The sequence below is a fragment of the Psychrobacter sp. PL15 genome (assembly GCF_035984995.1).
GTDB lineage: Bacteria > Pseudomonadota > Gammaproteobacteria > Pseudomonadales > Moraxellaceae > Psychrobacter.
The window spans coordinates 1-57,671 of record NZ_JAXCIB010000006.1 but is presented as its reverse complement, the minus strand read 5'-3'; the positions used below and the strand labels follow the sequence as shown (position 1 = coordinate 57,671).

The 57,671-nt window shown below is 44.5% G+C and carries 43 protein-coding genes and 2 tRNA genes; 19 read left to right on the top strand and 26 right to left on the bottom strand.

All coding sequences use genetic code 11. The features are described from left to right. Positions 1 to 442: 442 nt before the first annotated feature. Positions 443 to 1,597 (bottom strand): IS200/IS605 family element RNA-guided endonuclease TnpB, encoded by a 1,155-nt coding sequence (gene tnpB / locus RCH20_RS06835; protein WP_327193041.1) that lies wholly within the window; start codon positions 1,595 to 1,597, stop codon positions 443 to 445. Between the two features lie 172 nt (positions 1,598 to 1,769). On the opposite strand from tnpB, the gene RCH20_RS06830 reads away from it, so the two are divergent. After that, positions 1,770 to 2,549, top strand: coding sequence for a hypothetical protein (locus RCH20_RS06830; RefSeq protein ID WP_327193040.1), 780 nt, complete (start codon positions 1,770 to 1,772; stop codon positions 2,547 to 2,549). A gap of 307 nt (positions 2,550 to 2,856) precedes the next feature. Here RCH20_RS06830 and RCH20_RS06825 read toward each other — a convergent pair whose 3' ends face one another. The 17 genes from RCH20_RS06825 to rplU form a co-directional block, all read right to left on the bottom strand. Then, entirely contained in the window at positions 2,857 to 3,726 is an 870-nt protein-coding gene (locus tag RCH20_RS06825; RefSeq protein WP_327193039.1) for a ferredoxin--NADP reductase, read from the bottom strand. Positions 3,727 to 3,819: 93 nt separating this feature from the next. Next, positions 3,820 to 5,298, bottom strand: coding sequence for an NADH-quinone oxidoreductase subunit N (locus RCH20_RS06820; protein WP_209958406.1), 1,479 nt, complete (start codon positions 5,296 to 5,298; stop codon positions 3,820 to 3,822). A 3-nt stretch (positions 5,299 to 5,301) separates the two neighbouring features. Continuing rightward, positions 5,302 to 6,930, bottom strand: coding sequence for an NADH-quinone oxidoreductase subunit M (gene nuoM, locus RCH20_RS06815; RefSeq protein ID WP_327193038.1), 1,629 nt, complete (start codon positions 6,928 to 6,930; stop codon positions 5,302 to 5,304). A 1-nt stretch (position 6,931) separates the two neighbouring features. Further along, a complete protein-coding gene (gene nuoL / locus RCH20_RS06810) occupies positions 6,932 to 8,806 on the bottom strand; it encodes an NADH-quinone oxidoreductase subunit L (protein ID WP_327193037.1) in 1,875 nt (624 codons plus the stop codon). A 4-nt stretch (positions 8,807 to 8,810) separates the two neighbouring features. After that, positions 8,811 to 9,119, bottom strand: a complete 309-nt coding sequence (nuoK, locus tag RCH20_RS06805; protein WP_209959220.1) for an NADH-quinone oxidoreductase subunit NuoK — start codon at positions 9,117 to 9,119, stop codon at positions 8,811 to 8,813. Between the two features lie 98 nt (positions 9,120 to 9,217). Continuing rightward, the gene (gene nuoJ, locus RCH20_RS06800; RefSeq protein ID WP_327193036.1) at positions 9,218 to 9,952 is read right to left on the bottom strand and encodes an NADH-quinone oxidoreductase subunit J; all 735 of its coding nucleotides are present in this window, start codon (positions 9,950 to 9,952) and stop codon (positions 9,218 to 9,220) included. Further along, positions 9,949 to 10,497 carry an NADH-quinone oxidoreductase subunit NuoI gene (nuoI, locus tag RCH20_RS06795; RefSeq protein WP_327193035.1) on the bottom strand — a complete coding sequence of 183 codons (549 nt, stop codon included), beginning with the start codon at positions 10,495 to 10,497 and terminating at the stop codon, positions 9,949 to 9,951. Before nuoI ends, nuoJ begins: the two co-directional genes overlap by 4 nt. A 44-nt stretch (positions 10,498 to 10,541) precedes the next feature. Then, a complete protein-coding gene (nuoH, locus tag RCH20_RS06790; protein WP_209959221.1) occupies positions 10,542 to 11,534 on the bottom strand; it encodes an NADH-quinone oxidoreductase subunit NuoH in 993 nt (330 codons plus the stop codon). 52 nt (positions 11,535 to 11,586) lie between these two features. After that, entirely contained in the window at positions 11,587 to 14,736 is a 3,150-nt protein-coding gene (nuoG, locus tag RCH20_RS06785; protein WP_327193034.1) for an NADH-quinone oxidoreductase subunit NuoG, read from the bottom strand. 10 nt (positions 14,737 to 14,746) lie between these two features. After that, positions 14,747 to 16,171, bottom strand: coding sequence for an NADH-quinone oxidoreductase subunit NuoF (gene nuoF, locus RCH20_RS06780; RefSeq protein WP_209958420.1), 1,425 nt, complete (start codon positions 16,169 to 16,171; stop codon positions 14,747 to 14,749). Further along, entirely contained in the window at positions 16,168 to 16,677 is a 510-nt protein-coding gene (gene nuoE, locus RCH20_RS06775; protein WP_209958423.1) for an NADH-quinone oxidoreductase subunit NuoE, read from the bottom strand. The genes nuoF and nuoE overlap by 4 nt, the downstream gene beginning before the upstream one ends. Before the next feature lie 241 nt (positions 16,678 to 16,918). Next, positions 16,919 to 18,694 (bottom strand): NADH-quinone oxidoreductase subunit C/D, encoded by a 1,776-nt coding sequence (gene nuoC, locus RCH20_RS06770; RefSeq protein ID WP_209958424.1) that lies wholly within the window; start codon positions 18,692 to 18,694, stop codon positions 16,919 to 16,921. A gap of 145 nt (positions 18,695 to 18,839) precedes the next feature. Next, the gene (locus RCH20_RS06765) at positions 18,840 to 19,508 is read right to left on the bottom strand and encodes a NuoB/complex I 20 kDa subunit family protein (RefSeq protein WP_209958425.1); all 669 of its coding nucleotides are present in this window, start codon (positions 19,506 to 19,508) and stop codon (positions 18,840 to 18,842) included. Between the two features lie 172 nt (positions 19,509 to 19,680). Beyond that, a complete protein-coding gene (gene ndhC, locus RCH20_RS06760; protein WP_327193033.1) occupies positions 19,681 to 20,310 on the bottom strand; it encodes an NADH-quinone oxidoreductase subunit A in 630 nt (209 codons plus the stop codon). Between the two features lie 920 nt (positions 20,311 to 21,230). Further along, a complete protein-coding gene (lolA, locus tag RCH20_RS06755) occupies positions 21,231 to 21,932 on the bottom strand; it encodes an outer membrane lipoprotein chaperone LolA (RefSeq protein WP_209959223.1) in 702 nt (233 codons plus the stop codon). 434 nt (positions 21,933 to 22,366) lie between these two features. Next, positions 22,367 to 22,624, bottom strand: coding sequence for a 50S ribosomal protein L27 (gene rpmA, locus RCH20_RS06750; protein WP_209958430.1), 258 nt, complete (start codon positions 22,622 to 22,624; stop codon positions 22,367 to 22,369). A gap of 91 nt (positions 22,625 to 22,715) precedes the next feature. Continuing rightward, positions 22,716 to 23,027 carry a 50S ribosomal protein L21 gene (rplU, locus tag RCH20_RS06745; RefSeq protein WP_209958433.1) on the bottom strand — a complete coding sequence of 104 codons (312 nt, stop codon included), beginning with the start codon at positions 23,025 to 23,027 and terminating at the stop codon, positions 22,716 to 22,718. 584 nt (positions 23,028 to 23,611) lie between these two features. Between rplU and RCH20_RS06740 the strand changes: the two genes are divergently transcribed. The 10 genes from RCH20_RS06740 (at position 23,612) to argB (ending at position 40,855) form a co-directional block, all read left to right on the top strand. After that, the gene (locus RCH20_RS06740) at positions 23,612 to 24,541 is read left to right on the top strand and encodes a polyprenyl synthetase family protein (RefSeq protein ID WP_209959226.1); all 930 of its coding nucleotides are present in this window, start codon (positions 23,612 to 23,614) and stop codon (positions 24,539 to 24,541) included. Positions 24,542 to 25,017: 476 nt separating this feature from the next. Further along, positions 25,018 to 26,418: an efflux RND transporter periplasmic adaptor subunit gene (locus RCH20_RS06735; RefSeq protein ID WP_327193032.1), complete on the top strand. Its 1,401-nt coding sequence runs from the start codon at positions 25,018 to 25,020 to the stop codon at positions 26,416 to 26,418. A gap of 35 nt (positions 26,419 to 26,453) precedes the next feature. Then, positions 26,454 to 29,792, top strand: coding sequence for an efflux RND transporter permease subunit (locus tag RCH20_RS06730; RefSeq protein ID WP_327193031.1), 3,339 nt, complete (start codon positions 26,454 to 26,456; stop codon positions 29,790 to 29,792). Beyond that, on the top strand, positions 29,789 to 31,651 hold the full coding sequence (locus tag RCH20_RS06725) for an efflux transporter outer membrane subunit (protein ID WP_327193030.1): 1,863 nt from the start codon (positions 29,789 to 29,791) through the stop codon (positions 31,649 to 31,651). The genes RCH20_RS06730 and RCH20_RS06725 overlap by 4 nt, the downstream gene beginning before the upstream one ends. Before the next feature lie 266 nt (positions 31,652 to 31,917). After that, positions 31,918 to 32,925, top strand: a complete 1,008-nt coding sequence (gene hemB / locus RCH20_RS06720; RefSeq protein WP_209958441.1) for a porphobilinogen synthase — start codon at positions 31,918 to 31,920, stop codon at positions 32,923 to 32,925. Between the two features lie 473 nt (positions 32,926 to 33,398). Then, on the top strand, positions 33,399 to 35,438 hold the full coding sequence (locus RCH20_RS06715) for a UvrD-helicase domain-containing protein (RefSeq protein WP_209958444.1): 2,040 nt from the start codon (positions 33,399 to 33,401) through the stop codon (positions 35,436 to 35,438). Between the two features lie 253 nt (positions 35,439 to 35,691). After that, the gene (gene mgtE / locus RCH20_RS06710) at positions 35,692 to 37,095 is read left to right on the top strand and encodes a magnesium transporter (RefSeq protein ID WP_327193029.1); all 1,404 of its coding nucleotides are present in this window, start codon (positions 35,692 to 35,694) and stop codon (positions 37,093 to 37,095) included. Between the two features lie 155 nt (positions 37,096 to 37,250). Further along, the gene (gene dut / locus RCH20_RS06705) at positions 37,251 to 37,715 is read left to right on the top strand and encodes a dUTP diphosphatase (protein WP_209958449.1); all 465 of its coding nucleotides are present in this window, start codon (positions 37,251 to 37,253) and stop codon (positions 37,713 to 37,715) included. A gap of 104 nt (positions 37,716 to 37,819) precedes the next feature. Next, the gene (locus RCH20_RS06700; RefSeq protein WP_209958451.1) at positions 37,820 to 39,697 is read left to right on the top strand and encodes a phosphomannomutase; all 1,878 of its coding nucleotides are present in this window, start codon (positions 37,820 to 37,822) and stop codon (positions 39,695 to 39,697) included. Between the two features lie 249 nt (positions 39,698 to 39,946). Continuing rightward, on the top strand, positions 39,947 to 40,855 hold the full coding sequence (argB, locus tag RCH20_RS06695; protein ID WP_209958453.1) for an acetylglutamate kinase: 909 nt from the start codon (positions 39,947 to 39,949) through the stop codon (positions 40,853 to 40,855). 245 nt (positions 40,856 to 41,100) lie between these two features. On the opposite strand, the gene RCH20_RS06690 is transcribed toward argB, so the two are convergent. Beyond that, positions 41,101 to 41,478 carry a Spx/MgsR family RNA polymerase-binding regulatory protein gene (locus tag RCH20_RS06690; RefSeq protein ID WP_209958457.1) on the bottom strand — a complete coding sequence of 126 codons (378 nt, stop codon included), beginning with the start codon at positions 41,476 to 41,478 and terminating at the stop codon, positions 41,101 to 41,103. Positions 41,479 to 41,864: 386 nt separating this feature from the next. Here RCH20_RS06690 and leuS point away from each other — a divergent pair, with 386 nt between their 5' ends. The 7 genes from leuS (at position 41,865) to RCH20_RS06655 (ending at position 50,911) form a co-directional block, all read left to right on the top strand. Beyond that, complete coding sequence (gene leuS / locus RCH20_RS06685) at positions 41,865 to 44,606, top strand: leucine--tRNA ligase (RefSeq protein WP_327193028.1); 2,742 nt, start codon at positions 41,865 to 41,867, stop codon at positions 44,604 to 44,606. A gap of 39 nt (positions 44,607 to 44,645) precedes the next feature. After that, entirely contained in the window at positions 44,646 to 45,386 is a 741-nt protein-coding gene (locus RCH20_RS06680) for an LPS-assembly lipoprotein LptE (protein ID WP_327193027.1), read from the top strand. 30 nt (positions 45,387 to 45,416) lie between these two features. Continuing rightward, positions 45,417 to 46,502 (top strand): DNA polymerase III subunit delta, encoded by a 1,086-nt coding sequence (gene holA, locus RCH20_RS06675; RefSeq protein WP_327193026.1) that lies wholly within the window; start codon positions 45,417 to 45,419, stop codon positions 46,500 to 46,502. 203 nt (positions 46,503 to 46,705) lie between these two features. Further along, positions 46,706 to 48,046, top strand: a complete 1,341-nt coding sequence (locus RCH20_RS06670) for an efflux RND transporter periplasmic adaptor subunit (RefSeq protein ID WP_327193025.1) — start codon at positions 46,706 to 46,708, stop codon at positions 48,044 to 48,046. Between the two features lie 110 nt (positions 48,047 to 48,156). Next, on the top strand, positions 48,157 to 50,172 hold the full coding sequence (locus RCH20_RS06665; RefSeq protein ID WP_327193024.1) for a MacB family efflux pump subunit: 2,016 nt from the start codon (positions 48,157 to 48,159) through the stop codon (positions 50,170 to 50,172). A 428-nt stretch (positions 50,173 to 50,600) separates the two neighbouring features. Next, a tRNA-Lys gene (locus RCH20_RS06660) sits at positions 50,601 to 50,676 on the top strand. A 159-nt stretch (positions 50,677 to 50,835) separates the two neighbouring features. Next, positions 50,836 to 50,911, top strand: a tRNA-Lys gene (locus RCH20_RS06655). Between the two features lie 388 nt (positions 50,912 to 51,299). Here the strand turns inward: RCH20_RS06655 and RCH20_RS06650 are convergent. Together RCH20_RS06650 and RCH20_RS06645 are read right to left on the bottom strand one after the other, a co-directional pair. Beyond that, positions 51,300 to 52,088: an MBL fold metallo-hydrolase gene (locus RCH20_RS06650; RefSeq protein WP_327193023.1), complete on the bottom strand. Its 789-nt coding sequence runs from the start codon at positions 52,086 to 52,088 to the stop codon at positions 51,300 to 51,302. A 53-nt stretch (positions 52,089 to 52,141) separates the two neighbouring features. After that, entirely contained in the window at positions 52,142 to 52,267 is a 126-nt protein-coding gene (locus RCH20_RS06645) for a hypothetical protein (RefSeq protein ID WP_327193022.1), read from the bottom strand. 445 nt (positions 52,268 to 52,712) lie between these two features. Here RCH20_RS06645 and RCH20_RS06640 point away from each other — a divergent pair, with 445 nt between their 5' ends. After that, a complete protein-coding gene (locus RCH20_RS06640; protein WP_327193021.1) occupies positions 52,713 to 53,504 on the top strand; it encodes a dienelactone hydrolase family protein in 792 nt (263 codons plus the stop codon). Between the two features lie 118 nt (positions 53,505 to 53,622). On the opposite strand, the gene RCH20_RS06635 is transcribed toward RCH20_RS06640, so the two are convergent. The 5 genes from RCH20_RS06635 to RCH20_RS06615 form a co-directional block, all read right to left on the bottom strand. Next, entirely contained in the window at positions 53,623 to 54,300 is a 678-nt protein-coding gene (locus tag RCH20_RS06635; RefSeq protein WP_327193020.1) for a DUF938 domain-containing protein, read from the bottom strand. Positions 54,301 to 54,312: 12 nt separating this feature from the next. Further along, a complete protein-coding gene (locus tag RCH20_RS06630) occupies positions 54,313 to 54,777 on the bottom strand; it encodes a flavodoxin family protein (protein WP_327193019.1) in 465 nt (154 codons plus the stop codon). Position 54,778: 1 nt separating this feature from the next. Next, positions 54,779 to 55,192, bottom strand: coding sequence for an OsmC family protein (locus tag RCH20_RS06625; protein WP_327193018.1), 414 nt, complete (start codon positions 55,190 to 55,192; stop codon positions 54,779 to 54,781). Between the two features lie 462 nt (positions 55,193 to 55,654). Beyond that, a complete protein-coding gene (locus RCH20_RS06620) occupies positions 55,655 to 56,320 on the bottom strand; it encodes an MAE_28990/MAE_18760 family HEPN-like nuclease (RefSeq protein WP_327193017.1) in 666 nt (221 codons plus the stop codon). A 2-nt stretch (positions 56,321 to 56,322) separates the two neighbouring features. Further along, positions 56,323 to 57,354 (bottom strand): DUF262 domain-containing protein, encoded by a 1,032-nt coding sequence (locus RCH20_RS06615; protein WP_327193016.1) that lies wholly within the window; start codon positions 57,352 to 57,354, stop codon positions 56,323 to 56,325. Between the last annotated feature and the right edge of the window lie 317 nt (positions 57,355 to 57,671).

The following is a 57,671-nucleotide window of genomic DNA, read 5'->3' as shown; positions in this document are numbered from 1 at the left end:
CATAGTGTCAAGTACTCATAGTGTCAAGTACTCATAGTGTCAAATACGCACTTTAACGCTGTTTCTCAAACGCAGTCTTTAGCGCAGTTGTTGACGTTTTTCGCATATTCAAACTTAAATACACCCAGCTCAAACAACGACTCGGGCAGTTTAGCATTATTCGTTACCTTCTTTAGGTTATTTGCTACAATGTGGTGCCTTCAGTTTTGCACCATGCTATTTTGCTATATACTATTTTTAAGATCTATTTTACTAGCTGTGTTCTTATTTAGCGCCCTATTCGCAACGGGCTGGACCTAAATATCCGTAGTTAAGCAACCGTATTTGAAGAATCGTATTCAAACAATCATACATGAACTACCGACCACCTATAGAGGTGGCGGTTTCTTAGGTAATACCCATACTTGATACGATATTCTGTATCAGAGGTTAGGCAAATTCACTAAGCTAACCCTGTCGCACCGACAGTTTTGAGTGTTACCAGTCTTAATCCCTCGTTTAAGATATTAAGGCTGGCATTGATATCTCGATTATTTTTTTGCAAGCAGCTCGGGCAATCCCATGATCTTACCGATAGTGGCAGCTCAGCTTTAGTCAGTAAGTGACCGCACCCTGAGCAGGTTTTAGAGGACGGATACCACCTATCTATTTTGACAAGCTCTTTGCCATACCAGTCTGCTTTATACGCAAGCATGGTGGTAAAAGTAGACCATGAGCTGTCCAATATGGCTTTGGCAAGTTTGTGGTTTTTAACCATGCCCTTGACGTTTAAATCCTCAATTGCAATAACATCGTGGTTTTTAATGAGATTGAACGAGAGTTTATGTAGGAAGTCTTGGCGTGCATTGGTTATTTTTTCATAAATTTTAGCGACTTTTGTTTTCTGCTTTTGATAGTTGCTGCTCTCAGACAGCTTGCGCTGCTGAGTTTTAGCAACCAATCTGCGTTTGGCCAATATTTTTTGTTCTCGCGCCAGTTTATTTTGCAATTTTGATAGAAATTTAGGATTAGCAACTTTTGACCCGTCTGATAGGACGATGAAGTCTATTAATCCTAAATCAATACCGATATTTGATTGGGTTTTAGGTAGATCGACGGCTACCGTTTCAACCAAAATACTGACAAAGTATTTACCAGTCGCGGTCTTGGTAATGGTGGCGCTTTTAACCAGCCCTGTGATTTTTCTCTCAATGGTCGCTTTGATATGACCGATTTTTGGCAACTTAATACGGTTCAAGCCAACCGCAATCGTGCCTTTTTGATTGTTGGTGGTATAACTGTCTTTTTTACCTTTGTGTTTGAAGTTTGGGAAGCCGAAAGTAGGTGATTTGAAGAAGCTTTGGAAGGCTCTTTGCAGGTTGATTTGCACATTGGCCAATGCCAAGCTATCCACTTCTTTCAACCATTCAAACTCTTTTTTATACTGAGCGGGTGTGTTTTTTAAGCTTTCTTTATGACAGTCATAATGTTTTATTTTATCAGCAAGCATTCTATTCCATATAAAACGAGCGCAGCCGAATGACTTAGCAAAGAATATTTGTTGATCCTCTGTCGGGTACAGTCTGATTTTATGGGCTTTAAGGATTTGTTTGCTCATATAGAAGTTGTTTGTCATTGGCGGTATAATTATTAATTAATATAACATATACACCAAATAGTAACCCAAAAATACGCATTCATCCCACTACTTTAGAAGTAGGGGAATTCTGCGCCGAGGTGTTAAACAACCCTAATTAGCCCTACCAAAATCAGTCATAAGGATAATAAGTTTGAGCAAATTTGATGACCTTGATCATACTAATAATTTTGATCACTTCTCTGACAATCTCGGTTACCGTTTTGAAGAGTCCTTTAGTGATGGTTGGGACAGCCTAACCCAAACCATCAAAAACCTCTATAACAAAACTACCGACAAGCTTGATGACGAGATTCGCTTGCCAGTCGCACAAAATTACGTCAATGATGCGTTACAAAAGTTCGTTACTGACAATGTTAAAGCGATCTTAGAGCTGCGTGTTGAGCTGCATGATGACTGGTTTCGCTTGTATTGTACGGTCAATGCTGTGGGTATTTATGTGGAAGTAGCCAGTAATTTTTATCTCGTGCATGCCCAGCTTGACCGTAATGTACAGCGCTTGGTCTTTCAACAACAGACCAATACCGACGTGCTTAACTTGCGCTGTGAGTCCCTTGCCAAGCGCCAAGGTGTTAAGCTGGCCATCTGGTTTTATCACAGCGTACTCAAAAAAGACCCTTTAGGGGTTATTTTGTCCTATATCAATATTGCGCGTGCCAAAGATGACATCATTTATCTAGATATTCATCGCTGGCTCAAAAAGAATAAAAAAATTATGAGCACCTTACATAAGGTGCAAGTCAATTATGGCGAGGTCGAAGAAGAGCAGCTGGTGTTAAAGGCGCAAATTAATTACCGTGATTTATTAAGCGGTAGTAGCGGCGAAGACATCATCGGCGATGACGATGAACCCGAACTCATGCACGGCCCTATTAATCCTTTAGGGGACGCGACCAAACCGAGCCAGGTCTAATCAAACCAGATATTAGCATTGCAGCTGTAGTCGATCCCATTTAAAAGGACACCATGCGGCTGGTATAAATTTTTTGCAGCCTCTGTCTGCGTAGGTACAGCAAGCAAGAAAAACGTATGCCAGCAGTAGGTTATGTATCGATATTACGTTTCATTGACTGTAGCTCTTACCCAAACCAAAACGCCGCGACCTTAGTATTAATAAGGCCGCGGCTTTTTTGTGTTAATCTAGATTAATGTTGATCAATCTACCAATCAATCTACCAATCAATCTACCAATCAATCTACCAATGATTCTACCAATGATTCTACCAATAATTTTCTACTGCGATATTACCTTCACCGCGGCGATTCATCACTAATCCTAGGGTTTTAAGCGCTTCTTTAGTGTCCTCCACCATCTCCGGATTACCGCATAACATCACGTGCGTGCTATCAACATCCAATGCAATGCCAGCTTGCTGTTGTAGCGTGCCATCTAATAATAGCTTGGGTAGACGCTCGGTTAGCGCCCCTTCGACATGCTCGCGAGTGACGATCGGAATAAAGATCAAGCGGGCTGGATTGTCGACTAGTGAGCCAAAGTCATCTTGCAATTGCTTAATCTTATCGACGTATGCGAGCTCTTCGGATGTGCGAGCGCTGTAAGCCAGTATGATGTGCTCATAATCCTGCCAGGTCTGCATATCCTGTAGCATCGACAAGAAGGGTGCCAGCCCAGTTCCAGTGGCCAATAACCATAAGTCTTTGGGATATGGCTTTTGGTAACGCGCTAAGGTTAAAAACCCGAATGGCAGGGTGTTGAGTAACAGCTCATCGCCCACTTCGAGATATTGCAGCTGCGAAGTAAAGGCACCATCAGGAATAACAATAGAGAAGAATTCTAATATTTCATCGAATGGCGATGACACAATAGAATAGCCGCGAAAAATATCTTCGTTCGGCGCGGCATCAGACGCCAGTACTGTGGTTGAGTCAGCGCTCGATTCTGAATCTTGTTGCGAGTCTTTACCTAGTTGTTGATAGTAGTGCAGATCACTAGGGTTGAGTCCCAAACGCACAAACTGCCCCGCCGTAAACTTAAAGCTATCCGGACGGGTGACCGTAAAACTAAAGAGACTGGGCGTCCAGGTGGTTTTACTAAGGACTTTAACGGTTTGGATATTGTCTTCGCTCATAAAGATTATTCACTTATAGTCATTATTATGTATTTAATCGTCAGGCTGTATGTATTGCTGGCTACTGTTTATCATAACATCCTCACGCTTAGCCTACCAAATACGCGCCATGCTTGACCATACAATGAGGCTGTTTGGTAATACGCCAAAGAACACAATCATCGCGGTCACAGCAATCACCATAATACCGCCCATCCGAATACCCCACTGCCCGGCAGCGTCAAACTCAATAAACTCTTTTGGACGCTTAAATAGCGTTAACATCACACGCAGATAGTAGAACAAGCCGATTGAACTGCCTAAGATAATCATCGCGGCTAAGAACCACTGGGTCCCCTGTACCGCAGACAAGATAGCGAATAGCTTGGTAATAAAGCCTGCGGTTAATGGAATACCTGCTAACGACAGCATCATAATAGTCATTACTGCCGTCAATACCGGACGTCGCCAAAATAACCCTTGATAATGGATCAATTCACTGGCATCGCTAGACAAACGATAAGGACTCGACATCAGGGTCACGACCCCAAAGGCACCAATAGAGGTAAAGGCATAAACCGCCATATACATGCTAGAAATACTATCAGCAGCCGAGCCAATACTGACAATAACGATCAGTACATAACCCATATGGGCAATAGAAGAATAACCCAGTAGGCGTTTGAGATTGGTCTGACGCACAGCCAATAGGTTACCGATGAGAATTGATAAAGTCGCCATGACCATGATCAGCATCTGTACCGATGGCAAGGCCAATAAGGAGGTATCAATTAAGAAACGCACGGCCAGTGCCATCATCGCCACTTTCGTGACTGATGCCAGATAAGTCGCAATAGGAGCTGGCGCGCCTTCATACACATCTGGGGTCCAAGCATGAAAAGGCGCTGCCGATAGCTTAAAGGCAATACCAAACATCATCATCGCCGACCCTAGTATCAATAGTGGCGACTCAAAGAAATCACCCAACATGAAACTAATAGCCTTAAAGCTTAACGAGCCCACTTCCGCATAAATAAACGCCATACCCATTAATAAGGTAGCGGACGCTGTCCCTGATAGGACCAAATATTTAAGCCCTGATTCAAGCGATTTATTACGTAAAAAGGTATAAGACAGCAGACCGTATAAAGGTACTGACAATAGCTCTAGACTCATAAAGAATGAGGTCATATGCTGAGCACAGACCATGAGCAGTGCGCCGGTAGTCGATAACAACATCAGCAAATACAGCTCATCTTTATTGTCTTTTAGCTTGGCTAAATAGGCGTATGACAAGGTACAACACGCCAGCGCACAGATCAGAATCACCACCATATTGAACTGGGCAAAATTATCAACCACGAACAGCTGCTCAGCGACTGGCGTTACCGATCCATTACTGAGTATCCCGGTTATTTGTCCGAGCAAGGTAAACAGGGCGATGTTCAACCCTACCACTGTCAGTGTGCCAGTAACCACATGCGAGCGTTTGATGGTAATAGCAATCATCACCACCAATGAGGTAATCACCACTACCATGATTGGCGCGTAAGGCAGCAGCCCCATCAAATCATTCATCGTAAATTCATTCATGACTTAACGTGCCTCCATTGCATCAAGTAACTGCGACGCATCTACTTGTGTCACCTGACTGTAAATATATGCATTATTAATCCACTGCATGGCGTGACTTGAGGTATCAAGGAACGGCTGTGGATACAGTCCGAGCCATACCAAGCCCACTGCTAACATCAGTAGTAATGACAACTCACGTTTACCCAAATCCTTTAATGGACGTTCAGGCAAACCATTTGACTTGGTTTCATGCATGGCCAATTCTTTAGTATTATTAGCACCAAATAGCGCGCGATGGATTAGGATCAACGAGTATAAACCCGCCAATACTAGGCTAAAGGTGGCGAACACCACAAACACCGGATATTGCGCAAAGGCACCTAGCAAAATCATAAACTCGCCAATGAAGTTACCAGTACCTGGAATACCGAGTAGCGCGGCACAGAAGAACATCAGTATCGGTGCATAGTAGCGAAACTGACCCCACATACCGCCCATCAGGGTCAAATCGCGGGTATGTAGACGCTCATATAACTGACCGGCCATGATAAATAGCGCCGCTGAGCTTAAGCCATGCGCCAGCATTTGAATCATTAGACCTTGCAAGCTTAATAAAGTACCAGCATAAATCGCCAATACCACAAAGCCCATGTGCGAAATACTGGTATAAGCCAGCAAACGCTTCATATCGGTCTGCATAAAGGCCAGCCACGCGCCATAGAAGATACCAATGGTACCCAAGGTCATGGCAATCGGTGCAAACTCTTGTGACGCGACTGGGAACAGTGGCAACACGAAACGAAGCAAACCATAAGCGGCGGTCTTAATCAGTACCCCAGCCAAATCCACCGAGCCCGCAGTTGGCGCTTGCGCATGCGCATCAGGTAACCAACCGTGAAAGGGAATAATAGGTAACTTGACCGCAAAGCCAATAAAGAAGCACAACATGATCGGATATTCCCAGCTGCCAAGTGGCGTACCGAGTAAATCATTATAATTGAAACTAACTACCCCGCTTAAGGAATAGCTAATAATGACCAATACCAAAACACCGACCAGCATGATAAGCCCGGACGCTTGGGTATAGATAAAGAACTTAGTTGCTGCATATTCTTTGGTCTTACCGCCAACAACGTCATGACCCCAAATCGCGATCAAGAAGTAGATTGGAACCAGCATCATCTCCCAAAAGAAGAAGAACAAGAACAAATCAATGGCTAAAAATACCCCAATGACCCCGCCTAAGCTCCACAGTAGGTTCAGGTGGAAGAAGCCGACGCGACGCTGAATCTCGTTCCACGAACAGGCCACCGCGGCCACACCTAGTAATCCAGTCAAGGCCACCATCATTAGCGACAAACCGTCCATCGCTAAATGGAAGCTAATACCAAAGCTCGGTATCCATGGCACACTAAATTCAGCGACCCATGGCACCGCAACATCAGGCACAATCACTTGCTTACTCATACCGCCAAAATCGCCGTACTGCCAGAGCACTAACGACAATACAAAAGTCAGCATCATGCCGATTAAAGCAATCCAGCGCGGCAGACGTCTATTAAAGCGCTCAACCAGCCAGCATAACAAGCCGGCAATAAAGGGTATGGCAATTAATGCTGGCAGCATCCACGTTTGTTGTAAATCTATCATCTTATACCACCGTCATCATTACCAGCACCAACAGCACAGCCATACCCAAGCCAAAGCTTGCGGCATAGCCTCGAAGTGACCCAGTTTGGGTCGCGGACAACATTTTATTGCCCACTGACGCCAGCTTTGGTAACACCAGCCAGGTCTTATCAACAGGGTCGGCTTTGAATAAGCGCCCAATGAATAAAAAAGGTTTTACGAAAATTAAATCATATAGCGCATCAAAGCCCATACCGTTATAACACCAATAATATAATGCCCCGCCAATACGTGACTGTTTGAAACTCGCTAGCAAGCGGCCTTTATTCACCACATATAAGAATGCAGCAATAATCAAACCGGCAGCCATCGCACCCATGGCGATGTATTCCGCGGTATGTTTGCCCTGTGCCTGATTGGCCACTTCTAATAAGTGTCCAACACTCTCTGGCAATACCCCTTGCAATGGTGGCGTAATCAGCGCACCAACCGCAGTCGATAGTACTAACAATACGCTCAGTGGCAGCCAATATGACATGCCAGATAACTTGTGCGCGGGGGTTTTTTCTACACCAAAAAAGATGATCCAAATCATACGGAAAGTATATAACGCGGTCAAGAAGGCACCGAATACGCCCATATAGAATAGGACTTGATGACCGGTAGCATAGGTTTCCCAAAGGATGGCTTCTTTAGAATAAAAACCAACGGTCACCCAGGGTATGGCAGCAAGCGCGCCGCCACCAACGACATAACACCAGAATACTAAGGGTATCTTCTTACGCAAACCACCCATTTTAAAGATATTTTGCTCATGGTGAACGGCCAGGATCACCGCACCTGACGATAAAAATAGCAAGGCTTTAAAGAAGGCATGGGTCATCAGATGGAAGATAGCGCCCTGCCATGCCCCAACACCTAACGCTAAGAACATGTAGCCAATTTGACTCATGGTCGAGTACGCAAGAATGCGTTTGATGTCCGTTTGTGCCAACGCACAAAAGCCAGCCACTACCAAGGTTAACGCACCGACCCCACCAACCCAGTATAATAAAATACCTGGGGTCAGCATGAATAATGGATGCATACGGGCGATTAAATAAACCCCTGCTGTTACCATAGTTGCCGCGTGAATCAGGGCTGATACCGGCGTTGGACCGGCCATGGCATCGGCCAGCCAGGTGTGTAACGGTAATTGTGCCGACTTACCCATCGCGCCACCAACCAACATCATGGTGACCAAAATCATAGTGGGGTTATTAACATCGAATATTTCAGGGGCGCGGGTAATAATCTCTTGAATATTAAGCGTGCCAAATTCACGGAATAATAAAAATAGCCCGAAAGCTAAAAATACATCACCAATACGGGTGACAGTAAAGGCTTTTATGGCTGCGCGACCATTGGCACGGTCTTGGTAATAAAAACCAATCAGCAAGTACGAACAAATACCAACGCCTTCCCAGCCAAGATATAACAATAATAAATTATCGCCCAATACCAGTAAAATCATACTGGCAACGAACAAGTTCATATAGCTAAAGAAGCGGGCAAAACCAGTATCGCCTTTCATATACCAGGCGGCAAATAAGTGAATCAAAAAGCCAACGCCGGTAATCACACCCATCATGGTCAGTGCTAAACCGTCAAAGCTTAAGCCAAAGCTTGGCGCAAAATCGCCTACTTGAAACCAAGTCCATAGCGGTATCTCTAATACCGTACCCGCCGGATAGGTCGTTAAAAAAGTAAAACTAGCCACTAGCGTACAGAGTGCTGATAGCAACATGCTACCGACACCAACAAACGCGGCTAGTTGTTCAGTTAACCGATCGCGCATAAAGGCTAGGATTAAAAAGCCAATGAGCGGGAATATAAAGGTTAATGGTAATAAACTCATGACATCATCCTTTCATCTCATTGGCGCTATCGACATCGAGATGCCCACGCTTATGATAAAACTGTAGTAATATCGCCAGACCAATTGCTGCTTCAGCCGCGGCTAGGGTTAGAATGAAGATAAACATAACCTGGCCATCTGGATCGAGCCAACGACTGCCTGCCACCACAAATGCTAGCGCTGCGGCATTCATCATAATTTCCAGACTCATCAGCATAAATAGAAAATTACGCCGTACCATGACCCCGCACAGACCAATAGCAAATAAAATACCTGCCAATATCAGTCCGTGACTCATGGGTATCAGGCCCAGTACATTTTGCGCCTCAGCAACTGGCTGTACCAAGCCTGCTACCTCGTGGGCGAACGGCACGTTTGACAGCTCTTGTGCCACGCTCACTGCTTGTACCATCAGTCTGACTCCTTGCGCGTGTCTTTCTGCCTGCCCACCTGCATACCTACGTAGTCATGGGGATCGACCTCTTTATACTCATAGGTTTCAGGGGTTTCAGTCATAGCATCGGCACGTGTATCGATATCTTGGTTATTATTATTAGTCAAATAGTCTTTAAAGTCATCGCCACGTCGGTCAATATTCTGGCTGTCATCAGCAAGAATTTCATCAGTAATTGATTCTTTGCCCAAATGATAAGCGGCTACTAACGCTGCCAATAACAATAGGGCCGCGACTTCGACCAGCACAATATATTTACTAAATAGCGCGACACCCACTGCTTTAGCAGGAATACTAATGCCGCCAATAACGGCGGCTTCATTAGGGTTTAAGCCAATCATCGCATACAGCACAACCGCGATAATTATGGTCAATCCAGTCGGTACCGCCCAAGTTTTGGCATCGAGCCAGCTCTCTTCTCGTGCCTCGTTGGCCATACCTAAATTGAGCATCATGATCACAAACACGAACAGTACTAAAATCGCCCCCGCGTACACCACAACTTCCAACGCGCCTGCAAATGGCGCCCCCAATATAAACAGTATGCCAGCAACCGCCAATAACGACACAATCATCGCTAAGATGGCATGTACCGCATTCGGATGAATAATGACCCGCAAACTGGCAAAGATGGCCACCGCTGCTAGGGCATAAAACCCTACTAGATCAGGGTGACTGAAAAAATCCATCATGGCAGCAAGCTCCTTGTATCAATAGGTGCCGATTCATTTTGTGCCGCCCCTTTTGGTTTATCTGCCAGCGCCATACCAGACACGCGATAATAATTATAATCAGGATATTTACCCGGTCCTGAGATCAGTAAATGCTCTTTTTCGTAGACTAAGTCTTGACGCACATATTCGCCCATCTCAAAATCAGGGGTCATCTGAATAGCGGTCGTTGGACAAGCTTCTTCGCACAGTCCACAAAAAATGCAGCGTGAGAAGTTAATCCGAAAAAACTCTGGATACCAGCGCCCATCTTCACGCTCAGCTTTTTGCAAAGAGATGCAGCCAACTGGGCAGGCCACCGCACATAAGTTACAAGCAACGCAGCGCTCATCACCATCAGGATCGCGAGACAATATAATACGCCCACGAAAGCGTGGCGGTACCGGTACCGGCACTTCAGGATACAAGATAGTATCGCGCGGCCTTATTGCATGGCTATTGACCATCCACATGCTGCGAACAATGGTAAACATACCAATGACAATCTTTTTTATCGTAGTAAACATGGGATTATTATCCTTATCAGCATCACTCTAGATCATCCGCAAAGTTACAGCGTGGGAGAAAAAATCAAAATGACCGCAGCGGTAACCAGCAAATTAATCAAGGTCACCGGTAGGCAGACTCTCCAGCCAAAATTCATCACCTGATCATAGCGCGGACGCATGAGTGAACCTCGAGCCAAAACAAACAGGGTCATAAAGAACAGGGTCTTAATCATGAACCAAAAGGCAGGGGGCACAAACGGAATATCTAAGTTAAACGGTGCCAACCAGCCACCAAAGAACAAGCAAGTCATCAAGGCTGAAATCAAGACCACGTTGACGTATTCGCCAATAAAGAACATGCCGAACTTCATGCCAGAGTATTCAACATGATAGCCTTCGGCCAACTCTTGCTCCGCTTCTGGCTGATCAAAGGGATGTCTGTGGGTGACCGCCACCCCTGCTACCACAAAGGTTAAAAACCCAAAAAACTGCGGGATAATATACCAGCCATCCGCTTGCGCCTCGACAATCGCCCGTAAGTTAAATGATCCCGTTAACGCTACCACACCCATCAATGACAGGCCTAAGAACACCTCGTAACTGATGGTTTGCGCAGCAGAACGCAGTCCGCCGAGTAACGAGAATTTGTTCGCCGACGCCCAGCCACCGAACATCACGGCATAAACGGCGATACCGGCCATAGCAAAGAAAAATAAAATACCGATATCCCAATCTGCCACACCTAGGGTTGGCGATATTGGAATAATGGCAAAGGACGCCAGCGCGGTAAACATGGCGACCGCAGGTGCTAGAACAAAAATAAACTTATCAGTGAATTTTGGTGTCCAATCTTCTTTAAAGAAGATTTTGAGCATATCAGCGACCAATTGTAGAGAGCCAAACGGCCCTACACGGTTAGGACCATGCCGATCTTGCCAAAGCGCGAGCATGCGGCGCTCATAGATAATCATCATGGCCGCTACCACCACTACCACCAAAAAGATGACAATCGATTGTACGACCATAAATAAAATTGACCAGCTGTCAACCGTCATGCTGCTGGCCAAAAAGCTGGGTACATCAGGAATAATACGGGTGACTTGCATATTACATTTCCTGAGTAGTAGTCGGTGCTGTTGTTGCATGTGGTGCTACATGCGTGGCACGGTCAGCATTAAAATCAGAATCAGCGGTTGGCGCCGTATCGTTGGCCATATTACCAGTCATGGTAACGAAAGCCACCGGCGCATCAACCTTACGTACTGAAGCTGGCATGGAAGGATGGATGATACTCACCTGTCCAACTGGATAACCAATACAGCCTTCTGCTAGATATTGTACCAGCTGCACGGGTAAAGTGATTTGCTGCTTATCGACTTCGATAGCCAAGTAATCACCAGCACCAATGTCCCAATCTTTAGCATCATCAATACCAATATGCCAAGTGGCAGTCAGTAATTGCTCAGCGACGATTGGGCTACGTGAGGCCATCATCGAGCTGCCATAAATATTGTGGATAGGCACTAGCTTGGCGTACCCTTGCTGTATATCAGTGGTCGCTTGCGAGCTAGATTCTGGCGCAATATATTGACGCAGCGCTAGGCGCTCTAGCTGATCAAATAAGCGGATTCCAGGATCGCCATTCTTTAGACTACCACCCACCTTGTCTTGGTACTTATTCCAAGCTTGGGGCGAGTTCCAGCCAGCCGAATGGGCAAACGGAATCATCGAGCTTGGCGTTTGCTCACCGCTATAGCCTTCCATCGAAAAGGTTAAACCAGTATCTAAATCTTTCGGCTGCATCGGCTCATGTACTGATATTTGCGCGCGCATCGCGGTACGACCGGAATAACGACGCGGTTCGCGGGCTATTTTTAGACCAGTAATCCGGTAGTCAGCATCAGGAGCAGCGCCTTTAATACCCGCAAGCTTAGGATGAGACGCTATTAAAGCGTTAATCACATCATCGAGTTGGGTCCAGTCGACCGATTTGCCCATTAAGCTACTATGAACCGCGTGCAACCAACGCCAGCCTTCTTTAATACTGCTCAGCGGGTGGTAATAGTTGTTGTCATACACTTGGAAAAAGCGCTGAGCACGGCCTTCCGCGGACACCAAAGTTCCGTCTGCTTCGGCAAAGCTGGCCGCTGGTAGTACAATATCGACATCTTTATGCCAGTCTAATAGCTGATGATCGAGCGCAATCACGGTTTTATCGACTATTAGCTGCGTGAGCTTCTGCGCATCAATGGCATCGGTGAGCTGGTTTTCAGCAACCACCACCACATCAAAGTCAGTCGCTAGTAGCTCTTCTACTGACCGCCCACCCAGCAAACAGACACCCATGCTATTGGCATCAGGAACGATTAAATAAATACTTGCTTGGGCGCAATAATTACTATTTCCTTCTCTAGGCTCAAGCTTGGTTGCCGGCTCACGCTCGACATCGTCTTGCACCTCTTTATTGGTGCCGATTTCTGGCTTGGCTGGTTTAGCGACCAGCTCTTGATCATCAGTAGGCTGCGCCGTTTGCGCTTGTGCTTCAGCAGCACGAACAGTCGCATCACGAACAGTCGCATTGTGAGCTTCAATATGTTTGAGCTCAGTCGCCTTAATGGCGGCACGTTTTTGGCTCAGTACTTGAGTGATCTGCGCCGCAGCTTCTATCAAAGCGGTAGAAGATAAGCTGGTACCTGATATCACTAATGGCCGGTCGGCTTGTACCAAGTCATAAGCAATTTGCTGTGCCAGCGCTTGCATCGGATCAGACTCTGACTGCGCTTGATCAGTCGGTGCTAATGATGAATCGGACGCTTGCTGGTCTACTATTTGCGACAGGTCATCGGCCAATAGTTTAATCTCATCAGCCACTTTAAAGCCCAGCTTAGTGATGTCTTCAGGGGTTGCCACCACGCTGAATTTACTGATGTCATCAAGCTTGGTTTGGGTCACGTCAATAACATAGACCGGGCTCAGGGCGCCTTGAGCGATACGCTGTACTGGCTCAGCCAACCATGCTTGCGTTTTCGCAGCAGCGGCCATTTTGAGCCCTTCGTTTTTCGCTGCTTGGCGTATTGATAAAGCCACCCGTGCTGAGGTTTGAGTAATGTCTTCACCCAAAATCAACACGGCATCATGGCTTTCGATATCCGTCATGCCTGGGTTATAGATACCTTCCGTGCTCAACACTTCGATACATTTGTTAACCAGTGCTTGCTGTTGATGACTGAGACCGGTGGAGAAGTTATCAAAGCCAACTAGATTCTTTAAAGCAAAGTTAGTCTCAAGGCTGGCGCGTGGAGAACCAATCCCGATGACTTTTTTATCTTTAAGACGTTTGATAGTTTCATCAAGGGCATAGTCGATATTGATTTTGACATGTTTATTATTAATAAGCTCAAGCGCTTGATTGGGACGATCTTCACGGTTGACATAACCATAACCAAAGCGACCACGGTCACATAAGAAGTAACGGTTCACTTCACCGTTATAACGGTTTTCGATCCGGCGTAACTCGCCATAACGCTCACCGGCTGAGATATTACAGCCTGCAGAACAGCCATGACAGATGCTGGGGGCATACTGCATATCCCATTTACGGTTATAACGCTCAGAGTGGGTTTTATCAGTAAAAACACCGGTTGGGCACACTTCCGTTAAGTTACCAGAAAACTCACTTTCGAACTGACCATCTTTATCGCGACCAAAATAAACTCGATTATTGGCACCGTAGACACCTAAATCCTCGCCACCGGCGTAGTCTTTATAAAAACGGACACAACGATAGCAAGCGATACAGCGGTTCATTTCATGACCGATAAAGGGTCCCAGCTCTTGGTTGTGATGGGTACGCTTGGTGAAGCGATAGCGACGACGGCTATGACCTGACATATAAGTCATGTCTTGCAAATGACAATGTCCGCCCTCTTCACAAGTTGGGCAGTCGTGTGGATGGTTGGTCATTAATAACTCGACCATCGACTTACGGAACTCTTTGGCTTCGTCATCAGTCACTGAGATATACATATCATCAGTGGGCGCCACCATACATGACATGACTAATCTGCCACGACCTGCTTCCAAATCTTCTTTGTCTTTGTATTGCTTGACTGCGCACTGACGGCACGAGCCTACCGAGCCTAGCGCGGGATGATAACAAAAATAAGGCACATCAATGCCGAGTGACAAACAAGCCTGTAGCAAGTTATCGCTGCTATCTACTTCGACAGTGGTTCCATCAATATGTATGACTGCCATGCCGCTCTCCTTATTTCATTACTGGCTGTTGACTGGCTGCAGCCTCAATGATATCTACACCAACCGCCTGCGCAATTTTTTGATCAAACTCAGGACGGAAATATTTAATCGCACTCATGAGTGGTTCCATGGCACCAGGGGCGTGCGCACAGAAAGTTTTGCCGATCCATAAGTCACGGGTTAGCCCTTCTAGCTTCTCCACATCGCCTATTTGCCCATCGCCATCATTAATAGCGGTGAGCAGTTTGACCCCCCACGGCAAGCCATCGCGGCATGGGGTACAAAAACCACAGGACTCACGTTGGAAGAAAATCTCAAGATTGCGTAGTAATGGCACCATATCTTGCTGTTCATCAACCACCATAATCAGCCCCGTACCCATACGGCTACCGGCTTTTTGGATGGAGTCAAAATCGACTACCGTATCTAGATGATCCGCAGTCAAAAAGTCAGTTGACGCGCCGCCTGGTAACCAAGCTTTGAGCTTACGGCCTGCTTGCATACCACCAGCGAAATCTTCAATGATTTCGCGCGCGGTATAACCAAAAGGCAATTCCCATAAACCGGGATCATTAACCAATCCTGAGCAACCAAATAGCTTGGTGCCTGGGGTTTCGACCACGCCCTTGGCTTTTGGCAAGTCTTGATACCATTTGCTGCCATGAAAAATAATGGCTGGCACGTTATGTAGGGTTTCGACGTTGTTAACTACAGTTGGTCGTCCCCATGCGCCAGCGACTTGTGGAAATGGTGGCTTGGTACGTGGATTGGCCCGGCGACCTTCTAGAGAATTGAGTAGCGCGGTTTCTTCGCCGCAGATATAGCGACCCGCACCAGTATGCACATGTAAATCAAAACTAAAATCTGAACCTAAGATGTTATCACCAACGATATTATTGGCTTTTAACTCTTCGATAGCGACAGTCAAACGCTCAGCAGCAAGGATATATTCACCACGGATAAAAATGTAACCCGCGGTTGCCCCAATAGCATAGGCAGAGATCAACATGCCCTCGATAAGCTGTAGTGGCAAGCGCTCCATTAGCAAGCGATCTTTAAAAGTACCTGGCTCCATTTCGTCCGCGTTACAGACTAGGTAGCGTGGCCCACCATCAGGTGGTGCCATTAATGACCACTTGATACCTGCTGGAAAACCGGCGCCACCGCGTCCTTTGATCACCGCTTCTTTGATGGTCTTTAACGTGGCATCTGGCGATTGGTTTAAAGCCATTTTAAGCGCTGCAAAACCTTGTAAGGATTCGTAGGTAGCCAGATCCAACACCGCGTCATGATGCGCCAAACGCCAGGTTAATGGCTTGGTTTCGCTAGTAGCAGTCGCTTTATCGCCATATACTGCGATGCGCTGCTCATTGAGTTGGCTCGGTGCTTTGCCTTGGCTGCGAAGGGCAATTTGCTCTGAAACAGTTAATCTCATGCGTATAGCTCCAATAACTGGGCAACTTCATCAGGCTGGACGGGACCATAGGTGTCTTCATCAATCAGTACCGCAGGGCCTTTATCACAGTTGCCTAAACAACAAATCGGTAATAAGGTAAAACGACCGTCAGTGGTGGTTTGACCATATTCAATACCTAACTGAGATCTCAACTCGGCTGACAACGCTTCGTAACCGGTTAGATAGCAGGAAACCGAGTCACAAATTAAGATCACATGACGACCAACCGGCTGACGATAAATACGGTTAAAGAAGGTCGCTACCCCGTCCATATCGGACATCGGAATATCTAAAATATTGGCAATAGCATTAACTTGCGCGTCATCAACCCAGCCATTACGCTTTTGTACAATTTTCAGCGAATCTAGCGAAGCAGCACGCGCATGCGGATAATGACGCACCACCTCATTGATGGTTGCAATTTCTTCAGCAGTTAAAATACTTGCCACATCTACTTTTGGCATTTTATCGGAAACAATTCTCATATCTTGTCTTTATCCTCACTCATCACGCCGTGTCAGGTTGCGACTGTCGCCACATTGAAATGCTACAGCGTTTTGGTGTGCCTATTGGCGATAACCTATTGATTAAATTCTTTATGATAGCTACAACGATCCGTTACAACTGCCACAATTAACTCGTAAGTACTAGGTTTTAAACACTAGCTTTTAAACACTGGGTTTTAGACACTAGCTTTCAAGTATTGTGTCTTCAACTTAGTCGCCATTAACGGTCACAGTCGGCCATGACAATATCAATCGAGGCTAAATACATAATAGCGTCAGATACTAATGAGCCATTAATGACCGACGGCATCTGCTGTAAATGTGCGAATGTCGGTGTGCGAATCCGCGTACGATAGCTCATAGTGGCGTGATCCGAGGTAATGTAATAGCTATTAAGACCTTTAGTAGCCTCAACCATGGTTGAGCATTCACCAGCCGGCATCACAGGGCCCCAAGATACTGAAAGAAAGTGGTTAATCAAGGTCTCAATATCATTTAGGGTACGGTCTTTCGGTGGCGGTACTGCTAATGGGTGATCGGCTTTGTAAGGACCTTGGGGCATATTATCCATACACTGTTTGATAATACGCATGGACTGGCGGATCTCTTCAATTTTAATCATACAGCGATCGTAAGCGTCGCCGTTATAGCCAATCGGTACTTCAAAGTCGAAGTTTTCATAGCCCATATATGGACGCGCTTTACGCAGGTCAAAATCAACACCTGTTGCACGCAGACCCACACCCGTCACACCCCAAGCCAATGCTTGTTTGGCATCATATTGAGCAACGCCTTGAGTACGACCTTTAAGTACGCTGTTCATCATCGCCGCTTTGACATACTCATCCAGACGCTTTGGCATCCAATCCAAGAACTCACGTACCAAACGCTGCCAGCCACGTGGTAAATCGGCAGCAGTACCGCCAATACGGAACCATGCGGGATGCATACGATAGCCAGTTACCGCTTCGATCACGTCATACGCCTTTTGGCGATCGGTGAATGCATAGAATACGGGGGTCATACCACCAGCATCTTGAATAAAGGTACCGACGAATAGTAGGTTGTTGGTAATCCGAAAGAACTCGCTCATCATCACGCGAATGGTTTCAGCGCGAGCCGGAATAGTGATGCCCGCCAACTTTTCAACCGACATGATATAAGGCAGCTCATTCATTACCCCGCCCAGATAATCAATCCGATCGGTATAGGGAATATAAGAATGCCAAGTTTGGCGTTCGGCCATTTTTTCTGCGCCGCGATGGTGGTAGCCGATATCAGGAATACAGTCGATGACTTCTTCGCCATCTAGCTGTAATACCAACCTAAAGGCACCATGAGCGGAGGGATGGTTGGGACCAATGTTCAAGAACATAAAGTCTTCATCACGCCCTGAGCGCTTCATGCCCCACTCTTCAGGAACGAAGCGCAAGTTTTCTTGCTCGTATTGCTGTTTGGCAGTATTAAGGAAATACGGGGTGAATTCAGTCGCACGCGCATGATATTCTTTACGCAGTGGATGACCTTCCCAGTATTTAGGTAATAAAATGCGGGTTAAATGCGGATGACCAGTAACCACAATTCCGAACATATCCCATACTTCACGCTCATACCAGTTGGCATTGGGCCAAATCTTGGTAGCGCTTGGCACGTTTAAGTCCTCTTCACTGAGCGCCACCTTGATACGCACATCACTATTGCGCTCAAGTGACATCAAGTGGTAAAACACGGTAAAGTCGCTGGCTGGTAGCCCTTTACGATGTTGACGCAAGCGCTCATCCATCGCCGATAAGTCATATAGCATAACGTAAGGCTTGGGCAGCTTTCTTAGGAATAAAAGAACGTCTAGCAGGTCAGCGCGTGCCACCCAAACAGTCGGAATCTCATCGACAGTCTGCTGGACGACGAACTTGCCGGCATACTTAAGCTCCAGCTCTTTGATGACTGCTGGGACAGGTTTGATCTTAGGATCTGTATTTTCGACTACCGTGACCATGAATGACGCCTTCCTTCATTAATCATAACTAATTAATCATCACTAGACTGTTTGTAACCAGATTTTATGAGCAGATTGTGATGAGCACATCAACTATTAAGGTATGCTCTAACAGGTTATCCACTGTTAGGCTGACCCTAATATATTAAACACTGTCCGGGCTGCGCAGGTTTTTTACCGCGATACGATCCGCTTGTTTGCGATCACGCTCAGGGGTCATTTGTGGCTGATAGACCCCTTTGTCATCGACATGAATACCTAGCGGACGACGCTCTTTAGTGATGGACTCTTGCAATAACATCAGCCCTTGAATCAAGGCTTCTGGACGCGGCGGGCAGCCAGGTACATAGACATCGACTGGAATAATTTTATCCACGCCCTGTACCACCGAATAAATATCGTACATACCGCCAGAGTTGGCACAGGCACCCATAGAAATAACCCATTTGGGCTCGAGCATTTGCTCATAAAGCCGCTGAATAACGGGTGCCATTTTGATAAAGCAAGTACCCGCTACAATCATCACATCCGCCTGACGCGGAGAGGCGCGAATAACTTCTGCCCCAAAACGCGACAAATCATGAACCGCGGTTAAGGTAGTGGCATATTCCACATAGCAGCAAGACGTACCAAAGTTAAAGGGCCACAATGAGTTCTTACGTCCCCAGTTGGCAGTTGAGTGCACTACATCTTCTAGACGACCCATAAAGACGTTTTTGTTGACCTCGTCTTCAAGGGGATCATTGACAGTTTGACGGGTCTGCGCAGGATAAGTCTCTGCATCAGGGTTGGCTTTTGTTAAGGTATATTTCATAACAGTTAACCTTTAAATGAAGCGCAGTATGGCAGTGCTATTAATAACTGCCGATTATCCTGCGAATATTTGGTTTGTTCGTAACTTTATTCATGGCCTTGTTCGTAACTTGATTTGTTCGTAGCTTCAATGGCGACTGGATTTGTAGTACAGTCGCTTAATACTATGATTGTTAACGGTTGGACTCAACATTGGTGTTTTGCGCAGACGCCGCAAAATCCACAGAGGTAATGTTACCTGTGGTATTAATATGATCAATGGTCTGTAAGTGGCGACGATTGGCTTCAATGTTGTTAGAGACGTTAATTTGTCCTGAGGATTGCGCTGGGATCTTGCCGGTGGGATCTACCATCAGCTCATCGACCCCATCAAACTTAGTAATATCCGCTAAGTTAAAGCCAGCAGGCGTCGCATAAAGTCGTGCTTTTTTACCAAGCTTGTCAACAGGTGCCCAATTCAAGGCCCCTAAGCCTAGCTCATATATCAGGCCGATAATTAGGACGCCGATAAACACTGCCGCCGCTGCGAACCCAAGCCAGCCGACTTCACGGACTGAAACCGCATAGGCATACAGATATAAAGCTTCTAAATCGAAAATGACAAAGAAAATGGCAACCAGATAGAATTTAGCGGACAAACGAATACGGGCGTTGCCGGATCCGACCACACCTGCTTCAAACACTTCTTCTTTTTGTAAGCCGTGAGAACGTCCACCCAGCAAGCGCGGGACGACCAGCATAAACACAACTAGGCCGATAGCGGCTAGAATAAAAGCAACTGCTGACCAATTAAAGGCAGACATGATAATACGTGCTCCTCACCCAATCGAGTATCATAAGCACCTTAGACTCCAATCACTTACCAGGTCACATTAATGCAGGTCACATTAATGCAAGTCTGATCAATAGCAACGTGATGGTATAACAGTCTATCTGATACGAACAAAAACACAATTAATTATACTGGTAATGGCCAATTATCGAGCTTATTGCTGACAGTGCGAAACGGTCGCAACCGTAAAACTATCTATACATTGAGCGTTACTGATATTGACTGCAATCTGCTAATGATAAATAGTAGCAATTACAGAACAATAGTTTTTGAATAAATGAGCGTATTGAAAAACTATTAACATCAAATACGAAATCCAGCTTGAATAAAAGCTGGTCGTCGAACGCATACTCTACCAACGCTAGATAAACTTATTAAATCAATATTATAGTGACTGCTTCAACAGCGACTGATTTAATAACTTATTAACACCTGGTCAACAATGGCGTGACAACTGGCATAAACTGTTCACTTACTATACGCATATTAGGCTTTGAAAGCCAGTTTTTAACTGTATGGAGCGGTCACTTTATATGCTACAAAATATGTATCTCGAGCAGAAAACCATGCTACGGCCTATGTTATATTTTACTTTGTAAGGCATAAAAACCAGCATAGTGACTTGATATAAGCAATAAATTAGCGGATATTGTAAACCTATTAATTCCAATTGCAACCGGTCCAAACACTAGTTTGAGTAAACATTGACACATAAAGCAGTCGTTTACCGTTTATTACATAGCCACTCACTATTGTTTATGGCTAAGGGCTGATGCTATCAAAATAAACTATTGCCAACCTGCTACTCAATAAAAAAGGACAAACCAAATAGTGGTTTGTCCTTTTTTATTTATTCAAACATGTTTATCTAATAATAGTTTCAATGTCCGATTACTGGTTGATAACATCAACACCTTTTGGCGGAGTAAATTTAAACTGGCTGCTACTGATACTTGGGTTGAGCTTGATACTACTAAACTTAATGGAAGTCGTTTGCCCTAAGGTATCATTAAGCACCATCATGACTGGCTTACCACCACTAAAGCTCACTGATAAGTTTTTAAAACTGGCACTATCTGATTTGGGATACAGCACGTAGTAGTTTTTATTAGCATAAGGCTGAGTAATTTTAAAGTTTTTATCAATTTTACTGGGATCGCCTGATAACAATAGCGCTGGCGTATTGCCTACTTGGCTATCTACCTTTTGATTGGTCGCTTGCTCTAAATCTTTATCATATATCCACATCGAACTGCTATTAGCTATGATCAGCTGTTGTGATGGCGACTTGGTTTCCCAGCGGAAATTATTAGGGCGCTGGACGCTCATTGAGCCTTTAAAGGTACCACTGCTTGCGCCTTTTGTGGTCTGAGTAAAGTCAGCGGTCATACTTTTGGTATTGGTCAATAGCTTATTTAAGCGTTTGGCAGCGACTAGACTGTCAGCAGGAGCGGCACTAGCTGACTGGGTCAAGGCTATCATGGGTGCAGCGACCCCAAGCGTGGTCATCAATACCCCAGCCAAAGCGCCACTCATTATTTTTTGTTTGACAGTCGCTGTTGGTTTAATGGTTTGCTTAGTTAATAAAGTCATCATATTTCCTCTCATTTTAAAAAAATAGCAATTAGTCTCTAGCAATTGGTCTGTTAGTCTTTAAAGCAGCCGCGTATTTGTTCTGGTAGAATTTTTTGAGTGTTATTTATTAGTTATCACAGCGCTATTGACCAACGACCACATTGTGGCAGTTTTTTTATTACGCGCCTAGACCTGAATTGCAATCATTACTACGCCTGCCATACACGCTTGTAACTAAAAAACTTACCCTATTTTATTCTGGTGTTTATAGAATTTTTATCAAATAGTGCCGTAGAACCTCGTTACTTCTAGGGCATGGATATCAGGCGCTATTTGATAAATATTAGTAAAATATAAACATAAAAAAGTCCCCATCACCAACTGGTAATAGGGACTTTTCTATTTGCTATAAGGACTTATTTAAATACAATAAGCCAGTAGCACAGCAGCAATTATGCGCCTTCAACCATCACGTAGCGACGATTAAATTTACCTTTGGTCGCAAACTTTACCACACCATCATTCAGTGCAAATAAAGTATGGTCACGACCCATGCCAACACCAGCGCCGGCGTGGAATTCTGTACCACGTTGACGAACAATGATGTTACCAGCAACGATGGTTTGACCACCGAAGATTTTTACGCCGAGCATTTTTGGGTTTGAATCACGACCGTTACGTGTCGAGCCGGCAGCTTTTTTATGTGCCATGAGAAAATCTCCTTGTTAATGTGACTTATCGCTAATGCGATAACTCTTAAGCTTTTAGTGCGCTGTTAAGCTTTAATAAGTAAGCTGATAACTAAGCATTAATCGCTTTGATTTTTAACAAGGTATACCATTGGCGGTGACCTTGCTCTTTGTGATAATGCTTACGACGGTTGTGCTTGACGATACGGATTTTTTCGCCGCGGCCATGCTCAACCACTTCAACTTCTACGCTGACACCATCAACGACTGGCTGACCAATTTTGACGGTTTCGCCGTCAACAATCATCAACACGTCTTCAAATTTGATTGTTTCGCCGACTTCTGCTTTTAGTAGTTCAACTTTAAGCAACTCGTTGACGACTACACGGTGCTGTTTACCACCAGTTTTGATTACTGCGTACATTGTCTAACTCCGTTTAACCCGTGTGCCGTGGCTAATATTATACCAGCGCTTCGTAAACGAACACGACAGGGAAAAATTAAAGGCAAGATTTTACGGCTTTTTGCCCATAAAAGCAAGCCGCTCGTCCTATTTTTAAAAAGTGTTCTAATTTTAAAAAGTGTTCTAAAAAATGATGATGCCCATAAATCTATGCATAAGCAGCGCTATTATAACTTATACAATCAGTGACTTACAATGCCTTATATATTTGTCTCTACTATTAAATAATAATTAATGGCTATTAATTATTGTTTAATGCCTATGTTGGTGGCTTTTTAAGCTGTAAGTAAGGCAACCATTTGGTTCTTAGCTCATTTTATATCATATTTTAGTCACCGATTTGAGCGTTTAGCTATGCTATTATAAGCAAGCCAATTGCACTAATTGATATCACTATCAAAAAACTCTCTTTATTCTACTTAATATGACTATTTACTATGACCCTTACTTCTTTGTCTAGCGCCTCATCTAGTGCATCTGCCACACTACTGTCCACACCAAGCTATGCCGATATTCAAAGCATCGTTGCTGATGATTTTGAGATTATGGATAAGCAAGTTTTTGGTAGCCTTAATTCCAAAGTACAGCTAGTGATGAACGTCTCAAAACATGTGATCGACGCGGGCGGCAAACGGATGCGGCCATTGATCACCTTGCTGTGTGCACGAATGTTTCATGATGCGCCGTCACAACAAGCGATGCATTTGGCTGCCATTACCGAGATGCTGCATACCGCAACCTTAGTCCATGATGATGTGATTGATGAATCAGGGCAACGCCGTGGTAAGCCCACAGCCAATGCAACTTGGGACAATGCCACCGCTGTGCTAGTGGGTGATTATCTGATTGCGCGAGCCTTTAACTTATTGGTCGGCTTTCAAAGTTTGCCACTGTTGCAACTGTTCTCAGATGGTACTTGTGATATTGCCGAAGGCGAAGTATTGCAGCTTCAGCATCAGCATAACCCGGCTGCCACCGAAGAGGATTATCTGCGCATCATTGATGGCAAAACCTCACGGCTGTTTATGATGGCGACTCAAGGGACTGCTATCTTGCAAGGACAAACCCAGCACCTTGCTGCATTGGCCGCTTTCGGTCAGCATTTTGGTAATGCCTTTCAGATTGTTGATGATGTGCTCGATTACAGTGGTGATAGTGAGTTAATGGGCAAGAATCTAGGCGATGATTTAGCAGAAGGCAAACCTACCCTACCGACTATCAAAGCGCTCGATCTATTAAAAGATAGCAGCCAACCAGGTTATGATCAGTTACGTATCGCGGTACAGACTGGCAAAACCCCAGATGCCGCACAGTTAATTGAACTGGTGCGCAATTCAGGGTCATTAACTTATTGTAAGCAGCGCGCTTTAGAAGAGACCAAGCTGGCCCAACAAGCTCTCAGCACTCTACCCAATAATCGCTATCGCCAAGGATTGTTTCAGTTGACTGAGCTTGCCAGCGCGCGGTTGCTATAAGACTTTTTTTATCGATCACATTTAATTATTGCTAAAGCGCTCGTTTTCTGTACGAGGCGCTTTTTTACTGTATTGATCAGTCATTATTGTTCTGATTCTATGCAAACTCACTTATACAACAAAACTTAACAATATGCCAAGCAGCCAGTTATTATAAAGTTTCCTAAGCGTTTTTTCGTGTAACGCTTGTGTTACCAGTGTTCTTTATAGAAAGCCAAAACCCAAATACAACTTTATGAGAGCAGACATGCTTTTGAGTGCTTGACTACGGGGTAGACCCTATAGTTTATAATAGCCTACTAAATTAAATCTGCTTATCCGGTTTTTGCACGTGCTACTCTCTACCTACACGTGCCTAGTCGCTAATGAATATTGGCAACAGTGACTGCATAATTATTGTTTATATCGATAACGTTCCAAATTTATCACTACACTTTTCATACTGTATCAATATTATATTATTGCCGAGGACATTGATGAAGCATTCTTATCTTGCGCTTGTAATAGCATCTGTACTATCTGGAGCTGTACTGGTTGGCTGTGACAAAAACGAGGACGCCGCTGGTGGAGCAGCACAGCAGCAGATGCCACCTGCCGTCGTCAACGTCCAGACCGTGACTTTTGGCACCGTACCTCAAGTACAGACCTTTTCTGGCCGTACTGCAGCCTATCAGACTGCAGACGTTCGCCCACAAGTAAATGGCATTATTGACGAAATACTATTCCGTGAAGGCAGTACGGTCCAAAAGGGCCAGCCCTTATATCGTATCAATACCGATAACTACACGACTTCTATTGTGAGTGGTCAAGCAGCGGTAGCACAGGCAGAGGCCAACTATCAGACCGCCGTGGCTAATAATGCCAATGCGAAAGCGGAGCTAGTCAGTCGCCAAGCGTCATTATCACAAGCACAAAATGACTTACAGCGTTTGAGTGGTTTGGTCGAAATTGATGCCATCTCTAAACAGCAATATGATCAAGCGGTAACCCAAGTGCGTACTGCCCAAGCCGCTGTGCAAAGTGCCAATGCGGCTATCGGTCAATCGCAAGCAGGTATTGAAAGTGCAAAAGCCGGTATTCAAACGGCAAAAGCCGGTCTCGATACCAGCACCTTAGATCTCAATCGTACTATCGTACGGGCGCCAATCACCGGTCGTAGTGACCGCTCGAGCGTCACTGCCGGTACCTTAGTCAGTGCCAGTCAAGCCAATCCGCTGGTCACTATTTCACGCTTAGATCCTATCTATGTCGATATCAGTCAATCATCGTCTGAGCTGCTCAATCTACGCCAGCAAATATCTGCGGGTAAAGCCCAAACAGGCATGAATACCGTCGAACTGGTATTAGAAGACGGTTCTGTTTATCCGGTAAAAGGTAAGCTTTCTTTATCAGAGGCTAAAGTCGATGAGTCAACTGGGGCGGTAACCTTACGTGCCGTATTTCCAAATAAGAACAACATCTTGCTCCCAGGCATGTATGTCAGCGCACGCTTGACCCAAAGTGTCATTACCAATGCCGCTTTAGTGCCACAAAGTGCGGTTATGCGTTCGACTAAAAGCGAAACTCAAGTTTATATCGTTGATGAAAATAACAAAATCCAAGTTCGTCCGGTTACGATTAATGGTACTTATAATGGACAATGGGTAGTCACTGACGGTCTAGAGAGTGGCGATAAAGTGGTGGTTATCGGTGGCGCAAAAGTGAAGCCTGAACAAGAAGTGGTCACTGAGCCTTTGGAAAATCCAAACCCAGCACCCTCCAAGCAAGCTGCCCCTACTGGCACTGCTGCCAAAACACCGCAGCAAGCTGCAAAAAATATGGATAAGTCTACCGATGGCAAAACTGCCAATAAACCGGCACCAGCAGCCGCCAATTAATTCCATTCAAAGCTAGGAAGACTTAGGGATATACTATGTCAGTTTTTTTTATTAATCGCCCTATCTTTGCATGGGTGATGGCCATTTTGGTTATGCTCATCGGGATAATATCGGTTATTAACCTACCGATTGAGCAGTATCCAGCTATTGCGCCGCCAACTATTTCGGTCAGTGCCAGCTACCCTGGTGCTAACGCTGAAACCGTTGAAAACTCAGTGGTACAGGTTATCGAGCAACGCATGAAGGGGCTTGATGGCTTGATGTATATGAAGTCGTCGAGTACCTCAAATGGTAGTGCCTCCGTACAGCTTTACTTTGAAAACGGTACGGATGCCGATACAGCACAAGTACAGGTTCAGAACAAACTCCAGGCCGCAATGAGCTCTTTGCCTGAGCAAGTACAGCGTCAGGGCGTCACCGTTAATAAGGCCTCTGATGGCTTTTTGGCCGTGTTTGGGTTTGTCTCCGAAGACGGCAGTATGGATCGGGCTGATATCGGTGATTATATCAACTCGAATGTCGTCGATCCGCTCAGCCGTGTTGAAGGGGTTGGTCAAGTGCAAGCATTTGGCGCCTCTTACGCCATGCGTATTTGGCTTGATCCAGCACGCTTACGTGGCTATAACTTGGTGCCATCTGATGTGGTCAAAGCCGTACAAGCGCAAAACGCCCAAGTATCTGCCGGTCAATTAGGCCAAGCACCTGCTGATGTCGATGAACAAGTTATTAATGCGACCGTTACCGTACAAAGCTATCTAAAAACACCTGACGAGTTCGAAGACATTCTACTAAAAACAGATACCTCTGGTGCACAGGTGCGCTTAGGCGATGTTGCAGACGTTGAAATTGGTAGTGAAGATTATAGTACTATTTCATTGTTTAATGGCCAACAAGCCGCTGGCCTTGCGGTATCACTAGCGGGCGGTGCTAACGCGCTTGAAACCCGCGAATTGGTCGGTGCTCAAATCGCCGAGCTAGAAGCAAACTTTCCTATAGGTCTAAAGTCCGTCGTTCCTTACGACACCACCCCATTTGTCCGCTTGTCTATTGAACAAGTGGTTTATACGCTGATCGAAGCGATTATATTAGTATTTATTGTCATGTTCGTTTTCTTACAGAACTGGCGTGCGACTATTATCCCAACCCTTGCGGTACCTGTGGTACTACTGGGTACTTTTTCGGTGCTCTATATAGCAGGGTTCAGTATTAACGTACTGACCATGTTTGCGATGGTGCTGTCCATTGGCCTACTGGTGGATGATGCCATTGTGGTGGTAGAGAACGTTGAGCGGATTTTGGAAGAAGACCCGCATATCTCTATCAAGGACGCCACCATCCAATCGATGGGGGAAATTAGTAAAATCGTAGTGGGTATCGCGATTATCTTGTCAGCGGTGTTCGTACCGATGGCCTTCTTCGGCGGCTCAACTGGGGTGATTTATCGTCAGTTTGCCATTACGCTTATCACTAGCATGGTGCTATCGGCTCTAGTGGCCCTTATCTTTACCCCTGCCCTCTGTGTGACCTTGCTAAAACGTAGTAAGAGCCATGAAAAAGGCAATAGCGAACAGCAAAAAGGCTTCTTTGGTTGGTTTAACCGTTCTTTCACCAAAGCCAGCCGCTCTTATGAAAGTTTTGTCGGTAAGAGTTTCCGCTTTAAATGGGTGTACTTCATAGCCTATGCCGCCATCATCGGTATTATGGCAGTGGTATTCTTACGGATCCCCGGTTCATTTTTACCAGAAGAAGACCAAGGGATTATGTTTACCGCCGTCCAGTTACCTGCTGGTTCGACCCTTGATCAAACCCAAGATGTGCTAGGTAAAGTGAGTGATTATTATAGTAGCCAAGAACCGGATAATGTGGCTTCAGTGTATACAATCGCGGGCTTTAGTTTTGTGGGACAAGGACAAAACGTCGGTATCGCCTTCGTAAAACTAAATGACTGGGCAGATCGCGAAGGGGATGAAAATACAGCGCGGGCCATATCTGATCGTGCACAGGGTTACTTCTTTAGCCAAATTAACGAAGCGACTGTTTTTAATATTATACCGCCAGCGATTAGTGGGCTTGGTAACTCTAGTGGTTTTGACTTAATGATCCAAGATTCTGGTAACCTTGGACACGAGGGTCTACTTGAAGCACGTAATATGTTACTGGGCATGGCCGCTCAAAATGATCAAGTCGCCGGCGTGCGTCCCAACGGCCAAGAAGATGCGCCGCAGCTGAAAATCAATATCAACCAAGAACAAGCCGCCGCTTATGGTTTATCTCTGGCGAGTATTAATAGTGTTATCTCAATCGCTTGGGGCTCAACCTATATCAATGACTTCATTGACCGTGGTCGTGTTAAACGGGTGTTTGTACAAGGTCAGCCTAGTAGCCGTACTAACCCTGATGATCTTGGTAAATGGTATGTGCGTAATGACAGCAACGAAATGATTTCGTTTGATGCTTTTTCTAGTAGTGAATGGGAAAGCGGTTCACCCGGTCTCACGCGCTATAACAGTTTGGCGTCAATGAACATCCAGGGTAATGCGGCTGAAGGCTTAAGTACTGGTGAAGCGATGGATGCCATGGAAGCCATGGTCGAAAAACTCCCTGATGGCATTAGCTATGAATGGACAGGCCTGTCACTTGAGGAGCAAAAGTCAGGCGCTCAAGCGCCCATGCTATACGCTATCTCAATCCTGGTGGTATTCCTATGTCTGGCGGCGCTGTATGAAAGTTGGTCAGTGCCATTCTCAGTACTATTGGTGATTCCACTTGGGGTATTGGGGGCGGTGCTGTTTACCTGGTTCCGCGGTTTCTCCAACGATATTTACCTACAAGTCGGTCTACTCACGGTGGTCGGGCTATCTGCCAAAAACGCCATCTTGATTATCGAGTTTGCGAGGGACCACCAAGAGGAAGGTTATAGCCTTAAAGATTCGGTAATGCTCGCAGCGCGGCAACGTTTACGTCCGATTATCATGACCTCACTTGCCTTTGGTCTGGGCGTTGTGCCATTATTCATAGCAACCGGTGCCGGGTCTGGTAGCCAAAACGCGATCGGTACCAGTGTGGTTGGTGGAGTGATCACTGCTACCTTCTTAGGTATCTTCTTTATTCCTATGTTCTATATTTGGATGCGTAGTATTTTCCCTTATAAAGGTAACGAAGCGCATGATCCGAATGATCCGAATGATAAAGATGACGGCAATGATCCAAATGGACCAAGCAATCCAGATGGACCAACTGATCCCAATGGCTCACAGGATCCTGACGAAACCCTAGTTACGCCAAAAGTGCTAGATACACCGACCAATGATATGCAAGATCCAACTCCCTCTGAGAGTTATCAGCCTCTAAGCTTTGGAGATAATACAAAATGAGTTTTAGTACGTTATTTACCCCTAACTCAGCCACCAAAGCAGTAGTTACCACTACTGCTAGCGTGCGCCCAATGACAGGCACTTGGTTTGCCCCTACCGCTATGATCGCGACTTTCTCAGTATCACGGGTACGCAAAAATAGTGGGCGCTTGCTAGGCTTAACAGCGTTAGCAATGAGCATGGCCGCCTGTAATACTATTCCAAAAGCTGATATGCGCCCGGTACTTGCTGAGCCAAATTTGCCCATTGAACAGGCTTACGGTGCCTTTGATCGTGAGACCACTAGTAGCGCTGACCAGCCCAGTCTCGCCAGTCAACGCTGGCAGAATTTTTATAGCGACGAGCGCTTGAAAGGTCTCATTGCCTTGAGTCTGGAGAATAACAAAGACTTTGAAAGCGCCAGCTTAGCTATTGAAAAAGCACGTGCTCAATATCGAATTACTGATATTCGCGACCTACCTTCTATTGATGGTAGCGCCGGCTACTCTCGCCAACGCCAAGGAAGTCAAATAAGTGGTCGAAGTGGTCAAACGGGCGATAGTTACAATGTACAATTGGGCTTGGCCAACTACGAGCTCGACTTTTGGGGCAAGATTGCCAGTCTAAAAGATCAAGCATTGCAGAACTTTTTGGCGACCACCGCGGCAAAAGATGCCACCCAAATCAGCCTGATTAGTAACGTTGCCCAAAGCTATGCTAACTTAAGCTATAGCCTCGCACAGCTAAAGCTGGCTGAAGCGACGGTAGAGAGTCGTGAGAGGTCACTATTCATTGCCAGCAAACGCTTTGAAGCCGGTATTGATCCCAAGCTACCCTCTTTACAGTCCAGTGCCTCACTAGAAAATGCCAAACTTGCGGTATTAAGGGCGCAAAGCAGCATCTTAACCTCGCGTAATGCATTACAGTTTTTGGTGGGTGCGTCAATTCCAGCAGGTCTTATTCCGGCGCCAGCCGTCAGTAACATTACCACGCAACAAATCTTTAGTACCGGTCTACCAAGCGAGCTACTACGTTATCGTCCTGACGTGCTACAAGCAGAATATAACTTAAAAGCCGCTGGCGCTAATATTGAAGTGGCGCGCACCTCTTATTACCCTTCAATTAGCCTTGCCAGTAGTGTGGGTCTGCGGAGTGGCAGCTTAGACGATTTATTTAGCAGTGGTTCGTTCGGTTGGTCATTCGGCCCCACGCTCAGCGTACCGATCTTTGATGGCGGTCGTCTAGATGCCAATTATAATGTGGCTACCATCGAACGTAAGCAGACGCTTGCCAGTTATGAAAGATCTATCCAAGTGGCATTCCGAGAAGTCTCAGATGTCTTAGCAACTCGTGCAACGCTAGGCAGTCAGCTTGAATCGCAGTACCGTCTACAAGATAACTTTGAGCAAACCTATCAAATTGCGGACGCACGCTTTAAAGCCGGTATTTCCAACTACCTAGATGTACTCGATGCCCAGCGCTCATTGTTCTCAACTCAGCAAGGTATTTTAGATTTAGAACTTCAAAAAATCATCAGCCAAGTTGAGTTGTATCAAGCACTTGGTGGCGGGGCCAATCTTGATGTACCAACGATTATTCCCGTACCGCAGTATACCAATGTGGCACAATTAGGTAGAGCGCCTGGTAATAGTGCAGAAGCAAAAGCCACTTACGCACTTAATGCCGCCAGCTCAGCACGGGTACTTTCTGTGCAAGAAGCCGTGGCGATTAAACAGTCAGAGTCGCCTGCGACAGCTACCTTTAATCCGACTGCAGTGGTTGATGTTAACAATGACGGCAAAGCAGATGCCACCGTCGGAATCGTCACCACAGAAACACCGGTTGAGCAAGTGCCAGTGACCCAGATTATCGAACCTTAAATGTTTACTTATCGCATGACTATTGCATAAACATCTGACCATTAGCCCTGCCAACTTGGTGGGGCTTTTTGCCTTTAGATGGCACTTTTGGTTATAGTAAGCATACTGTCCTGAGCGCTACTTTATATCTGTCGTTAAAATACCTTAAAAACGCGACGGTACTGCTGCTATCAGCTTTTTGCAGCCTCTGTCTGCGTAGGCACAGCAAGTAATGTCTGACCTTGTCATAGATTTATATTTAGTTCACAACCTAATAAGGAATAATAATGACTTATACTTTTAATCGCCAATTCCCTGCTACTCGCCTACGTCGTTTGCGTTATAACGACAATGTACGAGCGATGATTCGTGAGGTTGAACTGCATCCCAAGCATTTTATTGCACCGGTATTTGTTTTAGAAGGCGAAAATCAACGCGAAGCAATTGCTAGTATGCCAGGGGTTGAGCGCCTATCGATTGATTTACTGATCAAGTACGCGAAAGAATTACTAGCCGAGGGTGTGACCACCATCGATATCTTTCCAGTCATTGATAATGCGCTAAAAACAGCCGATGGTCGTACAGCCTATGATGAAAATGGTCTGAGTGCCCGTGCGGTAAAAGCCGTCAAAGATGCCATACCTGAAATGGTAGTAATGACTGATGTGGCATTAGACCCTTATACCTCACACGGTCAAGATGGTTTGCTTGATGACGAAGGTTATGTGGTAAATGACGAAACTGTTGAGGTGCTGGTCAAGCAAGTGTTGGTACATGCCCGCGCTGGTGCCGATATCATCTCACCCAGCGATATGATGGACGGGCGTATCAAAGCCATGCGTGACGCTTTGGAATCAGAAGGCTTTTTCAATACCGCTATCATGGCCTACTCGGCTAAATATGCTTCAGCTTATTATGGTCCTTTCCGTGATGCAGTCGGTAGTGCCGGCAACCTAAAAGGGGGTCATAAGAAACAATACCAGATGGATTATGGTAATCGTGCCGAAGCCTTACATGAAGTCGCGATGGACATCAACGAAGGTGCTGATATGGTGATGATTAAACCAGGTCAGCCCTACTTGGACCTCATTCGTGAAGTTAAAAACACCTTTGGCGTACCGACTTTTGCGTATCAGGTCTCTGGGGAATACGCCATGCATATGGCGGCGATTCAAAACGGTTGGTTAAGTGATGCAGTGATTTTAGAATCGCTGATTGGCTTTCGCCGCGCCGGTGCTGATGGCATCTTGACTTATTTTGCGTTAGAAGCAGCACGCCAGTTAAATAATGCTTAAAGCCAGTCTACTGAATTAAAAAATTTAGTTGAAACAATTAGCTACAACGCTTATTTTCGCGCCCATTGATTTAGATCAGTTGGCGCGATTCTGTTTTTCTCTTCTTTTTATTCTTAGCACTTTTTTAACCACACTATCGTTAAAATACCTTAAAAACGCGACGGTACTGCTGGTATAAGCTTTTTGCAGCCTCTGTCTGCGTAGGCACAGCGAGCAAGAAAAACGTATGCCAGCAGTAGGTTAGGTATCGATAGTACTTTTTATTGACTATATCTATCTGCCATCTCCCGCCAAAACGTACGGTTTTTGCTTTATAATAGCCTACCTAATTTTAAGCGTATGTTTACGCTAACCGCTACATTTTACTGCCTTTATTCTGTCGCTTGCCCAACCATTTTTCTGGGGCTTTAACGGGTTAATTCCGCGGCTACCCTCTTTTTTACTTTTGAACCATTTGTCCCAAAGGTCACGCTATGAGTCAGAGTCAACTTAATCCCAAACAACAAGAAGCCATGCTCTACGTGTCTGGCCCACTACTGGTGTTAGCAGGTGCAGGCTCTGGTAAAACTTCGGTCATCACCCGTAAGATTGCCCACCTTATCGAAGAGTGCAACGTGCCAGCGGAGCGTATTACCGCAGTGACCTTTACTAATAAAGCAGCTCGGGAAATGAAGGCCCGAGTCAGCAAATTAATGCCCAGCGATAAGACTCGCGGCTTGACGGTATCGACCTTTCATCAATTTGGTTTACAGTTTTTGCGTTATGAGCTGATTCACACTCCGCTGAAGGGTAACTTCTCCATTATGGATGGCGAGGACAGCAAGCGCCTACTCATGGAATTAATGATGCGCGACAACTTAAGTGGCGCTGAAAGTCGCGAGTTGGTCGGCAAAGCGATGAAGTTTATCTCCGACTGGAAAAACGATTTGATTGACCCCGCACATGCGGCTGAGACCTTAGACGATCCCGAAGATATGATTTTTGCGACGTTATATGCCCTCTACGAACGTAATTTGCGCGCTTATAATGCCGTTGATTTTGATGACCTGATTGTCTTACCGACCAAAATATTACGCGACAATACCCAGCTGCGAGACAAATGGCAAAACCGTATCCGCTACCTACTAGTCGATGAGTATCAAGATACCAATACCGCTCAGTATGAGATGATTAAATATCTAGTGGGGCCACTAGGGCGCTTTACAGTAGTGGGCGATGATGACCAATCTATCTATGCGTGGCGCGGGGCCAAACCTGAAAATATGGCGCTACTAAAAGAAGATTTTCCTAAATTAAAAATCGTGATGCTTGAGCAAAACTACCGCTCGACCAGTCGCATCTTGACCGCTGCCAACGCGGTTATTACTAATAATGAGCATTTATTTGAGAAAAAACTGTGGTCAGATAAAGGTCATGGCGAAAAAATCCGTATTATCAATTGTCGTAATGATGACGATGAATCTGAGCGCGTGGCCAAAGAAATTGCCACTCACAAGCTACGTTTCGGTAATGAGTGGGAAGATTACGCGGTGTTGTATCGCAGTAACTTTCAAGCGCGGATGTTAGAAGCGCAGTTACGCCAATTGCAAATACCTTATAAGATATCGGGTGGTCAGTCGTTTTTTGCCCGCAGTGAAATCAAAGACATCATGGGCTATCTGCGTCTGATTCTAAACCCAGAAGATGACAGTGCCTTTTTGCGGATTATTAATACCCCCAAGCGCGGTATGGGACCTGCAACCCTAGAGAAGCTTGGGTTATTCTCCCAAGAGCACAGTATCTCGTTACTGGCCTCTTGTACCCATGCCGGTCTCAGTCATGTATTACCCTCTAAGGCCTATAGTACCTTAAAAGAGTTCGGCGATTTTATTGAACATTATACCCGCGACCTAGATCAGCATCCGGACCCCGTGCCTATTGTACGGCAGATGATTGATGAAACTGGTTACGTCGATGTGGTGCGCTCAGAAGCCAAAACCCCGCAGCAAGAAAAGAACCGTCTCGATAATATCGAGGTGCTATATACCAGTATTCAATCGCTGATCAACCGCGCGGAAAATGACGAAGACCGTACTATTGATACCATCATCCGCAAGCTAGTATTGCTCGATATGTTAGAGCAGCAGCAAGAAGATGAGAATACCAATAAAGTCAATTTAATGACCCTGCATGCGGCAAAGGGCTTAGAATTTAATTACGTCTATATTATGGGCTTAGAAGAAGAAATGCTGCCGCATCGTAACTCCATTATGAGTGAAACGGTCGAAGAAGAGCGCCGACTCATGTACGTGGGCATTACTCGTGCACGCCGTGAACTGACCTTAACACTTGCCACCCAACGCCGTGCCGGTGGACAAATGCGAGTCACCTCTGAATCGCGCTTTTTAGACGAGTTGCCCGAAGACCATATCGACTGGCCCGCCAAAGCTAAAAAGAAAAAAGCCACTAAAGATCCAGAAGCAGTCGCTGATGAGTACTTGGCCAATATTCGGGCGTTATTGGGTAAACGCTAGCTTGTGTACTAAAATATCCATAGATTAACACACCAAGTGCAACGCGACGGTACTGCTGGTATAAATTTTTTGCAGCCTCTGTCACGCTTGCGAACAGCAAGCAAGAAAAAGTTATACCAGTAGCACTTTGATATGAACGACTCTCTTTTATTTCGAACTGACTATAAGGTCTCAATGAATAGCATCAGGTGACTATTCATTTATTTTTCAACCTTATCTCGTTTTATATTTTTTTAATATTGATGGAACACTCATGCCTGCTTCTACGCCCAGCTCTAAACACCCATTCAAACCGCGGGCAGACTATAATTCGCTAGAATATAGTGCTGAATATAAGCTACTGTATTTGCAGGAACTGGTCGCTGATGACGCCTATGTTGCTATTACGGATTTTTTGGCTAAGCAGTCAGAGTACGAAATTGCTAACTTATTAGAATCATTCCCCACCCAAGATCGACTGCTGATTTGGGCACAAGTACCCGAAAACCTTAAGGGCGAAGTACTCGCTGAGCTGGAATTTGATACGCGCCAGCCGCTAATGCAGAACATTTCCTCAAAAGAGATTTCATTACTTACTCAAGATCTTGATGCGCAGGACATCTCAGAGATTTTAGAGACCGTTACCGAAACAGTTCGTACCTCGGTAATGGCGACTTTAGATGAAGATGTTCGTATACAAGTTAATAAGCTTGATACCTATAAAGATTGGGAAGTCGGCAGCTATATGGATCCTGATATCGTCCAAGTGCAAGATGATATTAGCTTGGCGCAGGTACAAGACTGGCTACGCGCTAATATTGAATTGCTCGATGATCAAAGCCAAGAGCTATTAGTGGTCGATCAAAGCCAGCAGTTACTCGGGCTACTTAGCCTAGTGGATTTGATCAAACATGAGCAAAGCGCGCTAGTCTCAAGCTTTATAGATAATGCGGTGACTATCAACGATCGCTTGGATATCCAAGATGCGGCAGCAATTTTTCGTTCAGAAGACATTCGTTTTGCACCAGTAATTAATAGCCATGGCGAGCTGGTTGGTCAGTTAAATGGCGAAGACATCATGGAGATTATCCAAGACGATGTCGATAGCACCATGAAAAGCTTGGCTGGTGTCAGTCAAGATGAAGAGTTGTTTGCGCCTATTCTAACCAGCGCCAAAAGCCGTAGTATTTGGCTCGGTATTAACTTATGTACCGCACTTTTAGCAGCAGCAGTGATTGGTCAGTTCGAAGCGGTACTCGCAAAAGTGGTGGCACTAGCCATACTAATGCCAGTAGTGGCCAGTATGGGCGGTATTGCTGGCTCGCAAACATTGACCGTGGTTATTCGCGGTATGGCAATGGGGCAAATTGGGGGTTCAAACCGCTGGTGGTTGTTCAATAAAGAGCTGTGGGTTGGCGCGATAAACGGTATTATCTGGGCCTTTATCATGGCGATTATTGCCCAAATGTGGTTTCAGGATGTTAGAATTAGCGCGGTAATTGGCTGTGCGATTGCCATTAACATGACCGCTGCTAATGTATCGGGCATTACTATTCCCATAGTATTAAAGAATATGGATATTGACCCGGCATTGTCCGCCTCAGTGATTCTGACCACAGTGACTGATATTGTCGGCTTTATGTCGTTTTTGGGGTTAGCGAGCATTTTATTACTCTAGTTTTTATCTTTAAAAGTTAAAATTGTCATTAATCGTTTAAATTTAATAACCGCCGCTTATAAAGTGTTAGGGTTACCCTTGTCATGCCAGTATATTGCTAAAAGCAATCTATTCAGATTTTTTATAAAACAGTCAAATTATTAAGTGAGCGTGTTATGCAAGCGGTACAAGTCAAAGTCCTAAACCCTAAAATCACTCAAGATCCAGCATTTTCTCTACCTACTCGTGCCACTGATGGTTCAGCAGGTATCGACTTGCGCGCTTGTATTGATGAGCCCTTAACTATTAAGGCAGGGTCGACACATTTAATAGGCACAGGATTGGCCGTTTATATTCAAAACCCCAATTATGCTGGGATGATTTTGCCGCGCTCAGGCCTCGGTCATAAGCATGGCATTGTGCTCGGTAACTTAGTGGGACTCATTGATGCCGATTATCAGGGTGAGCTCATGGTTAGCATTTGGAATCGCAGTAATGAAGATTTTGTCCTCAATCCTGCCGAACGTATGGCGCAGTATATTGTCGTGCCCGTTGCCCGTCCTGAATTTGAAGTCGTGACTGAGTTTGATGATGAAAGTGCACGTGGGGCAGGCGGTTTTGGACATTCAGGTCGCCAATAACTTTAGCCAATAGAGCGAATAAAATTAGCCAATAACGTTGTAATGTTTACAGTAACACCTGTTTTTTCACTACTCATGGATACGATAATAAGGATATTAAAGCGATGCCATCTTTTTCCGCCCAACACTCCTTATTTCGTGCTTACGATATTCGCGGTGCACGGCAGCACTTTACCTCTGAGTTTGTGCAGGCATTAGGTGAGGCTTTCGCTCAACTTTATAATTCGCAGAATCAATCTATAAAAAACAACAGTGTCGCTCAGCATAATGAGCAAGTGCATGACCCTAAGACTATCAATGAAAATAGTACCAATATCGTGGTCATCGGCTACGATGTGCGCTACGGTAGTGACACTATTGCTCAATGGCTAGCAAATACCTTGCGGCAACGTGGCTTGACGGTTATTGGTTTAGGTCTTGTTACCACCCCGATGATGGCATTTTGGGCTGATCAATATGACGGCCATGGCATTATGGTCACCGCCAGCCATTCTGCGAAAGACACGCTAGGGATAAAGTGGCTGGTAGGCAACGCCTCTTCTAGTAGTGAGGATATTCAGGCCCTGTATCAGCAACTGCAGGGTACTAATAATCAAAAACAGCCCCCGTCGCAAAAACAGCACCATCTACAAAGCGTCAACCATCCTAAAAAAGTACCGCACAATCAAAACACCCTGTTAAATTCAAATGTCATAGCTAACGATAATGGCCCTACTACCCGCTTGCCTGCTATGCAAGTAGCGACGACTTATATCAATGCCATCACGCAAGTATTTACTCGTATTGATCAGCATAGCAACACCACAACCGAAAATCAGTGTATTCCCTTATCTAAACTCGATTTAACAGTGGTCATTGATTGTATGCATGGCGCGACTAGCAATATTGCCCAGCGTTTATTTGAGCGATTTTGTCGACAGGTGATCATGCTTAATGATATGCCTGACGGCAATTTCCCAACCGGCAATCCTGATCCCACCGAACCCAATCGTCTGGCGGAGCTACAGCAGGTCGTTATCATTAATGAGGCAGATATTGGTCTGGCCTTTGATGGCGATGGCGATCGGCTGATGATTGTCGATAACAGCGGTAAAGTGGTCACGCCCGACCACCTACTGTATTTATTAGCGCAAGTGGCCCTGACTGAACGGCCCCAAGCATTAAAAGAGTCAATTTCAGCGCCGAAGGTTCTCTTTGATATCAAATGCTCCCATCACTTATCGAAGCTGCTTACCCAGCTGGGTGCAATACCTGTGATGAGTAGAACGGGCAGTAGCCTAATGCGGCAACAGCTACAAGCTTATCGCAATCATTTTGTATTCGCCGGCGAGTTATCGGGTCATTTTATTTTTAATGATGGTTATTTTATAGTTTATGATGACGCCATGTATGCCGGGTTGCGGTTGCTACACTGGTTGGTCCGTACCGCTACTATTCCTAATGATGCCTTGCCAATAATCAATGACTCATGGGGCGAGCTCAGACCGACCATCACGCCTTATAAGCTGACTGATATTACCCAATATTTACCTATGATGGTGAGTACCGCCGACCACTACTTACCGCTACCCAGCACAGCGCTGACAGAATGCTCAATCGTGCAGCAATTAGATGCCTTTTGTCACTATTTACAGCAGCTGGTTGAAGACTCATCAGTGTCCGATTCCTATGGTAAGACACCTATCCCTGCAGATGTACCGTCGCTGTGTACTTGTGTTGATAGTAAGCTACAATTGAGCTTAGTACAGGCCAAGCAGTTGTTGCCAGCAGGAACGCGCTTAACCTGTATTGATGGAGTTCGGTTAGACTTTGCTCATGGCTTTGGCGTATTGCGTCAATCCAATACTAGCAATAGCCTTACGGTGCGCTTGGCCGGTGACAGCAATGCTGATCTTAAAGACGTTCAAAGACGTTTTATAGCGTTATGCCGCCCATTCGATAAAAATTTAGCGGAGCAAATTGCAGCCATTTACCCTGAATAACTTTAGTCATAAGCAAGTTTGCCTATAAGTGGCGGTCGTTATGAGTGGTTATAGCCAGCTACCACGATAATAATTAGCTCATAACTCAAAAGTAATACTTTCTTAAATAACATTCCTATTCTTAAATAAAGTTCCTATTCTTAAATAACGTTCCTATAACGATAACCTTTAAACATAATCTTTTTACCGCGTCTGACCTATATCTATAGATCGAACGTGAGTTTTAAAACCGTATTTTAGGAGTTTACGATGTCGCTTAATTTTGATGATGCCAAAATTACCGCTGAAGTGTTAACCACAGCGCTACCCTATATTCAACGCTTTGTAGACAAGCTGATTGTGGTCAAATATGGTGGTAATGCCATGACTGATCCAGCGCTTGAAAGCTCATTTGCCCGCGATATTGTGTTGTTAAAAACCGTTGGTATGCATCCAGTAGTGGTACATGGTGGTGGTCCACAGGTTGATAATTTATTAAAAGAGCTCGGCCGCCAGTCTGAACGGATTGATGGTATGCGGGTGACCGACAAAAGCACCATGGATATTGTCGAGATGGTACTGGGCGGCAGTGTCAATAAATCCATTGTCAGCCTAATTAACAAACATGGTGGTAGCGCCATTGGTTTGACCGGTAAAGATGCCAACTTGATTATTGCCAAAAAATTAATGATGGAAAAAATTGGCGAAGATGGTATTGCGGTACCGGTAGACTTGGGATTTGTTGGTGATGTGGTCAGCGTCAATAAGGACGTGATTAATATGCTTATTGCCTCTAATTTTATCCCCGTTATTGCCCCACTTGGGGTCGATAGCGAAGGCAATACTTATAATATCAATGCAGACTTGGTCGCGGGTAAAGTTGCTGAATTTTTACAAGCTGAAAAGCTGATGCTGCTGACCAATATTAAAGGGGTGTTAGGACGCGACGGTCAAGTAGTAACTGGCTTGACCCCGAAAACTGTAGATACTTTAATTGAAGATGGTACTATTTCTGGCGGTATGATTCCAAAGATACAATGTGCCCTTAATGCGGTTCGTAGTGGCGTAAAAAGCGCGGTTATTGTTGATGGTCGCGTCCCACATGCTACCTTGTTAGAAATATTTACTAATGAAGGGGTGGGCACGCTAATCAGTCGTGACCTAGGGTCGTCAAGCTAGGGTCGTCAAGCTAGGAATAGATGATGACTTTGGTGCTGTGGTGTCTTACCTTCATCATTCACAGCTTATAACTGCCGAGCAAGTTCGCATGTATGTGTTGCTTATTTGGCTGGCCAGTCTGGTGTATTTTATCTTAGCAATAATTAAACCCGAGCTTAGGGTGTTCTAAGCTCGGGGTTAATTAATTTGATTGCTGCTATTGTGCGACTGTTTTGATAGCTATCACCATCTAAGAAACAACGACTTTATAAAAGATTGGCTTCATAGTCTGCTGCATCAAAACCGCATAACAATACTGACCGAGCTTGGTTTTTACTCTCGAGCTGGCCTTCTACAATAGGACGTTTAAGCATACTGGTATTGGCCAGTAATAATTCAATTGCATCTGCATCGTTTGCATCTGCTGCCGCTTTTTGCTCGTCGCTTAAGTTGCGCCAGGTGGTTCCGCGCTTATTAAGCACTTGGTCTAGTCCTAACAAGTCGACCCAGCGCTGTACGCTATCTTGATCGATACCGCGTTTTTTATAATCGTGAAAATCATAGTTGACGCCCAGCTCCTCAAGCTTGATAAATGCTTTTTTCATAGTGCTACATGATTTAATGCCGTAAATAGTAATGGTCATTGTTGCTCCTGGTTATTCAACCTTGTTATTCAATACTGTTATTGAGTACTTTTAGATGATAAATTTCGAGTATTTATCTATCGTTAAAATACCTTAAAAACGCGACGGTACCGCTGGTATAAGATTTTTGCAACCCCTGTCTGCATAGGCACAGCAAGCGAGAAAAATTTATGCCAGCAGTAGGTTATGTATCAATATTACGTTTCATTGACTATATGGTCATTCAAGCATACCGATACCCTGTACAAACCACAAATAGTATCAGTAATGGTCTATTATTGCCCTATTGTCGCCTTGGCCCATCGCAATTTTTGCTAATTTAAGCTATTCTACCTTATCCAAATTCCGCTACTTTTTTAATGCTAACTTTCAATTTTGAGCCAATTATGAGCAACGCCGTGACAGCAGACCCATCAAATACTAATAGCGCTAATGACCTAGCCAGTGACACACTTATCAACAACAGCCACTATCAGCCGCAGATCATTGAAGCGCAGCAGCAAGCCAAGTGGGCGACAGACAAGCGCTTTGAAGTGAGCGATGAGCCCAGTGATAAGCCAAGTCGCTACATGCTCTCTATGTTTCCTTATCCAAGCGGTAAGCTGCACATGGGCCACGTGCGTAACTACACCATCTCCGATGTATTAAGCCGTTACTACCGTCTTAAAGGCTTTGAAGTCATGCAGCCAATGGGCTGGGATGCGTTTGGCTTGCCAGCTGAAAATGCGGCTATTGCCAATCAAACACCACCTGCCGAATGGACGTTTGCCAATATCGATAACATGCGTGCTCAGCTTAAACTACTCGGTTTGTCAGTGGATTGGTCACGTGAATTTGCGACCTGTAGCCCTGAATACTACCAATGGGAACAGTGGCTTTTCTTGCAATTATATAAAAAAGGCATGGTCTACAAGAAGCTGGCTACCGTCAATTGGGACCCAGTTGACAACACGGTACTCGCAAACGAGCAAGTTATTGATGGTAAGGGCTGGCGTAGTGGTGCGGCAGTCGAAAAGCGCGATATTCCAATGTATTACTTTAAAATCACTGATTATGCCGATGAGCTACTTGATGATTTGGATCAGTTAGAGGGTCATTGGCCGGCTGAAGTGCTGACCATGCAGCGTAATTGGATTGGTCGTAGTGCCGGTATGGAAGTGCATTTCCCTTATAACCTCGCTGGCCAAGACAATACCTTAGATGTATTTACCACCCGTCCTGATACCTTAATGGGTGTTACCTATGTCGCTGTTGCTGCTGAGCATCCGTTAGCACAATATGCCGCTGAACACAGTGACGTCATTGCTGAATTCTGCGCGCTTTGCAAAAAAGGCTCGGTCGCTGAAGCAGATCTGGCCAAAGCTGAAAAAATTGGTATGGATACCGGTTTGACGGTCACCCATCCATTGACTGGCGAGCAAGTACCAGTCTGGGTCGCCAATTATGTGTTAATGAGCTATGGCTCAGGCGCAGTGATGGCGGTGCCAGCCCATGATGAACGCGATTATGAGTTTGCTGTCAAATATGACTTGCCTATTAAGCAAGTCATTGCTATGCCTGACGGTTATTTTGACGATGTCGCCGCGGACGACGATAATCGTGCTTATACCGAACGTAATACCTTAGTGAATTCTGGCGAGTTTGACGGTATGAACTTTGAGCAAGCTTTTGAGGCTATGCTAGATAACCTTGAGCCGCAAGCGCTGGCCAATAAGAAGATTCAATACCGCCTTCGCGACTGGGGGGTCTCGCGTCAGCGTTATTGGGGCTGCCCTATCCCCATGGTCAACTGTGAGCACTGCGGTACGGTTCCCGTTGAAGAACAAGACTTACCGGTAGTGTTGCCGACTAACGTGGTGCCCGATGGTCGTGGTAACCCCCTTAAAAATATTCCAGAATTTGTCAATACCAGCTGTCCTAAATGTGGTAATCCTGCTGAGCGCGAAACCGACACCTTTGACACCTTTGTCGAGTCGAGTTGGTACTATGCGCGCTTTGCCAGCCCGAAAGATGCTCTGAACATGGTCAATAAATCGGCTGCTAATAAATGGCTGCCCGTTGACCAGTACGTGGGCGGCGTTGAACATGCAGTCATGCATCTACTCTACGCTCGTTTTTTCCACAAGCTAATGCGTGATGAAAACCTAGTATCAGGAGATGAGCCATTTGCTAATTTAATGACTCAAGGCATGGTGCTGGCTGGCACTTTCTACCGCGTTAATGCTGACGGCAGCACCACGTATTACTTCCCGCATGATGTCGATATCGACTATAACGAGCGTGGACATCCGATAACCGCCATCCTGAAAGCGGATGGACAGCCAGTCACGATTGGCAAAATCGAAAAAATGTCTAAGTCGAAAAACAACGGAGTTGATCCACAAACCACCATTGACCAATATGGTGCGGACACTGTACGCCTTTACACCCTGTTTACCGCCCCAGCCGATCAGACCCTTGAATGGTCAGATGACGCCCTAAAAGGCCCTTATAACTTTGTTAAAAAGGTCTGGCGTATTGCTAATGAACATATGCAAGCACTGACGGCAGCAAACTTGGATCTTGATACCCTTAATAAAAACACCCTTAATCAAGACGCTTTGAGCAGCCAGACGCTAACTAATGAAGGCTTGGGCAAAGCAGCCAAAGATTTGCGCCGTAAAACTCATGAAACTATAGCCAAGATTGATGGTGACCTTGGTGGTCGTTTGGCACTTAATACTCCAGTATCTAGCCTAATGGAGCTTGCTAACGATCTGGGAAGCTTCAAGGCCAGTAACGAGCAAGACCTACAAGTCCAGCATGAAGCATTGATTGATTTGCTGATTATACTGTCAGTCTATGCGCCGCACGTTGGTGAGCATTTATTAGAGCAATTAGGTCTCGATACCAAGACCCTAAGCTATCCCACTGTTGATGCGAGTGCTTTAGTGCAAGATACAGTCACCATGGTGGTGCAAGTCAACGGTAAGGTACGCGGCAAGATGGATGTCGCGCCCAATGGCGATCCTGAACAGCTTAAAGCGCAAGCACGTGCTATTGATAGTGTGGCTAAGTTTATCACTGGCGAGATTAAAAAAGAGATTGTCGTTCCCAATAAATTGGTCAACATTGTGGTGATAGGCTAAGCACCTTAAGCCTTTTGATAAAAAATAAGGATAGCGATTATGTCGTACAAACACCGAGCTACGCAGTTATCATCAGCCGCCCAAAAGCAGAGGGTCAAAAAACATCCTGCACAAAAGATAGCTGTAGCGGTACTCGCTGTAGTGCCAATGATTGCGGTACTGGGTACGACTAGCATCTTGACCGGCTGTGGCTTTCAGCTACGTGGTTACGATACCCCCTTGCGCTTTGATGTCGCGAAGACCGCGGTTATTATTGAAGACAATCGCACCTCATTTCCACTAAAGTTACCTTTAACACGGCGCCTAGAAGCATTGGGAGTCGATGTGGTCGACAGTATGACGCTGCTAGAAAATACCAGCAACCCTACTGTCAACAACAGCGCAAACAATACCAATGCGGAGCAAATTGCTATTATTACGGTCAATAACGTGCGTTTTAAGCGTTATGAATTAGTTGGTGTTCTAACAGAAATTCGACTGGCCTTGTCAGCGGATGTCAGTTATCAGACGGTGCAAAACGGCCAACCTGTCACCTTGACCAATCCTATTCAAATTGAGCGCAGCTATCAGTATAACGAAGCCTCGGTCAGTACTGATGACCAACAAGGCGACCAGACTCGTGACTGGCTGTATGAAAGCTTAGCACGCCGTATTACCGATCAATATGTCGCGCTCAGCCTACCCAAGGTTGCCCCTGCTAGTGCCAATCAGTCGTCAACCCTTATCAAAAACCCTGCAACTGCAGCAGAAGTGACAACAATTATCGCGCCTGACTCTTAATGAACTTATCTACTTTGTAGTACAACATTTATGCAAGATACTTTTATTCAAGCCTATCCAAAGCTATTGCAACCACCAGTTGCAGTAGCAGGCTTATGGCTGGCACATGGTGATGAACCGCTGTTACATCAGTGGCTCGTTGATGTACTGCGTCCACATTGGCGCGCGCAAAACTATGCGATCAAGCGTATCGAGCTAATATCAGTGAAGAGCTGGCAAGAGGTCTTGTCTGAGCTGGGTAGCTTGTCATTATTCGATGATGCCAGCGCCTTAATTGTGACGGGTAACCATAAACCGGATAAAGCCGTTATTACTGAGCTGGAGCGCTTTGCACAAGAAGCCCAAACGGGGGCGCATGGTCATAGCTTATTATGGTTGACGTCCAAGCAAGACCGCCGTGCCCAAAGCAGCAAATGGTTTGCTCCTTTTGCGCAATACGGGCACGTCATTGATTGTAACTTGTACAATGAGCAGCAGCGACAGCAACTGCTCCAGATTCAAGCACAACAGTTCGGACTACGATTGTCACAAGAAGCGTGGCAACTATTGATGTCACATACCGAGCATTACTTGTTGAGTGCCTATCAGACCTTATGGCGATTGTCCTACCTGTTTGCGCCCAAGCTAGTCGCAAGCGGCAGTGACATCAGTGACGCCAGTGACAGGAGCGGCACTTCTACGGCAACGTCCAAAAGTGTCGCGCTCGATATTACTGATTTACAGGCAGCACTGGTCAGCGACGCGCAGTTTAGTGTGTTTGATTTGTCCGATGCGATGTTAGCGGGTAATAGTGCACAAGTCGCGAAGATTATATTTCAGCTCAGAGCCTCCGATGAACCAACAACCTTAGTGCTGTGGGCGATTAGCAAGGATATGCGTCAGATTATGGCCTTACTCGATGGTCAAGACCCGCAAGCGTTAGGAATTTGGCGTAGCAAACAAGGGCTATATCAGCAAGCTTGTCGTCGGCAGTCAAAAATACAAACGGCCCAGTGGCCTAAGCTTATTTATCACTGTGACCAAGCCATTAAAGGTATTGTGCGCCAACCAGCATGGGAACTGTTGTTGCAAGCGGCGTTAGAGTTATCAGGAAAACGTTTATTTGTGGCTAAATAAATATGGCTGGCGGTTGCTTATTTTTGGTATTCTTTAATCTCAGCCATCCCTACGCCACTTATTAGACTGAGTTTATTAGCAGCCTAGCAAACCGCTTCCAGCCTCTTTCTACCTTGACCTTTCGTAAATTAATTACCATTCCTTTTTGGGGATGGCGCCTTTACTACACCTATATTTGATTTAATTGTAATTGGATTGTCATCATGCGCAAAATCAGCAAAAAGTCTGCTATTAAGTGGGGCATCATAGCCTTAATCGTCTTAGGATTAGCGGCTTTGGCCTATAAAACCTTTAAGCCCAAAGAAATCCAGCCTAACTATCTCACAGCGCTGGTTGAGATTGGCGATATCGAAAATAACGTGATGGCATCCGGTAAAGTCAAGGCCCTAAATACTGTTGACGTCGGCGCGCAGGTATCTGGTGAGGTCAAACGGCTATTTGTTGAAGTGGGCGACCAAGTACAAAAAGGTGACTTAATCGCACAGATTGATCAAGTCACCCAAAAGAATAACTTAAGCAATCAACAAGCCAGCCTTGACCAAAGTGAAGCGGCTCTGCAAAGCGCTCGCGCAGAAACCTTAAGTCGAGAAGCCGGCTTAAAAAGTGCTTTTGCTGATCTTGCCAGCCGCCAGTCTGAGCTAAAACAAGCTCAATCTGATTTCTCGCGCTTGCAATCATTAGTCGCTATCGATGCGATCTCACAGCAGGAGTACGACACTCAAGCCACTCGTATTGATACCGCCAAAGCCGCGGTTGCCAATGCGCGCGCTGCTATCGATACTGCTAAGGCGGCGATCGCCACCACAGCGGCTAATATCAATAGCCAGCAGGCTGCTTTGCGCAAATCACAGACCAACGTCGATACTGCCCAAGAAGACCTCAGCTACACCACCATTCGCGCGCCAATGTCCGGTACAGTGGTCTCGATCACTACCGAACAAGGAACAACCGTTAATGCCAACCAGACCGCGCCTACCATTGTCACCTTAGCGGATTTGTCAGTTGTACGCATCAACGCCCAAATTTCTGAAGCAGACGTTATCAACGTTAAGGCAGGGCTACCCGTTTATTTCAATATTATTGGCAATCCTGATAAAAAGTATGACGCGATACTTGAAGCGATTGAACCGGCCCCTGAGCGTATTAGTGACACTAGCTCAACCGATGCCGCTATTTACTATGTGGGCTATATTGAAGTGCCCAATACTGAGCGTCGCTTTCGTATTGATATGACCGCTCAAGTTTACATCGTGATCAATCAAGCCAAAAATGCCTTATTGATTCCTTCCGCTGCCTTACAACCTGCGGATGATGCTAAGAAATCTAATAATACTGATAATACGACTGTTGCTAATGACCCAGATTCAGGCGAAACCATGGCTAAAGTGCGTGTGCTTAAAGCAGATGGCGAGGTCGTGGATCAACTTGTAACCGTCGGGATAAACAATCGCGTTAGCGCTGAAATCATAAGTGGTTTAAATAAAGGCGATGAAGTGATACTAAGCGAAGAAGGTCCGGCGGAAGATGGCAAAGGGCGGTTTTAGCGGTCACCCCTAAGCAGTAATATTTAACTGTATAGGGTAAAAAATGACCCAGTGAGCGTTTCGTAGTAGCAGGTGATCTTTGATATTGATTGATATAGGTAGCAGGAAAGATGACCAACCAAGATCCTATCTCTAACACCAAGACTGATGTAATTGATGTGATTAACGTCCCATTAATGCAGGTCAAAGGGCTGATTAAAGAGTTTAAAGCAGGCGAGCAGACTATTCGTGTGCTAGATGACATCAATCTAACCATTAACCACGGTGAAATGGTCGCTATCATTGGCCAGTCAGGCTCTGGTAAGTCTACCTTAATGAATATTCTAGGCTGTTTGGATCAAGCGACTGCTGGCAGCTATAAAATATTTGGTCAACCGGTCAGCCGCTTAGAGGCTGACGAGCTGGCCAAGCTACGCCGTGAACACTTTGGCTTTATTTTTCAGCGTTATCATCTACTGGGTGATATTAGCGCTCGTGATAACGTGGCGGTACCAGCAGTATATGCTGGCATGGATGGCCAAGCACGCAACCAACGTGCCGAACAGCTGCTATCAGGCTTGGGATTGGCAGACAAGGTCAATAACCGTCCAAGCCAGCTGTCTGGTGGACAGCAGCAGCGGGTCTCTATCGCGCGGGCATTGATGAATGGTGGCGACATCATCTTAGCCGATGAGCCGACTGGTGCGCTTGACAGTAAGTCTGGCGACGATGTGATGAAGATTTTGCAAGACTTAAATGTGCAAGGCCACACTATTATTATGGTTACTCATGATCCTCTTTTAGCGGCTCAAGCTGAGCGAGTGATTGAGATTAAAGACGGCATTATTATTGCCGACTATAAAAACGAGCACTATCAGCAAACGCAAGCGCAGCCTGAAGCAATTTTGGATCGCCATCGTAAAAGCGCTTTTGGCAGCTTTGTCGACCGCTTATTCGAAGCCTTTAAAATGTCCTTACTGGCCATGCGCGCTCACAAAATGCGCACCCTACTGACCATGCTAGGTATTATCATCGGTATTGCCTCAGTAGTATCTGTCGTGGGACTGGGCAAAGGCTCACAAGCGCAAATCTTGACCAGTATTAGCTCCCTAGGTACTAACACCATTACCCTCTCTGACGGCTACCCATATGGCGACCCTAGACGCCAATATAACGATGACAATCTGACCCCGCAAGATGCTCAAGCAGTGGCCGATCAACCCTATGTCATCAGTGTCAGTCCACAGATTAATAATAATATTGATGTGCGCTACCGCAATGTGCAAGAGGTAGCAAGCGTCAAGGGAGTCGGTAAGGACTATCTGGACGTAACGGGCGAGACGCTAGCTGAAGGTCAAGGCTTTGATGAACAAAGCATCTTACGCCGTACTCAAGATATTATTATTGATAGTAGCGCCAAACGAACCTTTTTCCCTGATAATGCCAACCCCATCGGTGAAGTATTGCTGATAGGCAGTGTACCAGGACGAGTGATTGGGGTATTAGCGCCTAATGATAGCGGGTTTGGCGGTGGTGTAGACTCACCAACCCTATATATGCCTTACACCACTATGATGTCACGGCTCATAGGCAGTGCTTATATCGAAAGCTTCGTGGCACTGATTGATAATGATATTTCTTCCTCTGCTGCTGAGACTGCTATTGCTAGACTGATAGAAAGTCGCCACGGTACGGATGACTTTCGTATTCGCAACTCCGACTCCATTCGCCAGACCATAGAATCTACTACTACGGCGCTTACCCTACTGATTTCATCTATTGCGATTATTTCCTTAATAGTCGGCGGTATCGGGGTCATGAATATCATGCTGGTATCAGTCACCGAACGCACTAATGAGATTGGGGTGCGCATGGCCGTAGGTGCACGCCAAAGTGATATTATGCAGCAATTTTTGATTGAAGCTATATTGGTCTGTATTTTAGGAGGCCTGCTCGGCATCGGTTTGGCATTTACAATTGGTGAATTAATCAACCGTGTTGGTGGTGATAGCTTTAAAGTTATCTACTCGTCAACATCAATTATTGCCGCCTTTGTCTGTTCAACGCTCATTGGGGTGATTTTTGGCTTCTTACCCGCTCGCAACGCGGCCAAACTTGATCCTGTTGAGGCCCTTTCTAGAGATTAACAGCAACATGCTAGATTTTTGATAATAACTTAAAAATTTCAGAATATAGACGACAAGTAATATCTTATTAAAGCGGCTGTTTTTAGCACCAATTACACTTATTTCAAGCTGCGGGGTTGTAATTATCACAATAATATATATAATGTGCTCTCACGTTTAGAGATACAAATCATTTAAACAGTGAACCAAGCTTATTGTCTGTTTTAATAGAGTGTTAAGCTTGTAGATGTAGGGAACTTATTAACATGTAAGTTCACTTGCGCTCAAGTAGATAGCTTATTTGATTGCAACGTTCTAACAAAATCCTATTTGAAGGATTTTGACTTGCGAAGCTAAAATTGCATGCAATTTTTAGTTTCCACAGAATTTACGAAAATGTAAATTCACTTGCGCTCGGATGAAGTAGTACTTCATTTTATCCTCGCTCAGGGCCGTTAGCTCAGTTGGTAGAGCAGTTGACTTTTAATCAATTGGTCCCGCGTTCGAATCGCGGACGGCCCACCATTTTTAGCTAGATACTTATTATGTATATTGCCCTACTCGGCATTAGCGTAGTAAGATTGTTTAAAGACATCTTTAAGATGTTTAGTTCTAACAAAATCCTATTTAAAGGATTTTGACTTGCAGAGCTAAAAAAGCAGTGCTTTTTTTATACGCTCTCAAGGGCCGTTAGCTCAGTTGGTAGAGCAGTTGACTTTTAATCAATTGGTCCCGCGTTCGAATCGCGGACGGCCCACCATATTCTAAAAGCCCAGTCATTAATATGACTGGGCTTTTTTTTGCTTGCTATTCTTGAGTAACTTTTCATACTCGAATCATTAATAAAGAATAAAAATATAGTTAAAATACCTTAAAAACGCGACGGTACTGCTGGTATAAGATGTTTGCAGCCTCTGTCTGTATAGGCACAGCAAGCAAGAAAAACTTATGCCAGCAGTAGGTTATGTATCGATACTACGTTTCATTGACTATAGTCTATCATGAATCAATTATAAAGCTAAGCTGCTAATCATGTGCCAACTACCAACTAAAAATTATACAGGTGCTACGTTGAGACAGCCTGACAACATAGTAGCTTTATAATATAGCAACTCTATGGTCGGTTCACTCAATTTTTTATGTCCATCCTAACCTTTCTTAGACAAATTTTGAGAGTAGGAATCAATACCCTGACCCCCTAGCAGCTTATGGCGAATAGTGTCTTTTACCGTACGCGGATGCTCAGGAGCTTGGGTAATGAGTAGGTCAAAAGTCGCTGCATCAATTGGAAGGCTGCGCCCATGAGCCATCATGACGTTTGAAGGGTTTAAGTCTTTGATTTTTTGTAAAGAACGAATATAAACTTTAGGATCATAAACCGGAAACGGAGCCACAAATTTTCGCTTGAGCTTAATGATCAAATCACCAGTATAAACTTGGCGGCTTGGCAAATGAAAAAACGATAAGTCTCGATCGGTATGTCCGGGAGTTTCTAATATTTGCCAATCAGCAAACTTGGGTACACTATCACCATCCTGTACGGTAATATCAGCATGAAGATGTGGTGGATACCATAGAATTTCAAACACGCGCCCCATACGCTTGGCCGCGAAATGAGCCATGCCCATATCTGCCAAATGCATCAACCGACCGCCGATACCTTTGTACCACTGCTGCGGTTTATCCGCAGACACGATAAGACAACCGGTCTGTTTTCTAAGTTTAATTGCTCCACCTGCATGATCGGGATGCATATGGGATACTAATACCACTTTTAAATCACTGACTGGTCGACCCAAGGTTTTCAGAATATAGTCCAGTACTACCGGCACATCAGGGCGGCAACAGCCATCTAATAATAACAGCTTGTCAGGATATATCGCTAGATAAGAGCTTTGAACATACCCCTCTATACGTACAATCTCACATAAATTCATTAATAGCCTTTACGTCGTTATAAATTACTATTTTGGTTAGGCTTCATGTTTGGTTAGGCTTCGTGATTAACCACTGGTTGAAGCTCGTTGCCGTTAGTATAACGCTGATAGTTTAAGTGTGCGCTGTTTTGAGTGAACGGTTGTGTCCATAGTTCAATAATCGCCCTGTTAATACTCATGCATTAGACCAGGCTACTTATAAATATTTAACGGACTGTTTTATTTTATTGCCAAGCATTAATTGCTAATGTTGATGCTAATGGCTATTGTTAGTTTTTAAAAACCACTGTTGTTAGCCTTTAGATGGGTCATTAGCTTAGCACTAAGCAAAAATCATAGAGAACTTGCAGTCATATCAGCAAATAATATTACCCGTAAAGCCCAATTTACACATGAAGACCCTTATTTATATTTGGTTAACGTTTGCATCCAACAAATAAATCTTATGTTTTTTTGATCACATGCTACTATCAAGAAGCCATTCTTATAATCTTCTTGTAATACCCTTGATATAGAAGGCTGTAAATTAGTGATAAACACTAATGCCAAGCGATAGTAGAAATATAGTAGAAGTATTGTTTGGCTAACTATTTTTATTCTTCACCTTAAATAATGAGACTGCCTATGTTGTCAAATTCTGCTCACTCGCCCACCATCTCTTTCCGCTCATTACTTCTTGCAACCTCAATGAGTTTCATGGCATTGGCTGTTAGCCAAACTGCCGCAGCCATCACTACCAAAAACATTACCTATGCGGTAGATAACCAGACTTATCAAGGCTATTACGCAAAAGCTGACCAGCCTAATGCACCTTTTATCTTACTTATTCACGATTGGGATGGCTTAACGGATTATGAGCGTCAGCGTGCCGATATGTTAGCAAACCAAGGTTACAATGTTTTGGCTGCGGATATGTTTGGACTGGGCATCCGTCCTACTACTATTGAAGACAAGAAACGTCTCACTTCAGCGTTATATGACGATCGGGTGAAAATGCGCAAATTACTCGAAGGAGCGTTGAACGTAGGTCAGAAACAAGGCAATGATGTGCGCCAAGGTGTGACTATGGGATACTGTTTTGGTGGCACCGTTGCTCTCGAGTTGGCACGATCAGGATTCCCGCAAAAAGCATTTGTGCCTTTTCATGGTGGACTCGATATTCCAGTCGGTCAAAACTATGATAAGACAGTTGGAGAAATACTTGTCTTTCACGGTTCAGCTGATGAATCAGTTCCGTTAGCAGACTTTGCCACACTCGGTAAAACGTTAGAAGCTTCGAACGTACCACATGAGATGGTTACTTATAGTGGTGCAAAACACGCCTTCACTGTGTTCGATAGCGATAGATATGATGCTCGAGCAGACAAACGCTCGTGGAAGCGTTATATGGATTTTTTAGCAGAGGAATATAAGTAGTTGCATCGAAAAAAACAACAACATAAGCAAACTCAAATAAAAAACTCCCTTAATTCAGATCGTATCATGATCGGTTAAGAGAGTTTTTTTGATGCTAATTTTCTAATACTCAACAGTATTATCGTTTTTTAAAAATCAGTAGCTGGTTACTGGCTGGCATTGCATAGGTAGCAAATAATACTAAATGATGTTGGTCCGCTAGCTCTATAACATCTTCCTTATGACGAGTACCACTGCTGGGATTCTGCTGACGTAGCATGTCATCAAAACGATGGTTACCCTCACTGGTATAATGTCCACTCTCATTGAATGGGCCATAAATAAGCAGCTTACCATCAATAGGTAATGCATTACCCACCAATTCAAATAGTTTTTCGACTAGAGACCATTCGATGATGTGTAGCGTGTTAGCCGTAAACACCGCATCATAAGGTCGATTAGAAGAAGAGCAGATGGGTAAGGGATCAACCGCCAAATCCAAAGGTAGAGGCGCATAGAGATTAGCTGCGGGATGGGCATCGTGCCAAGCATTAATAGCCCAATGATTGGCTACGAGGTCGCTGGTTTGCCACGTTATCTTTGGCAACTGCGGCGCAAAGTACACACTATGTTGGCCAGTACCCGACCCTATCTCAAGTACATGCTTAAAAGATATCAGCTCTGTTTTTAATACTTCTAAGATTGCATGCTTATTATTCTCACAAGCTTGAGAAAACGGTGGTGCAGCAGATAAGCTCATATCACTATTACCTAAATTATCAGTATTACTTAAGTTTCCTAGATTATTTTTATCCATAACAACAGGCTATTAATAAATACCTGCCTCTACGCCAGCAGCAAGGGTCATTGCCAGCTCTTCGACTTGTGCCGTAAACTCATCTTGCCAACCCCCCTGTAAGATCAGCGCCTCTTGTATCCATGACCAACGTAAACCAGTCGTAATCGTCTGTATCGCGCGTTTGGTACCGGTACCATCTTCGCCCGCACGAATATATAAAGCAAAAGGCATACCTTGTTTCTTTTCCAGTACTGGATAATAACAGCGATCAAAGAAGTCTTTGGTCAGTCCAGCCATATAGGCTAGGTTTTCAGTGGTTCCTAAAAGTAGCGCATCGGCTGCCAGTACATCTTCAGGCTGAGTATCTTGTGGAGACTTGATAACTACCTTGATATCTATATCTGGATGGTTAGCCCCATCGTGAGCCGCTTGCGATAATTTCTTAGTATTTACCGATGGTGCGTGTGCGACTATAAGTAAGGTTTTAGTTGGCATATTAAAACCTGTCTGCATAGCTAAAGGTCAAGCTTTGGGTGATGTCAGGATGAATACTTTGAGCGACAGGACAACTGAGCGCGGTGTTATAAAGTATCTTTTGGGTTCTATCATCAAGCGTCTGCATAAAGGTCATTACAATATGCACTTCACTAACCCGTCTTGGGTCAGCAGCCATCACTTTAGTCACTTCAGCAGTTGTGCCAGTAACATCAAGTTCCATATCAGCCGCTTTAATACCAATGATAGTCAGCATACAGCTGGCTAAACTGGTTGCCAGTAAATCGGTTGGTGAAAAGGCTTCACCCTTGCCATGATTATCTACGGGCGCATCAGTAATAATTTCGTTATTGGATTGCAAATGAACAGCTGTAGTGCGTAGATTGCGTTGGTAGGTTACTTTTGAGGTTGTCATAGGGTTCTCTTTGATAGTTATTGTTGTTAAATTACTGCTTCTTAAAAGGTTTTTATTATTCTACTGATAGATAGTATGCTATTTAAGCTCATTAGTTAGAACATGATATCTTAGGCTTAATAATTTTTAGAAAGAGGAGTTACGTATGAAATCCACCTCAACTTCATAGCATATTACATATTTTTTAGTTGAAATCAAACTTTCGCCACCGATGTTAGTTGCATCAATGTGGCATATCTTTCGTATATAATGACCACTTTCATCAACTATTTTTTAGTGACAGCTAGAAAATACATATTCATTCCTTTATAACAGGGATGGCTGTCGCCTTATTGAGTTTAAAGAATTTAATCTCTTTACAACGTCTTTTTCATTTTAACTTCATTTGAATAGATAAACTTTGATTTTCGAAAAATATAGAGGCTTGCTCAACTAAGGCTTGTATGAAGCAGTTTATTAACATTATTCAGTGCCAGTATAAAGATAGGCTTTTGTGTTAGAACTTTCTCTGAATCCCGCTACAATATGAAAACAAAGTCTTTCGATATCTATTACTCGCTGATTAAGTGTGCTGAATGTGTATCGCCCTCCGATATCAGAAGCCTTCTCACGGCCATGAGCAATAGCATTTCTATGTTCTTTAATCTCATTTAAAACCCAAATATTTATACCTTCAGGAACAGGCTGACCACCAAGATGAAATATCCCCCATATATCTTCTATCTGCTTATTTGATATATTGATACCATCTGTAGGAAAAACAGAATCATCTATATCTACTGGTTCAGATGAAAAAAGCGCATCAAAGAACTCCTTCTTTTTGTCCCATATTTTTTTCTTTCCACTTCCAACTAAGGCGTTAAACTTCCCATCAAGAACAGCACACAATAGATATCTCTGATAGTCCATAGGCTTCAGTTGCTCTTGTTTTAATATCTCTAAATATCTAGAAACCACACTAGTAATCGTGTATTCGATTGACGAATATAATGATACAAAAAGATATCCTTTCTGAATCTTAATCAATTCAAAATTTTGGTTGTCTAGCTCGAGGTTCGAAATATGACGAATTAATTCTTTCGACTGATTAAGTCTATCTGTTATTTCTAATTCAAGTGATTGATACATAGTTACTTAAACCTGTCGTAACAATAATCGATTCTTGCATTTAGTCTAGGCCTAGAGTTTGTTGCACCAGAAGTAAGCTTAGTTAGCTCGTCGTCATCTATCCATACAGATACATTTTTACCTCGTATGTCTACACCTTCTTCTATTGCATCAGCAGCTCCAATCGCTAATGCTTCAAATAGATTAAATGGAGTTGTTGTTCGATTTCCTCTTTTAATTCCATCTGGAAGCTCATGTGCTAATGCTTCGAAAGTCTTCTCGAATGTAGACCGATTTTTCTTGTAATCAAACGAATTAGAAGCTTCTGCCATATAATCATTTAAGAAACCAACAACACTATGGTCAAATCTATTTCTATCATTCTTATACGCAAAAAATCTGAGTATTAATTCATTCTTTGTACCATCTCTCATTTTTGCACTTGGAAGGTTAACTACAGCATTAAAAAATTCATTTTCTGATAGTTCACTAATAAAATCATTAAAATGCCCACGAAAAACACATGCTCTAATCTCTTGATCTGTTAATTTAATACCACCAGTATTTAATCTTTCAAAAAGATCAAACCGAACTTTCAAATCACTTTTATCACTTAATGTAGTAACCTTCAAAGGCCTTAAAGAAAACTTTAGCTTTAGAGTTTGTGGTAGATCATTAAAACTAGCACCATTATATTCACTTAAGACATTTAGGCCACTTAAAACCAATGAGGTTTTAAATCCGAATTTTTTTAGTTGGTCTTTATTTCCAACAAAATGAATTAAAGAATTTAATCGCTGAACACCGTCTATCAGCTCCCAAGATCCATCTTTATTTGCAGCCATAAATAGACTTGGCACTGGAATACCTAAAAAGACAGATTCTATTAGCCTTGATTGATTTTCTTTAGGCCACCTGAACTGACGCTGATATTCAGGAGCAATATCTATAATCCCTTCATCAGTCATCGAGACCAATTCTTTAACTGAAATATCAAATGAGTCAAAATCAACCTTCCTAGTTTCTTTGTCTAGTTGGTTAACGAAATCTTTCATAATCCATCCTAATTTTTAAAAAAACTATATTTCTCAATTTGAGTATTAATAATTAACTATCTTATATATCTAGTAATAGTATCACGAGTTAACAATATAGCAATAAAGGCGGTATCATGCACTGATTCATATATGTAGCTGCTACAGCAATTAAGAAGTGTTTGATATTATAGTTTGATTGCAAAGCCAAACAAAGAAAAACCCCCTTCGCGTTAGCGAAGGGGGCTTTACTAGAATAGAGAGCTGACGATGACCTACTCTCACATGGACGAATCCACACTACCATTGGCGCGATGATGTTTCACTTCTGAGTTCGG

Excerpts from the sequence above, each read along its gene's own strand:
- nuoE (WP_209958423.1), bottom strand. The coding sequence starts at position 16,677 with ATGAGAATTGTTTCCGATAAAATGCCAAAAGTAGATGTGGCAAGTATT.
- RCH20_RS06635 (WP_327193020.1), bottom strand. The coding sequence starts at position 54,300 with ATGGATAAAAATAATCTAGGAAACTTAAGTAATACTGATAATTTAGGT.
- nuoG (WP_327193034.1), bottom strand. The coding sequence starts at position 14,736 with ATGGCAGTCATACATATTGATGGAACCACTGTCGAAGTAGATAGCAGC.
- tnpB (WP_327193041.1), bottom strand. The coding sequence starts at position 1,597 with ATGAGCAAACAAATCCTTAAAGCCCATAAAATCAGACTGTACCCGACA.
- RCH20_RS06765 (WP_209958425.1), bottom strand. The coding sequence starts at position 19,508 with ATGAAATATACCTTAACAAAAGCCAACCCTGATGCAGAGACTTATCCT.
- nuoJ (WP_327193036.1), bottom strand. The coding sequence starts at position 9,952 with ATGATGGATTTTTTCAGTCACCCTGATCTAGTAGGGTTTTATGCCCTA.
- RCH20_RS06825 (WP_327193039.1), bottom strand. The coding sequence starts at position 3,726 with ATGAGCGAAGACAATATCCAAACCGTTAAAGTCCTTAGTAAAACCACC.
- RCH20_RS06625 (WP_327193018.1), bottom strand. The coding sequence starts at position 55,192 with ATGACAACCTCAAAAGTAACCTACCAACGCAATCTACGCACTACAGCT.
- leuS (WP_327193028.1), top strand. The coding sequence starts at position 41,865 with ATGAGCAACGCCGTGACAGCAGACCCATCAAATACTAATAGCGCTAAT.
- nuoI (WP_327193035.1), bottom strand. The coding sequence starts at position 10,497 with ATGTTTACTACGATAAAAAAGATTGTCATTGGTATGTTTACCATTGTT.
- nuoH (WP_209959221.1), bottom strand. The coding sequence starts at position 11,534 with ATGACGGTTGACAGCTGGTCAATTTTATTTATGGTCGTACAATCGATT.
- nuoL (WP_327193037.1), bottom strand. The coding sequence starts at position 8,806 with ATGAGTTTATTACCATTAACCTTTATATTCCCGCTCATTGGCTTTTTA.
- RCH20_RS06690 (WP_209958457.1), bottom strand. The coding sequence starts at position 41,478 with ATGACCATTACTATTTACGGCATTAAATCATGTAGCACTATGAAAAAA.
- RCH20_RS06650 (WP_327193023.1), bottom strand. The coding sequence starts at position 52,088 with ATGAATTTATGTGAGATTGTACGTATAGAGGGGTATGTTCAAAGCTCT.
- mgtE (WP_327193029.1), top strand. The coding sequence starts at position 35,692 with ATGCCTGCTTCTACGCCCAGCTCTAAACACCCATTCAAACCGCGGGCA.
- RCH20_RS06665 (WP_327193024.1), top strand. The coding sequence starts at position 48,157 with ATGACCAACCAAGATCCTATCTCTAACACCAAGACTGATGTAATTGAT.
- RCH20_RS06730 (WP_327193031.1), top strand. The coding sequence starts at position 26,454 with ATGTCAGTTTTTTTTATTAATCGCCCTATCTTTGCATGGGTGATGGCC.
- ndhC (WP_327193033.1), bottom strand. The coding sequence starts at position 20,310 with ATGTCTGCCTTTAATTGGTCAGCAGTTGCTTTTATTCTAGCCGCTATC.
- nuoM (WP_327193038.1), bottom strand. The coding sequence starts at position 6,930 with ATGATAGATTTACAACAAACGTGGATGCTGCCAGCATTAATTGCCATA.
- hemB (WP_209958441.1), top strand. The coding sequence starts at position 31,918 with ATGACTTATACTTTTAATCGCCAATTCCCTGCTACTCGCCTACGTCGT.
- holA (WP_327193026.1), top strand. The coding sequence starts at position 45,417 with ATGCAAGATACTTTTATTCAAGCCTATCCAAAGCTATTGCAACCACCA.
- dut (WP_209958449.1), top strand. The coding sequence starts at position 37,251 with ATGCAAGCGGTACAAGTCAAAGTCCTAAACCCTAAAATCACTCAAGAT.
- RCH20_RS06700 (WP_209958451.1), top strand. The coding sequence starts at position 37,820 with ATGCCATCTTTTTCCGCCCAACACTCCTTATTTCGTGCTTACGATATT.
- RCH20_RS06640 (WP_327193021.1), top strand. The coding sequence starts at position 52,713 with ATGTTGTCAAATTCTGCTCACTCGCCCACCATCTCTTTCCGCTCATTA.
- RCH20_RS06715 (WP_209958444.1), top strand. The coding sequence starts at position 33,399 with ATGAGTCAGAGTCAACTTAATCCCAAACAACAAGAAGCCATGCTCTAC.
- RCH20_RS06735 (WP_327193032.1), top strand. The coding sequence starts at position 25,018 with ATGAAGCATTCTTATCTTGCGCTTGTAATAGCATCTGTACTATCTGGA.
- rplU (WP_209958433.1), bottom strand. The coding sequence starts at position 23,027 with ATGTACGCAGTAATCAAAACTGGTGGTAAACAGCACCGTGTAGTCGTC.
- RCH20_RS06620 (WP_327193017.1), bottom strand. The coding sequence starts at position 56,320 with ATGTATCAATCACTTGAATTAGAAATAACAGATAGACTTAATCAGTCG.
- RCH20_RS06820 (WP_209958406.1), bottom strand. The coding sequence starts at position 5,298 with ATGAATGAATTTACGATGAATGATTTGATGGGGCTGCTGCCTTACGCG.
- nuoF (WP_209958420.1), bottom strand. The coding sequence starts at position 16,171 with ATGAGATTAACTGTTTCAGAGCAAATTGCCCTTCGCAGCCAAGGCAAA.
- RCH20_RS06645 (WP_327193022.1), bottom strand. The coding sequence starts at position 52,267 with ATGAGTATTAACAGGGCGATTATTGAACTATGGACACAACCGTTCACT.
- RCH20_RS06615 (WP_327193016.1), bottom strand. The coding sequence starts at position 57,354 with ATGAAAGATTTCGTTAACCAACTAGACAAAGAAACTAGGAAGGTTGAT.
- RCH20_RS06680 (WP_327193027.1), top strand. The coding sequence starts at position 44,646 with ATGTCGTACAAACACCGAGCTACGCAGTTATCATCAGCCGCCCAAAAG.
- RCH20_RS06670 (WP_327193025.1), top strand. The coding sequence starts at position 46,706 with ATGCGCAAAATCAGCAAAAAGTCTGCTATTAAGTGGGGCATCATAGCC.
- RCH20_RS06740 (WP_209959226.1), top strand. The coding sequence starts at position 23,612 with ATGGATAAGCAAGTTTTTGGTAGCCTTAATTCCAAAGTACAGCTAGTG.
- RCH20_RS06630 (WP_327193019.1), bottom strand. The coding sequence starts at position 54,777 with ATGCCAACTAAAACCTTACTTATAGTCGCACACGCACCATCGGTAAAT.
- lolA (WP_209959223.1), bottom strand. The coding sequence starts at position 21,932 with ATGACTTTATTAACTAAGCAAACCATTAAACCAACAGCGACTGTCAAA.
- argB (WP_209958453.1), top strand. The coding sequence starts at position 39,947 with ATGTCGCTTAATTTTGATGATGCCAAAATTACCGCTGAAGTGTTAACC.
- RCH20_RS06725 (WP_327193030.1), top strand. The coding sequence starts at position 29,789 with ATGAGTTTTAGTACGTTATTTACCCCTAACTCAGCCACCAAAGCAGTA.
- nuoC (WP_209958424.1), bottom strand. The coding sequence starts at position 18,694 with ATGGTCACGGTAGTCGAAAATACAGATCCTAAGATCAAACCTGTCCCA.
- rpmA (WP_209958430.1), bottom strand. The coding sequence starts at position 22,624 with ATGGCACATAAAAAAGCTGCCGGCTCGACACGTAACGGTCGTGATTCA.